The organism is Kitasatospora sp. NPDC101447, from assembly GCF_044767225.1.
Lineage (GTDB): Bacteria > Actinomycetota > Actinomycetes > Streptomycetales > Streptomycetaceae > Kitasatospora.
In genome coordinates this window covers 112,650-170,049 of the sequence record NZ_JBIWNL010000003.1, presented here as the reverse complement: position 1 = coordinate 170,049, position 57,400 = coordinate 112,650, and the positions used below count along the sequence as shown (strand labels likewise).

General features: G+C 74.0%; 45 protein-coding genes (2 of these 45 only partly in view). 30 read left to right on the top strand and 15 right to left on the bottom strand.

Features of this window, described 5'->3' with window-relative positions:
• A protein-coding gene (locus ACIRST_RS05705) for a heavy metal translocating P-type ATPase (protein ID WP_402800336.1) crosses the window boundary here: on the top strand, positions 1-1,213 show its 3' portion. 1,031 nt of this gene lie to the left of the window's left edge; the window shows 1,213 of its 2,244 coding nt (coding positions 1,032-2,244); its start codon lies beyond the left edge, outside the window; the stop codon is at positions 1,211-1,213.
• A gap of 166 nt (positions 1,214-1,379) precedes the next feature.
• Here ACIRST_RS05705 and ACIRST_RS05700 read toward each other — a convergent pair whose 3' ends face one another.
• On the bottom strand, positions 1,380-3,167 hold the full coding sequence (locus ACIRST_RS05700) for a serine/threonine protein kinase (RefSeq protein WP_402800334.1): 1,788 nt from the start codon (positions 3,165-3,167) through the stop codon (positions 1,380-1,382).
• A 262-nt stretch (positions 3,168-3,429) separates the two neighbouring features.
• Between ACIRST_RS05700 and ACIRST_RS05695 the strand changes: the two genes are divergently transcribed.
• The 9 genes from ACIRST_RS05695 (at position 3,430) to ACIRST_RS05655 (ending at position 16,119) form a co-directional block, all read left to right on the top strand.
• The gene (locus ACIRST_RS05695) at positions 3,430-7,692 is read left to right on the top strand and encodes a hypothetical protein (RefSeq protein WP_402800333.1); all 4,263 of its coding nucleotides are present in this window, start codon (positions 3,430-3,432) and stop codon (positions 7,690-7,692) included.
• A gap of 190 nt (positions 7,693-7,882) precedes the next feature.
• Positions 7,883-8,308 carry a hypothetical protein gene (locus ACIRST_RS05690; RefSeq protein ID WP_402800331.1) on the top strand — a complete coding sequence of 142 codons (426 nt, stop codon included), beginning with the start codon at positions 7,883-7,885 and terminating at the stop codon, positions 8,306-8,308.
• Positions 8,305-9,063 (top strand): nucleotide exchange factor GrpE, encoded by a 759-nt coding sequence (locus ACIRST_RS05685; protein ID WP_402800329.1) that lies wholly within the window; start codon positions 8,305-8,307, stop codon positions 9,061-9,063. Before ACIRST_RS05690 ends, ACIRST_RS05685 begins: the two co-directional genes overlap by 4 nt.
• Positions 9,064-9,094: 31 nt before the next feature.
• Positions 9,095-11,662 (top strand): Hsp70 family protein, encoded by a 2,568-nt coding sequence (locus ACIRST_RS05680; protein ID WP_350521140.1) that lies wholly within the window; start codon positions 9,095-9,097, stop codon positions 11,660-11,662.
• Positions 11,659-11,976, top strand: a complete 318-nt coding sequence (locus tag ACIRST_RS05675; protein WP_402800327.1) for a hypothetical protein — start codon at positions 11,659-11,661, stop codon at positions 11,974-11,976. The genes ACIRST_RS05680 and ACIRST_RS05675 overlap by 4 nt, the downstream gene beginning before the upstream one ends.
• Positions 11,977-12,068: 92 nt before the next feature.
• On the top strand, positions 12,069-12,308 hold the full coding sequence (locus ACIRST_RS05670; RefSeq protein ID WP_350521138.1) for a chaplin: 240 nt from the start codon (positions 12,069-12,071) through the stop codon (positions 12,306-12,308).
• A 175-nt stretch (positions 12,309-12,483) separates the two neighbouring features.
• Complete coding sequence (locus tag ACIRST_RS05665) at positions 12,484-14,124, top strand: AMP-binding protein (protein WP_402800325.1); 1,641 nt, start codon at positions 12,484-12,486, stop codon at positions 14,122-14,124.
• Positions 14,125-14,258: 134 nt separating this feature from the next.
• Entirely contained in the window at positions 14,259-14,702 is a 444-nt protein-coding gene (locus tag ACIRST_RS05660) for an SRPBCC family protein (RefSeq protein WP_402800323.1), read from the top strand.
• 151 nt (positions 14,703-14,853) lie between these two features.
• Entirely contained in the window at positions 14,854-16,119 is a 1,266-nt protein-coding gene (locus ACIRST_RS05655) for an APC family permease (protein ID WP_402800320.1), read from the top strand.
• A 149-nt stretch (positions 16,120-16,268) separates the two neighbouring features.
• On the opposite strand, the gene ACIRST_RS05650 is transcribed toward ACIRST_RS05655, so the two are convergent.
• From ACIRST_RS05650 to ACIRST_RS05640, 3 genes are all read right to left on the bottom strand, one after another.
• Entirely contained in the window at positions 16,269-16,670 is a 402-nt protein-coding gene (locus tag ACIRST_RS05650) for a YccF domain-containing protein (RefSeq protein ID WP_350521134.1), read from the bottom strand.
• 144 nt (positions 16,671-16,814) lie between these two features.
• A complete protein-coding gene (locus tag ACIRST_RS05645) occupies positions 16,815-17,477 on the bottom strand; it encodes a hypothetical protein (RefSeq protein WP_402800317.1) in 663 nt (220 codons plus the stop codon).
• Positions 17,478-17,750: 273 nt separating this feature from the next.
• Complete coding sequence (locus ACIRST_RS05640; RefSeq protein WP_402800629.1) at positions 17,751-18,788, bottom strand: YncE family protein; 1,038 nt, start codon at positions 18,786-18,788, stop codon at positions 17,751-17,753.
• Positions 18,789-18,923: 135 nt separating this feature from the next.
• Here ACIRST_RS05640 and ACIRST_RS05635 point away from each other — a divergent pair, with 135 nt between their 5' ends.
• On the top strand, positions 18,924-19,820 hold the full coding sequence (locus ACIRST_RS05635) for a LysR family transcriptional regulator (protein ID WP_402800315.1): 897 nt from the start codon (positions 18,924-18,926) through the stop codon (positions 19,818-19,820).
• Positions 19,821-19,928: 108 nt separating this feature from the next.
• Here the strand turns inward: ACIRST_RS05635 and ACIRST_RS05630 are convergent, their stop codons facing one another.
• On the bottom strand, positions 19,929-22,334 hold the full coding sequence (locus ACIRST_RS05630) for a collagenase (RefSeq protein ID WP_402800313.1): 2,406 nt from the start codon (positions 22,332-22,334) through the stop codon (positions 19,929-19,931).
• A gap of 257 nt (positions 22,335-22,591) precedes the next feature.
• Between ACIRST_RS05630 and ACIRST_RS05625 the strand changes: the two genes are divergently transcribed.
• From ACIRST_RS05625 to ACIRST_RS05615, 3 genes are all read left to right on the top strand, one after another.
• Entirely contained in the window at positions 22,592-23,146 is a 555-nt protein-coding gene (locus ACIRST_RS05625; protein WP_402800310.1) for a hypothetical protein, read from the top strand.
• Between the two features lie 110 nt (positions 23,147-23,256).
• Positions 23,257-24,909, top strand: coding sequence for a multicopper oxidase family protein (locus tag ACIRST_RS05620; protein ID WP_402800308.1), 1,653 nt, complete (start codon positions 23,257-23,259; stop codon positions 24,907-24,909).
• Between the two features lie 421 nt (positions 24,910-25,330).
• A complete protein-coding gene (locus ACIRST_RS05615; protein WP_402800626.1) occupies positions 25,331-27,142 on the top strand; it encodes an amino acid transporter in 1,812 nt (603 codons plus the stop codon).
• A 227-nt stretch (positions 27,143-27,369) separates the two neighbouring features.
• Here ACIRST_RS05615 and ACIRST_RS05610 read toward each other — a convergent pair whose 3' ends face one another.
• Entirely contained in the window at positions 27,370-28,002 is a 633-nt protein-coding gene (locus tag ACIRST_RS05610) for a transglycosylase family protein (RefSeq protein WP_350521128.1), read from the bottom strand.
• A 218-nt stretch (positions 28,003-28,220) separates the two neighbouring features.
• On the opposite strand from ACIRST_RS05610, the gene ACIRST_RS05605 reads away from it, so the two are divergent.
• Complete coding sequence (locus ACIRST_RS05605) at positions 28,221-29,075, top strand: S-methyl-5'-thioadenosine phosphorylase (RefSeq protein ID WP_402800305.1); 855 nt, start codon at positions 28,221-28,223, stop codon at positions 29,073-29,075.
• A gap of 169 nt (positions 29,076-29,244) precedes the next feature.
• On the opposite strand, the gene ACIRST_RS05600 is transcribed toward ACIRST_RS05605, so the two are convergent.
• The 4 genes from ACIRST_RS05600 to ACIRST_RS05585 form a co-directional block, all read right to left on the bottom strand.
• On the bottom strand, positions 29,245-29,649 hold the full coding sequence (locus ACIRST_RS05600; protein WP_402800303.1) for a hypothetical protein: 405 nt from the start codon (positions 29,647-29,649) through the stop codon (positions 29,245-29,247).
• A gap of 165 nt (positions 29,650-29,814) precedes the next feature.
• The gene (locus tag ACIRST_RS05595; protein WP_402800300.1) at positions 29,815-30,285 is read right to left on the bottom strand and encodes a hypothetical protein; all 471 of its coding nucleotides are present in this window, start codon (positions 30,283-30,285) and stop codon (positions 29,815-29,817) included.
• A gap of 43 nt (positions 30,286-30,328) precedes the next feature.
• The gene (locus tag ACIRST_RS05590) at positions 30,329-30,460 is read right to left on the bottom strand and encodes a hypothetical protein (RefSeq protein WP_350521124.1); all 132 of its coding nucleotides are present in this window, start codon (positions 30,458-30,460) and stop codon (positions 30,329-30,331) included.
• A gap of 131 nt (positions 30,461-30,591) precedes the next feature.
• A complete protein-coding gene (locus ACIRST_RS05585) occupies positions 30,592-31,200 on the bottom strand; it encodes a TetR/AcrR family transcriptional regulator (protein ID WP_402800298.1) in 609 nt (202 codons plus the stop codon).
• Between the two features lie 58 nt (positions 31,201-31,258).
• Here ACIRST_RS05585 and ACIRST_RS05580 point away from each other — a divergent pair, with 58 nt between their 5' ends.
• Positions 31,259-32,161, top strand: a complete 903-nt coding sequence (locus tag ACIRST_RS05580) for an alpha/beta fold hydrolase (RefSeq protein WP_402800296.1) — start codon at positions 31,259-31,261, stop codon at positions 32,159-32,161.
• On the opposite strand, the gene ACIRST_RS05575 is transcribed toward ACIRST_RS05580, so the two are convergent.
• Together ACIRST_RS05575 and ACIRST_RS05570 are read right to left on the bottom strand one after the other, a co-directional pair.
• Positions 32,138-32,851 (bottom strand): sirohydrochlorin chelatase, encoded by a 714-nt coding sequence (locus ACIRST_RS05575; protein WP_402800295.1) that lies wholly within the window; start codon positions 32,849-32,851, stop codon positions 32,138-32,140. The genes ACIRST_RS05580 and ACIRST_RS05575 overlap by 24 nt on opposite strands.
• On the bottom strand, positions 32,851-33,975 hold the full coding sequence (locus ACIRST_RS05570; RefSeq protein WP_402800293.1) for a uroporphyrinogen-III synthase: 1,125 nt from the start codon (positions 33,973-33,975) through the stop codon (positions 32,851-32,853). Before ACIRST_RS05570 ends, ACIRST_RS05575 begins: the two co-directional genes overlap by 1 nt.
• A 300-nt stretch (positions 33,976-34,275) precedes the next feature.
• On the opposite strand from ACIRST_RS05570, the gene ACIRST_RS05565 reads away from it, so the two are divergent.
• From ACIRST_RS05565 to ACIRST_RS05530, 8 genes are all read left to right on the top strand, one after another.
• Positions 34,276-36,411, top strand: a complete 2,136-nt coding sequence (locus tag ACIRST_RS05565) for a molybdopterin oxidoreductase family protein (RefSeq protein ID WP_402800623.1) — start codon at positions 34,276-34,278, stop codon at positions 36,409-36,411.
• A gap of 128 nt (positions 36,412-36,539) precedes the next feature.
• Complete coding sequence (locus ACIRST_RS05560) at positions 36,540-37,730, top strand: NAD(P)/FAD-dependent oxidoreductase (protein ID WP_396547180.1); 1,191 nt, start codon at positions 36,540-36,542, stop codon at positions 37,728-37,730.
• The gene (gene nirB, locus ACIRST_RS05555; protein WP_402800291.1) at positions 37,727-40,321 is read left to right on the top strand and encodes a nitrite reductase large subunit NirB; all 2,595 of its coding nucleotides are present in this window, start codon (positions 37,727-37,729) and stop codon (positions 40,319-40,321) included. The genes ACIRST_RS05560 and nirB overlap by 4 nt, the downstream gene beginning before the upstream one ends.
• On the top strand, positions 40,318-40,677 hold the full coding sequence (gene nirD, locus ACIRST_RS05550; protein ID WP_350521116.1) for a nitrite reductase small subunit NirD: 360 nt from the start codon (positions 40,318-40,320) through the stop codon (positions 40,675-40,677). The genes nirB and nirD overlap by 4 nt, the downstream gene beginning before the upstream one ends.
• Positions 40,674-42,032 carry a nitrate/nitrite transporter gene (locus ACIRST_RS05545; protein WP_350521115.1) on the top strand — a complete coding sequence of 453 codons (1,359 nt, stop codon included), beginning with the start codon at positions 40,674-40,676 and terminating at the stop codon, positions 42,030-42,032. Before nirD ends, ACIRST_RS05545 begins: the two co-directional genes overlap by 4 nt.
• Before the next feature lie 163 nt (positions 42,033-42,195).
• Positions 42,196-42,660 (top strand): hypothetical protein, encoded by a 465-nt coding sequence (locus ACIRST_RS05540; protein ID WP_402800289.1) that lies wholly within the window; start codon positions 42,196-42,198, stop codon positions 42,658-42,660.
• A 50-nt stretch (positions 42,661-42,710) separates the two neighbouring features.
• Positions 42,711-46,499, top strand: coding sequence for an ATP-binding protein (locus ACIRST_RS05535; protein WP_402800287.1), 3,789 nt, complete (start codon positions 42,711-42,713; stop codon positions 46,497-46,499).
• 91 nt (positions 46,500-46,590) lie between these two features.
• Positions 46,591-47,214, top strand: coding sequence for a hypothetical protein (locus tag ACIRST_RS05530; RefSeq protein WP_350521112.1), 624 nt, complete (start codon positions 46,591-46,593; stop codon positions 47,212-47,214).
• On the opposite strand, the gene ACIRST_RS05525 is transcribed toward ACIRST_RS05530, so the two are convergent.
• The 3 genes from ACIRST_RS05525 to kdpB form a co-directional block, all read right to left on the bottom strand.
• Positions 47,202-47,666 carry a hypothetical protein gene (locus ACIRST_RS05525; protein WP_350521111.1) on the bottom strand — a complete coding sequence of 155 codons (465 nt, stop codon included), beginning with the start codon at positions 47,664-47,666 and terminating at the stop codon, positions 47,202-47,204. The two genes, ACIRST_RS05530 and ACIRST_RS05525, sit on opposite strands and share 13 nt — an antisense overlap.
• 372 nt (positions 47,667-48,038) lie before the next feature.
• Entirely contained in the window at positions 48,039-48,524 is a 486-nt protein-coding gene (locus ACIRST_RS05520) for a universal stress protein (RefSeq protein ID WP_396547168.1), read from the bottom strand.
• A 372-nt stretch (positions 48,525-48,896) separates the two neighbouring features.
• Positions 48,897-51,083, bottom strand: coding sequence for a potassium-transporting ATPase subunit KdpB (gene kdpB / locus ACIRST_RS05515; RefSeq protein WP_402800285.1), 2,187 nt, complete (start codon positions 51,081-51,083; stop codon positions 48,897-48,899).
• Between the two features lie 400 nt (positions 51,084-51,483).
• Between kdpB and ACIRST_RS05510 the strand changes: the two genes are divergently transcribed.
• The 6 genes from ACIRST_RS05510 to ACIRST_RS05485 form a co-directional block, all read left to right on the top strand.
• Positions 51,484-51,663, top strand: a complete 180-nt coding sequence (locus ACIRST_RS05510; protein ID WP_402800283.1) for a hypothetical protein — start codon at positions 51,484-51,486, stop codon at positions 51,661-51,663.
• 40 nt (positions 51,664-51,703) lie between these two features.
• Positions 51,704-53,110 (top strand): diaminopimelate decarboxylase, encoded by a 1,407-nt coding sequence (gene lysA, locus ACIRST_RS05505; protein WP_402800282.1) that lies wholly within the window; start codon positions 51,704-51,706, stop codon positions 53,108-53,110.
• A 201-nt stretch (positions 53,111-53,311) separates the two neighbouring features.
• A complete protein-coding gene (locus tag ACIRST_RS05500) occupies positions 53,312-54,778 on the top strand; it encodes an amino acid permease (protein WP_350521106.1) in 1,467 nt (488 codons plus the stop codon).
• A 286-nt stretch (positions 54,779-55,064) separates the two neighbouring features.
• On the top strand, positions 55,065-56,408 hold the full coding sequence (locus ACIRST_RS05495; protein WP_350521105.1) for a sugar ABC transporter substrate-binding protein: 1,344 nt from the start codon (positions 55,065-55,067) through the stop codon (positions 56,406-56,408).
• A complete protein-coding gene (locus ACIRST_RS05490) occupies positions 56,405-57,328 on the top strand; it encodes a carbohydrate ABC transporter permease (protein ID WP_402800278.1) in 924 nt (307 codons plus the stop codon). Before ACIRST_RS05495 ends, ACIRST_RS05490 begins: the two co-directional genes overlap by 4 nt.
• Positions 57,325-57,400: the beginning of a carbohydrate ABC transporter permease gene (locus ACIRST_RS05485; protein ID WP_350521103.1), read on the top strand. It continues 752 nt past the right edge of the window; 76 of the gene's 828 nt are visible here — the first part of the coding sequence; it begins with the start codon at positions 57,325-57,327; the stop codon falls past the right edge of the window. Before ACIRST_RS05490 ends, ACIRST_RS05485 begins: the two co-directional genes overlap by 4 nt.

Here is a 57,400-nt window from a genome sequence, read left to right as displayed (position 1 = left end):
GAACGGCAAGGCCGCCGCGCAGCGCCTCGCGGACCGGATCTCCGCCGTCTTCGTGCCGATCGTGATCACCCTCGCGGTGGCCACCCTCGGCTACTGGCTGGGCACCGGCGAGGGCTGGACCGCCGCCTTCACCGCCGCCGTCGCCGTGCTGATCATCGCCTGCCCGTGCGCCCTGGGCCTGGCCACCCCGACCGCGCTGCTGGTCGGCACCGGCCGCGGCGCCCAGCTGGGCGTCCTGATCAAGGGCCCGGAGGTCCTGGAGTCCACCCGCAGGGTCGACACCATCGTCCTGGACAAGACCGGCACCGTCACCACCGGCCGGATGACCCTGATAGCCGTCCACACCACCGGCAGTACCACCGAGGCCGAGGTGCTGCGCCTGGCGGGCGCCCTGGAGCACGCCTCCGAGCACCCGATCGCCCGGGCGATCGCCGACGCCGCCGCCAAGGCCGGCGAACTGCCCGCCGTCGAGGGCTTCGAGAACGTCCCGGGCCTGGGCGTCCAGGGCGTGGTGGACGGCCACGCGGTGGTGGCCGGCCGGGAGGCGCTGCTCAACGAGTGGTCGCAGTACCTGTCGGAAGACCTGGTCGGGGTCAAGCGCGCCGCCGAGGCGGCCGGCCGCACCGCGATCGCGGTCGGCTGGGACGGCGAGGCACGGGCCGTCCTGGAGGTCGCCGACGCGGTCAAGCCGACCAGCGCCGAGGCGATCGGCAAGCTGCGCGCACTGGGCCTGACCCCGGTGCTGCTGACCGGAGACAACCGGCGGGTCGCCGAGGCCGTGGCGGCCGAGGTCGGCATCGCGCCGGAGCACGTGATCGCCGAGGTCATGCCGCAGGACAAGGTCGACGTCGTCAAGCGGCTGCAGGCCGAGGGAAAGGTCGTCGCGATGGTCGGCGACGGCGTCAACGACGCCGCGGCCCTCGCCCAGGCCGACCTCGGCCTCGCGATGGGCACCGGCACCGACGCCGCGATCGAGGCCGCCGACCTCACCCTGGTCCGCGGTGACCTGCTGGCCGCGGCGGACGCCATCCGGCTCTCCCGCCGGACCCTCGGCACCATCAAGAGCAATCTGTTCTGGGCGTTCGGCTACAACGTCGCCGCCCTGCCGCTGGCCGCGGCCGGGATGCTCAACCCGATGATCGCCGGCGCGGCGATGGCCTTCTCCTCGGTCTTCGTGGTCGGCAACAGCCTCCGACTGCGCCGCTTCCGCTGAACGGGCCTTCCGCTGAACGGCCTTCGCTGAGCGTCTTCTGCTGCGCCGCTTCCGCTGAACCGCCTCCGCCGTGTCGTGCGGACTCCGGACCACTCTCCACCGCCGGGCCGGGGCCCCGGAACCCCGCCGGGGCTCCGGGGCCCCGGCGTTTCCGGGGTGCGGCCGGTCAGTCCTCCGGCAGCTCCACCGCCTGCCAGCGGTACGCCGCGTCCTCCTGCCAGACCTGCAGTTCGCCCTCCACCACCGCGGCCAGGCAGAGCCGCCAGTCGTCGCCCATCGCGAGCGCCACCCGGGTGGCCGGGCGCAGGGTGGGCCGCCACCAGCGGGGACGGCGGGAGGCGCCGCCGGCCGGGAGCCGCAGCCGTACGCCGCCGGCGCCGGCCAGGGCGATGGTCGGGCCGCCGCGGTGGCCCGCCATGGCGATGTCGAGGGAGGGTTCGCCGTCGCCGATCTCGGTGCCCGGCCCGGCGGAGCCGAGGGTGTGCAGCTGGACGGAGCCGTCCGGCCGCAGGGTGGCGGCCTGCGGGCCGGCGGAGGTGCGGGCCAGTGCCCCGGCGCGCAGCGCGCCCTCCGGGCCGACCGGGGTGGGCGGTTCGGTGGTGCCGGGCCGCCGGCCCAGCACCCGGCCGTGGTGCTCGACCAGGACCAGCCAGCAGCCGGGCCGTTCCTCCAGGGCGGCGAGCACCCGGTCGGCGGGGCAGCCGGGCAGCTCGTGGCCGGTGAGGGTGAGGCCGGGCGCCCAGCGGTAGGAGCGCAGCGCGCCGCCGGCGGCCGTCCAGACCGTCATCTCCCCGGCCGGACCGACCGCCCCGGCCAGCCCGTTGACCCCGCGCGCCGCCTCCCACCAGCCGGCCGACGTGCCGACCCAGAGGGTGTTGCCGCGGTCCTCGGCGCAGACCACCAGCTCGCCCTGGCGCCCGGCCCAGCCTGCCGCCAACTCCCGTACGGCTCCGGGCCCCTGTCCGGCGGGCAGCAGTCGGCCGGTGTGGCCGGGGCCGGCCAGCGCGGTGCCGTCGGAGCCGCCGGTGACCACCAGCGGGCGGCCGGTGCGGTCGGGCAGCACGGCCAGTCCCGCGGTACGGGCCACCGGCCGGTGCGAGCGCAGCAGTTCGCGGCCGCGGGCGGCCCACGGGCCGAGCGGGGAGGGACGGCGCTCCGGGTCGCGGGCCAGCGGCTCGCACGCCCAGCGCGCCAACTCCTCGCCGTAGCCGGCCGCCAGCAGCTCGGCGCGGGCCTGCTCGGCGGCGAGCCGGTGGTCGAGCCGGCCGTGGTCGGGCAGCAGCAGGGTGCGGGCGAGGGTGCCGACCGCGAACAGGTCCTTGGCGGTGGTCGGGAAGCCGCCGACCTGCTCGGCCTCCGGAGGAACGTGCCCGGGGGTGAACACCGCGACGGTCAGGGTGTGGTCGAGCGGGGCGAGGAAGGTCAGGTCGATCAGCTTGACCTGGCCCTGGCCGTCCACCAGGACGTTGGCGGGGGAGATGTCGCGGTGCACCCAGCGCTTGCGGTGCAGCTCGTCGACGATCCGGCAGAGCCGGGCCAGCACCTCGGCCACCGCCGCCGGACCGCCGCGCTGGCCGCGCGCCCAGGTGTGCAGCGGCGCGCCCTCGACCCAGGGCGAGATCTGGTAGCCCAGCAGCCCGGCGGAGGGCGCCGCGCCGGGCCGGTGCGGGGAGGGGCCGAGCAGGAAGCTGGGCACCACCAGGTCGGTGACGCCCAGCCGGTGCGCGTTGTGCGACACGTCGTCCCAGCGCCCGAGCCAGCGCCGCACCTCGGACGGGTCGCGCTCCAGCATGATCTTCGCGGCGACCAGTTCCTTGCGCCCGTTGTGGCCGGTGCGCACGGCCCGCCACACCTCGGCCTCGCCGCCCCGGTGGTGGAACTCCAGGAGTTCGTACTGCTCGGGGTCGAACTCCGGCCCGAACCGGAGTCCGGGCACCCAACGCGACTCGGACACACGACCCCCGACGTTATGAACCGCTCGACGCTGCTGACTGCCCGGTCGACGGCCGCTCGATGCTTTCGACGAACCGCTGTTGGTGCGCTTGTTCATGTCCTGCTCATGCGTTGCCCAGGATAGTGCTCTTTCCTGTTCGTCTGTCCGATCGAGGGCCTATTCTGATGGCGCAGAAGCAACATCACGACACGACGTCAACTCATGATCGTTCGAACCTCGTTGATCATGGAGGCGACGACAACCTGACACAGGGGGACGGTGCATGGCGCTGCTAGCGGTGCTGCTGATCGTGGTGGCACTGGCCGGTGCGGCCGTCGTCGTACTGGCGCGCCGCCGAGGAGCCCTGGACGCCGACGCGGTGGCGAGAGCCCTGGCCGCGGCCGCCGAACAGCTCACCGCCGGGAAGGCCGCCCAGGCCCGCCGCCGCTACGCCCGACTGGCGAAGCGACTCGCCGCCGGGCCCGCCGAACTGGGCCCGCAGCGCGGCCTCGCGCTGCTCGGCCAGGCCGAGGCGACCATCCCCACCGGCGACCGGGCGGCCACCCTCGCCCTGCACCGCGAGGCGTTCCCGCTGCTCGCCGACCCGGCCCGCCAACTGCCCCGGTGGAGCCTGCGCCACCTCGCCGAGGAGCGGATGCGGGGCGGGGAACGGAACCCGGCCGACGGGACGCCGCAGACCGGGGAACGGCCCCGGACCCCGGACGGCGACCTCGGACCGCTGCTGGCCTTCCTCCAGGCCACCGCCGCCGGCGCCGAACCCGGCGAGGAGGCCCAGGCCGCCGCCCGCGCCCTCGACTGGCTGCAGCGCCGCTGCCGGGAGGGCTCCGCCGAGCAGCGCGAGGAGGCCACCGTCCGCGCCCTCGCCGCCCTGCCCGGCCGCGACTGGCCGGTGCTCGCCCGCGCCGCCCTGCTGCAGGAGACCGGCCGGCTCGCCGAGGCCGAGACGCTGGTCGCCGACTCCGTCCGCGGCGGCAGCGGCGAGCTCCACTTCCGCTGGGGCATCCACCACTACAACCGGCACCGGGACGGAGCCGCCGTCGCCGCCTTCGACGAGGCGCTGCACATCGGCCCCGGCGAGCCCTCCCCGTGGGGGCGCGGCCCGGCGCTGCGCACCGACTGCCTGCTCTTCCGCGGCCTGGCCAAGCAGCGGCACGGCAACACCGACGGCGCCTGGAGCGACTTCGCGGCCGCCACCGCGGAGAGCCCGACCGACCCCCGCCCCCGCTACGCCCTCGGCCGGCTCGCCCTGCTGCTCGGCGCCGACGACCAGGCCCGGGAGCAGTTCACCGCCGCCCTGACCGTCCAACCCTCCTTCGCCCCGGCCCGGTTCGGCCTCGCCCTGGTGCACGAACGGGCCGAGCGCCACGCCGAGGCCGCCGCCGACTACCGGGCCGGCCTCGACCGGGCCCCCGACTGGCGCCCCGCCCGGGTCCGGCTCGGTGCCGCCCTGCTCGCCGCCGGTCGGACCGCCGAGGCCGAGCCGCTGCTGCGCGCCGAGTCCGACACCGAACCGGGCAGCCGCTGGACCGGCATCGCCGCCTTCCACCACGGCCTCGCCCTCGCCCGCACCGACGACCCGGCCGGCGCCCTCGCCCGCTGGGAGCCACTGGACGACGAGGACCTGAGCGAGCGCCGGGCCCTGGCCCGCGACCGGCTCGCCCGCACCCGGCTGACCGGGGATCCGGTCGCCGCCCGCGAACTCTGGCAGCGGGCCGCCGCTGAGCACCCGGCCGCCCCCGGCTACCGCGCCGCCCTCCGCGAGGCCGCCCTGCGCGAGGCCGCCCACCTGCTGGTCACCGGCCGTGACCGCCCCGAGTCGCGGGCCGGCGCCACCGCCGCGCTCGCCCTCGCCGACACCCTGCCCGGCGCCCTGACCCACCGCCAGGCCCGGTTGCGCGCCGCCCTGGCCCTGGCCGAGGGCAAGACCGAGCCGGTCGGCACCCTGCTGGACGCCGGCAGCGGCCTGCGCGACCGCTACCACCTCGCCGCCGTCGCCCTGCTGGCCGGCCGCCCGGCCCGGACGATCGCCCTGCTCGGCCCGCCCGACCCGAACGGCGACCCGGCGACCGCCCGGCTGCGCGCTCTGCTCGCCGAACGGGCCGGCAACTGGGCCGCCGCGCTGGAGTGGTACCGGAACTTCCTGACCGCCGCGGCGCCACCGGGAGCCGCCCGTGCGGCGGAGCCCGCCGGCGACTGCGCCGCCTGCGACCGGCCCGCCACCGGCGCGTGCGCCGGCTGCGGCCGCGAGGCCTGCACCGACCACCTGCACACCCCGGAGGGCGCCGGCTCGCCCCGCTGCGTCCGCTGCGCCGGTCCCGCGCTGCGCGCCGTCCTGGACTGCGCCCGCCGCACCGGCGCGCCCGAGCAGGCCGAACCCGTCCTCGCGGCCTGGGCGGCGGCGCTCGGCGACAGCGCCGCCGCGGCACCGGTCCGGCTCGACCTCGCCCTGCTGCGCGCCGAACTCGGCCGCCACGACGAGGCGCTGGCCGATCTCCCCGCGGACGCCGCGGCCGTCCGCGCCGCCGTCCTGATCCGCCGGGCCGGCGCCGCCCTCGCCGCCGGCCGGCCCGGACGGGCCGCCGGCGACCTGCGCCAGGCCCTCCGCCTGGCCCCCGGCCACGCGCGGGCCACCGAGACCCTCGTCCTGCTCGCCGAGCACGAGGCGCACCAGCACGCCATCGAGGGCCGCCACCGCGAGGCCTGGGAGGCCTACCGCGACCTGCTGCTCAAGGACCCGGCGCACCCCCGGCTGCTGCACGCCCTCGGTCTGGCCGGCTACCGGCTCGCGACCGCGTCCGGGGCGGCTGCCTCCGAGAGTGCCGTGTCCGGGAGTGCCGTGTCCGGGAGCGCCGTGTCCGAGAGCGCCGTGTCCGAGAGTGCCGCGTCCGGGAATGCCGCGTCCGGCGCGGCCCGGGACGAGGTCTGGGCCTGGACGCTCGGCTGCCTGGTTGCCGCCCTGCACCAGCCCGAACTGTGGGCCGAGTCCGCCCGGATCACCGGCCGCACCCCCGAACCGCAGCGGCTCGCCGCCGCCCGCACCGGGCTCATCGACCGCCTGCGGGACGACCTGCGCGCCCTCGACCGGGCCGCCGGCCGCAGCGGGGACGAGGTCTCCGCCTGGACGCTGCGCCTCGGCATGGAGGCCCACACCGCCGACGCCTTCGCCCAGGAGGACCTCCGAATAGCCCTGCCCGGCTGCCCCTCCCGCCGCCTGACGGTCGGCCCCACGCTCGACCGGCTGTTCCGCGCGGAGCCCGAACTCGCCGCCTGGGCCGAGGCGTTCGAGCAGGCCGTACGGGCCTGGCGGCAGCCCGCCGGCTCCGGCGCTCCCGGCCCGGCCCGCGCCCTCGGCCTCTTCGGCGAGCTCGGCCCGCAGCGCTACCTCCAGCTGCAGGGCCGCCAGGCCGCCGCCGTCGCCGCCCTGGATGCCGTGCCCCAGCAGCGGCGCGGCGAGGACTGGCAGTCGCTGCTCGGCGAGTCGCTGGTCAGCCAGGCCCGTGAGCACCACCGCAACCAGGACTGGCGGGAGGCCCTGGACTGCCTCACCCGGGCCGGGGCCGTCCCCGGGGCCGCCCTGCCCGCCGACTCGGCCGCCATCGCCGCCGAGTCCGGCGTCCGGGCCGCCCGCGCGCTGCTCAAGAGCACCGTGGACGACCAGCCGGGAGCGGCCGAGCTGCTGGAGAAGGCGTACGCGCTCGCGCCGGACGACCCCGAGGTGCGCGGCGACCTCGGCGCCACCTACGCCCAGTGGGCCCGCAAGATCAACAACGAGGACAAGGACTACCCCCGCGCCCTGGAGCTGCTGCAGAAGAGCCTGGAGCTCGTCCCCGGCGACCCGACGGCCCGGCACTTCCTGGAGGCCGCCCTGGGCAACCGGGCCGGCCAGCTCAGCCGCCCCGAGGCCTCCGACGCCGAGCTGGAGGAGGCCGCCGACGCCTGGCGGGCGCTGATCGCCCTCAACCCCGACCCGGACCACCGGCTCGGCCTCGCCTTCGTGCTGCGCCACCTCGCCCGCTCGGCCGCCTTCGCCGACGACCGCGGACGCGCGGTGCGCCGCATGGCCGAGGCGCTGGACGCCGACCCGGAGTGGGACGGCGACGCCGAGCACGAGGCGCCGCGCCGGGTCGCGGTGATGCTCGCCAACCACGTGCTCGACGCCATGGGGGACAAGCCGTTCACCGCCCAGGCCGCCGTGCTGCAGAAGGCCAAGTCGTACGACGACTCGACGGACATCCGCCGCCTGATGGTCAGCGTCTGGCGCGGCGAGGCCATCGGCCACTACGAGGCCCGCCGCTACCAGGAGGCGCTCCGGCTGCTGGAGGAGGCGCTCGGTCTGTCCCGCACCCCGGAGGACGATGACAAGCTGCACCGCGAGCTCGGCATCGTCTACGGCTCGTACGCCGTCCAGCGGGCCAACGCCCGGCAGCTGCGGGAGGCCCGCGATCTGGCCCGCAAGGCCGTCGAGCACAACCCGGAGGACCTGGAGCTGCGCGCCATGCAGCGGCGGATCAACTCGCTCTACTGACGGCAACCGCACGGCAGTTGCCGTCGTCCTAGACCGTGCGCCCCGGCGCCGGCCGCCGTCCCGGCCGTCGGGACCGGCCGGTCGGGGCCGGCCCGCCGAGAGCCGTCCGTCGAGACCCCCGCCCGCCGAGAGCCGCCCGTCCTGAGTCGTGAGTCGTGAGTCGTGATCGTGAGGAGAGGGACCGCCCGCCATGCCACTGCCTGAACCGTCGCCGTACGAGGTCCTGGGCATCCCGCTCACGGCCGGTGTGCGCGAGATCAACCTCGCCGTCGGACCGGCGATGCGGGCGGGCCGTCACACCCGCCAGCAGATCCAGGAGGCCGCCGCGCTGCTGCGGAACCCGGACCGGCGGCTGGAGTCCGACCTCCAGCAGCCCCTCCCGCCGGAGCCCGTCGACCGGGCCGCCGACCTGTTGGCCCCGGCGCTCACCGAACCGCTGCTGGTGATCGAGCGGCCGCCGCTGCCGCCCGTCCCCGCCCTGCTGACGCTGCACCGCGCCGAGCTGGCCGCCGACTTCGCCGAGCCCGCCCCGCCGGGCGCCGACCCCGAACCGCCCGTCCCCGCCCGCTACGCGGCCGACCTGTCCGTGCTGCCGCAGATCGAGGTACCCGAATGACCGACGCACCGACCGCATCCCCGCTCGACGGCCACCGGCGGCTGGAGATCCCGCCGGGCGTCGAGGAGGTCGACCTGGAGCGGAAGTTCGTCCAACTGCTCTTCCGGTCCTCCCTCCTGGGGAGCAAACTGACGGAGCAGCGGCAGACCGCCCGGGCCGAGCAGCGCGACCTGCTGGGCATCCTGGTCGAGGTGGACGACGCGCTCGCCGCCCTCGGCCTGGACCGCGAGCTGGTCGCGCTGGGACGCGGTGAGGGCATCGAGGCCACCCGGCGGCGGCTGCTCGGCCGACTCGCCAAGGCCAAGGTCCGTCCGATGCGGCTGGAGGGCATGCCGGCGGATCCGGAGCTGACCGAGATCGTCGGCACCGAGGTCCGGCCCGGGGTGGTGCCGGAGACGGTGGTGCGGACGGTGGTCACCGGGTTCTTCTGGGAGGACGAGGTGCTGCGGCGGGCCCAGGTGGTGGTCGCCGCACCGGAGCCGGAACGGGCGCCCGACACGGAGACGCTGCAGCCCGAGGGCATCGGGGAACCCGGGATGACCGAGGGGGCCGGGGAGCCCGAGGCCGTGCCGGCCGAACCCGCTGCCGAAGCGGCCGAAGCACCCGAAGCCGCCGAGACGACCGTGCCGGCCGAGGCCGCCGGAGCAGGCGATCCCGCCGCCGTGCAGCCCGTCCGCGCCCAGCCCAAGGCGGCCCCGCCCCGGGCCCGCCGCAAGGCGACGGCCGCGGGCAAGCGGGCCAAGCGCAAGAAGTAGCCAGGACCACGAGGGGCAAGAGGGGAACGACATGTACCGCACACTCGGCATCGACCTGGGCACCACCAACTCCGTGGTCGCCCACCTGCGCCGGGGCGAGCCGGAGATCATCTTCAACCGGCAGAACCAGGAGGCCACGCCCTCCGTCGTCGGCAGCGGCCGCAAGGGCGAGCTGCTGGTGGGCTCCACCGCGCGCAGCCGGATCGCCATCGACGGCGCCAACGTGATCCGCTCGGTCAAGCGCTTCATGGGCCGCAAGTTCAAGGACCCGCAGGTGCAGGCCGCCCTCAAGGAGGTCGACTACAAGGTCACCGCGGGCACCGACGGTGACGTCAACGTCTGGTTCAACGGCCGCTCGTACACCCCGATCGAGATCTCCGCGATCGTTCTGCACCGGCTCAAGGAGGACGCCGAGCAGCGCTTCGGCGAGCCCTTCCACCGCGCCGTCATCACCGTCCCCGCCTACTTCGGCGAGCGGCAGGTCGCCGCCACCCAGGAGGCGGGCCGGATGGCCGGGCTGCACGTGCTGCGGATCATCAACGAGCCGACCGCCGCCGCGCTCGCGTACGGGATCACCTCCGAGGCGGGCGACGAGGGCAGGACCGTGCTGGTCTACGACCTCGGCGGCGGCACCTTCGACATCTCCATCCTGCTGCTGGTGCCCGGTTCGGTGTCGGTGCTCGGCATCGAGGGCGACAACCTGCTCGGCGGCGACGACTTCGACCGGGCGATCACCACCGCGCTGCTGGAGGACATCCGCGAGGAGTACGGCTCGGACTACCAGCCCGACCTGCGCGACCGCCCGAAGATCGCCTCCACCGCCGAGACCATCAAGATCGAGCTCTCCAACCAGGAGTCCTCCGAGGTCATCCTGCCCGGTCTCGGCGCCGGACAGCTGGTGCTGGAGACGGAGTTCGAGCGCGCCCGCTTCGAGGAGCTGATCGAGACCCAGATCGAGCGGACCATCGAGCTGACCCACAAGGCCATCATGCAGGCCAACCTGACCGTCGGGGACATCGACGAGGTGGTGCTGGTCGGCGGCTCGACCGCGATCCCGCTGGTCGCCCGGCGGCTCGGCGAGGTGTTCGGCCCCCGCCGGATCCGGCGCGGCGTCAACCCGATGCAGTGCGTGGCACTCGGCGCGGCCGTGCAGTCCGCGTTGGTCGGCGAGGTGGAGTGCCCGGAGTGCCGGGCCCCCGGGGACCTCTCCGCCTCCAACTGCGCCAACTGTGCGACCTCCCTGCTCGGTGGTGACCGGGTCTCCTGCCCGACCTGCCACATCCCGGTCGACTCCGCGGCCGCCGACTGCCCCAAGTGCGGCCAGGAAACGGGTGGTTCGGCCGGCGGCGCGACCGTCCCGAAGCAGGTCCAGGCCACCACCGTGGTCCGCAGCGACAACTGCCCGCGCTGCGGCACCCCGGCGGCCCCCGGCGTCACCGCCTGCGAACTGTGCGGCGAGGCGCTGAACTCGGCCGCCCCCGGCCTGACCAAGGTGATCTCCACCGCCGCCGAGGACGTCGGCCTGCGCTGCGCCTCCTGCGGCGTGGTCAACCCGCCCGGCAGCGAGACCTGCACCGGCTGCGGCGAACTGATGCAGGTGACCAACCCCTTCGACATCACCCCGAAGAACCTCGGCATCGAGCTCAACGACGGCCGGCTCGCCGTCATCATCCCCAAGAACACCAGCTACCCGACGAGTTCGCCGGTCAGCCGGGAGTTCGTGGTCTCCGGCAGTGGCCGGCAGCGGCTGGAGGTGGCGGTCTACGAGGGCGAGCACGAGATCGCCCAGCAGAACGAGCTGATCGGCCACCTCACCCTGCGGCTGCCCGAGGGCCTGGGCGGGCGCACCCCGGTGGAGGTCTCCTTCGGCCTCGACCGCGACCGCACCATCACCCTGTCGGTACGGATCCAGGGCGGCGCGGAGAAGACCGTCAAGCTGGAGCGGGTCACCCTGGACCCGGAGCTGAAGGTGCAGGTCGAGGAGCAGCAGCGGCAGATCGAGACCTTCACCGACCGCTGGGGCGGGGAGCTGACCGAGGCCGAGATGCGCGAGGCGCAGCGGCTGATGGACTCCCTGGACGACCTGGCGGCCGGTCAGACCCGCGGCCAGTCGGTGGACGAGGCGCTGGAGCGGGCCCAGCGCCAGCTCAAGGCCCAGCGCTGGGTGCGCGGCTCGGAGGCGTACCTGAGCCTGTTCATCCACTACTGCGAGAAGCACCTCGACCCGAGCGACCTGGACCGGCTGCGGTCGGTCTCCGCCGAGCTGCGGCTGCGCCGCGAGGCGGCCGACTGGGAGGGCGCGATGCGCGCGGCCCAGCGGGCGGACGAGCTGTGCGACTCGCTCGGTCACACCATGCGGATGCTGACCATGTGCAACGTCTACGTGACCCAGAACATGGTCTCGCCCGCCCTGGGGCAGCTGATCATGGCGGAGCTGCGCGGCCTGGACGCCGCCGTGGAGGCGCCCAACATGGAGGAGGTCAACAAGCACATGTCGAACCTGCTGGCGCTGTACGCGCAGGCGCAGCGGGAGCTCGGCAGCGAGCCGGCCGCGGAGTCGCTCGGCCCGGTGCGCCCGGAGGAGGCGGGGCCGCGATGAGCGCTGTTGCCGACCCGGAGGTGCTCTGTCCGCTGTGCAAGGTCGCGGCGGATCCGCGGAGCCTGTGCTGCCCCTCCTGCCGTGAGGACCTGTCCGCCCTGTTCCGGCTGCGTTACGCCGGTCGGATCGATTACAACCGGGCGTTGGAGGCGCTGGCGGCCGGCGACGAGGCGACGGCGCGGTTCCGGCTGCGGGGCGCCCTGGAGGCGGAGCCGGGCCTGTACCCGGCCCGGGAGCTGCTGGAATCACTGAGCGTGGCGGGGCCGGCGGGCCTGGTGCGGGTGGGGCGTGAGGGCGACACGCCCTCTGAGTGACCAATTCGGACCCTCCCGACCTGCCGTCGCGTTCCATCGGTGCGAGTGTGATCGTCACACGGATGTTCGCCACCCTCACAAGGAGTGACGCAATGCGTATTCGCACCACCCTCGCCGCCACGGCGCTCGCCGCCGTGGCCGTCCTGGCCGGTGCCGGCACCGCCGCCGCGGGCGACGCGACCGCCAACGGTGTCGCCTACGGCTCGCCCGGTGTGCTGTCGGGCAACCAGATCCAGATCCCGATCAACCTCGAAGCCAACGTCTGCGGCAACACGATCGGCATCATCTCGATCCTGAACCCGGCCATCGGCAACACCTGCATCAACGCGTGACCCGTGCGCTGGGGCCGTCCGTCGAACCGACGGGCGGCCCCAGCGCCGCGTCCGGGGCCGGGCCGGTCGTGCCGCGCCCGGGCGCGCTCCGGTACCCCCGTTCGGGGGTGGCGGCAGGGCCCCGGGAACGGGACCATGGTCCCCGACCCGCCCCGTCGCACCCAGGAGCCCGCACGTGCCGACCACGCCGACCCCGCGCAGCTACTCCTCCGGTACCTCGGACGTCCCCCTGCTCGGCGACACCATCGGGGAGAACCTGGACCGCGCGGTGCGCGCCTTCCCCGACCGCGACGCCCTGGTCGACCGCCCCACCGCCCGCCGCTGGACGTACGCCGAACTCGCCGCCGACGTCGACGCCGTCGCCCTCGGCCTGCTGGAGCTCGGCATCGCCAAGGGCGACCGGGTCGGCATCTGGGCGCCCAACTGCGCCGAGTGGACGCTCACCCAGTACGCCACGGCCAAGCTCGGCGCCGTCCTGGTCACGGTCAACCCCGCCTACCGCGCGCACGAGCTGGAGTACGTGCTGAACCAGGCGGGCATCCGGCTGCTGGTCGCCGCCGAGCGGTTCAAGTCCTCCGACTACGCCGCGATGATCGACGACGTCCGGCCCCGTTGCCCCGAGTTGGAGCGGGTGCTGCTGATCGGCGGCCCGACCTGGGACGACCTGCTCGCCGCCGGCCGGCGGGCCGGCCCGCGGCTGGTCGCGGAATTCGCCGCCCGCCAGGGCGAGTTGGCCCCCGACGACCCGATCAACATCCAGTACACCTCGGGGACCACCGGCTTCCCCAAGGGTGCGACCCTCTCGCACCACAACATCCTCAACAACGGGTACTTCGTCGGCGAGCTGCTCGACTACACCGAGCAGGACCGGATCTGCATCCCGGTCCCCTTCTACCACTGCTTCGGCATGGTGATGGGAAACCTGGCGGCCACCTCGCACGGCGCCTGCACGGTGATCCCGGCGCCGTCCTTCGAGCCCGGCGCCACGCTGGCCGCCGTCGCCGCCGAGCGCTGCACCTCGCTGTACGGCGTGCCGACCATGTTCATCGCCGAGCTCGCCGACCCGGACTTCGAGCGCCACGACCTCGGCAGCCTGCGGACCGGCATCATGGCCGGCTCGCCCTGCCCGAGCGAGGTGATGAAGGAGGTCATCGGGCGGATGGGCATGGCCGAGGTCTCCATCTGCTACGGCATGACCGAGACCTCGCCGGTCTCCACCCAGACCCGCGTCGACGACCCGGTCGAGCGCCGGGTCTCCACCGTCGGCCGGGTCGGCCCGCACCTGGAGGTCAAGGTCGTCGACCCGGTCACCGGCCGTACCGTCCAGCGCGGCGAGCCCGGCGAGCTGTGCACCCGCGGCTACTCCGTCATGCTCGGCTACTGGGGCGAGCCCGAGCGCACCGCCGAGGCCGTCGACGCCGCGCGCTGGATGCACACCGGGGACCTCGCGGTGATGGACGAGGACGGGTACCTCGCCATCACCGGGCGGATCAAGGACATGGTGATCCGCGGCGGCGAGAACCTCTACCCGCGCGAGATCGAGGAGTTCCTCCACGCCCACCCGGACGTCCTGGACGTCCAGGTCATCGGTGTCCCCGACCCGAAGTACGGCGAGGAGCTGATGGCCTGGGTCCGGATGCGCGAGGGCGCCGAACCGCTCACCGCGGAGGCCGTCCGGGAGTACTGCGCCGGCCGGCTCGCACACTTCAAGATCCCGCGCTACGTGCACGTGGTCGAGGAGTTCCCGATGACGGTCACCGGGAAGATCCGGAAGGTCGAGATGCGCGAGGAGGCGCAGCGGATCCTGGGGCTGTAGGGCCGACCCGGTCGGGCCGGCGGCCGCCTGCGCGCCGCACCCCGTCGACCGATCCGGTGACACCGCCGGCCCCTGCGGCCGCTGACCGGGCCGGTCCGGGGGCGAACCCGGCCGCCGGGCGGGAGAGTGTGATCATGTCCCTCGACGTCACCGTGGAACGCCTGATCCCCCGTCCGCCCGCCGAGGTCGCCGGCTACGCCATGGACTGGCGCCGCGACCACGAGTGGACCCAGGGAATCCGCAGCGCCGCCCTCACCCGGGAGGCCGACACCGGGGGCTTCGGCGTGGGCGCCGAGGTCACCCGGACCGCCCACTTCCTCGGGCGGCGCTTCGAATACGTGCTGCGGGTGGCCGGCTACGCCCCGCCGCAGGTGCTCGACATGGTCTCGGTGGCCGGGCCGATGCCGATGCACGTCACCTACACCTTCGAGCCCACCCAGGGCGGCACCTTCGCCCGCATCCGCGTCCGCGGCGGATCCACCGGTTTCCACCGCCTCACCGGGCCGTTGATGTCCCGCCAGGTCCGCTCCTCGCTCACCAAGGACCTGCGCGCCCTCGAAGCCCGCCTCACCGGCTGACCGCTCCGCACCGACCCCCGTCCGGAGCCCGTCCTGCGCAGCCCCGTCCTGCGCAGCCCCGTCCCGGGCGGCCGCTGCCGGCCCCTCGGCGTTCGCTTCGCTCCGGTATCGTGCGCCGTCGTTCGGGCCCGACGGGAAGAGGTGCAGGTCAATGAGTGGGTCGGCGTCGGCTGCCGGGCCGGGGGAGTTGCGGCGGCACCTGGGCGTGTTCGACGCCGTGGTGATCGGGCTGGGGTCGATGATCGGCGCGGGCGTCTTCGCCGCGCTGGCGCCCGCCGCGGCCGCCGCCGGCTCCGGGCTGCTGATCGGACTGGCGCTGGCCGGGGTGGTGGCGTACTGCAACGCGACGTCCTCCGCCCGGCTCGCCGCCCGCTACCCGCAGTCCGGCGGCACCTACGTCTACGGCCGGGAGCGGCTCGGCGAGTTCTGGGGGTACCTCGCCGGGTGGGGCTTCGTCATCGGCAAGACCGCCTCCTGCGCGGCGATGGCGCTCACCGTGGGCTCCTACGTCTGGCCCGCCCAGGCCCACGCCGTCGCGGTCGCCGCGGTCGTGGCGCTGACCGCGGTCGACTACGTCGGCGTGCAGAAGGCCGCCTGGCTGACGCGGGCGATCGTCGCCGTCGTGCTGGGCGTGCTCGCCGCCGTGGTGGTGGCCTGCCTGAGCGGCGGCCAGGCGGACGCCGGCCGTTGGGCGGTCGACGCGGACGCCGGGTTCCACGGGGTGCTGCAAGCCGCCGGCCTGCTGTTCTTCGCCTTCGCCGGGTACGCCCGGATCGCCACCCTCGGCGAGGAGGTGCGCGACCCGCAGCGCACGATCCCGCGCGCGATCCCGCTCGCGCTGGGCATCACCCTGGTGGTGTACACGGCCGTCGCGCTCGCTGTCCTGGCCGTACTCGGCCCCGAACGCCTCGCCCACGCCGCGGCGCCGCTGGCGGACGCGGTCCGGGCCGCCGGGGCGCCCGGGCTGGCTCCGGTGGTGCGCGCCGGGGCGGCGGTGGCGGCCCTCGGCTCGCTGCTCGCGCTGATCCTCGGCGTCTCGCGCACCACGCTCGCGATGGCGCGCGACCGCCACCTGCCGCACGCCCTGGCCGCCGTCCACCCGCGCTTCGGCGTGCCGCACCGCGCCGCGCTGGCCGTCGGCGCGGTGGTGGCCGTCGTCGCGGCCGTCGGCGACGTGCGCGGCGCGATCGGCTTCTCCTCCTTCGGCGTGCTCGCCTACTACGCCGTCGCCAACGCCTCCGCCTGGACCCTCACGCCGGGCGAGCGCCGCCCGCCGAGGATCGTCCCGGTCGTCGGTACGGCCGGCTGCCTCGCGCTGGCCTTCGCCCTCCCGGCGGCCTCCGTCCTGTCGGGCGCGGTGGTGCTCGGGCTCGGCGCCGCCGCGTACGGCCTGCGCAAGGCGGTGGCCCGCCGCTGAGGCCCCCCGTCAGCCGGCGAGCCGGTGCGGGCAGCCCGTCGGACCAGCCCCCGGCGAGCCCGGCCCCGCCCCGGGCCGGCACCCGGACCGCAGGAACGCCGACGGCCGGCGAGGCGCAGTGCCTCGCCGGCCGTCGGCGTACGCGGGTGTTACCGGCCGCCCCACGGCTCGTCCGTCGAGACGATCTCGCGGCCGAGCGGCGTCAGCGAGACCGGGATCATCTTCAGGTTGGCCCAGCCGAAGGGGATCCCGATGATCGACAGGAACAGCGGAACGCTGGTGATCAGGTGCGCCAGCGCCAGCCACCACCCGGCGAAGACCAGCCAGATCACATTGCCGACGCAGGACGCCGCCCCGGCGTCCGACCGCTCCACCGCCGTCCGCCCGAACGGCCACAGGATGAAGCCCGCGAGGCGGAAGGACGCGATGCCGAAGGGGATGGTGATGATGAGGACGCAGCAGATGATTCCGGCGACCGCGTAGGCAAGAGCCATCCAAATGCCGCAGAAAACCAACCAGATGACATTGAGGATGAACTTCACTGCACTCATGCTTGGTACCTTCTCACGGCCGATCGCGTTGCACCACGACCGTCCCATGCCCGCCGGAGGGCGTGTCTACGCCCTCGGGGGTTGTGCCTCAGGGGTCGGTCCGGGGTACGGCCTCAACCCGCGGTCGAAGTGAGGCCGGCCGACTCAGCGGTCTCCCACGAGCGCGAAGGCGAACGCCAGGCGCCGGTCGATCCACTCCGCCTTCATGGTGACCTTCTCGCTGCCTTCCGACGTCATCACCACCTCGCCGTCGGCACGCCACTCCAGCGTGCGTGACCTGTGCGGCAGGTCGCCGCCCTCCGCCCCGAAGCTGGTGAGGGCATCCGCGACGCCGAGTGCCAAGCGGCCCGCCGCCAGCCCGAGCGCGTCCTTCGGAGAGCCGCCCGCGATCCACTGGTTACGGCCGACGATCACGGGGTGGCCGGGCTGGTCGATGGCCCAGGTGTGGCGGAAGGGACGCCGGGGCGGAACGCGGCGGACGGTTCCGATGAGCTGCCCCTGCCCGTCGTGGACAGGGTGGTGCCGCTCGCCGTCGACCTCGATCCGCTCGCCGACGTAGCAGAGCAGACGGTTCGCGCCGAGGTCCTCGAAGAGGGTGAGTGAAGGGCCTGCGGGCGGCGGCGCCGACGCCGGTACGGGCGGCGCAGCCGAGGTGGCGAGGTAGGCGCAGGGGGCGAGGACACGGTCGTTCCTGCCGCCCTTGGCGACGCGGACGGCGCGAGGGCCCCAGCCGATGCGGTTTCGCGTGGGGGTGGCCGGTCGTTCGACGTCGCCGATCACGAACTCCCTGACCCGTTCCCAGCTCACGGGCTCGACGGGAGGTTCCGCGGAGCTGTTCCTGTTCCTGCCGAAGCGCATGTTCGCCTCCCGACGGCCCGACTGGTCTTGATCCGTCCCCGACCCTAAGCGGTGCCGGTCCGGGGCTTCCCGCGTGGGCCGCCGGGTGGCCGTGGCCCGGGGTGGTCAGCCGGCGCCCCCGGCCGATCGGGCTCGTTTCCGAACACCACCGACCCCGATCGGTCCCAGGGGTGCATTTCGGGGGAAGGTCCGGGGCCGGGGCCCCGGTGTGGGCGGGGCGGGTCAGGCGGGGCGGGGGAGGTAGGCGAGGCCGTGGGCGCCGGGCTCGGCGCGCTTGGGGAGGGTGAGGCGGGAGACCGGCGTGAGGGTGTCGAGGTCGATGACGTCGACGGTGGAGGAGACGACGGAGGAGACGTAGGCGAGTCGGCCGTCCGGGGAGGAGGCGATGGTCAGGGGGAAGAGGCCGATCTCGACGGCGCCGAGGAGCCGGTGGTCCTCGGTGGAGAAGACGCTGAGGCGGCCGGGGAGCTGGCGGCCCAGCCGGGAATCCGGGTCGGGGGCCGAACGGACCTCGCCGGCCAGGAGCTTGCCGGTGGAGGTGAGGTGGACGGGGAGCGCGGCGGACCCGGTCGGGAGGGTGTCGACGACCGAGGCCGTGCGGGCGTCGATGACGCGGATGCCGGGGGTCGCGTCGGGCCGGCCGGCGAAGCCGAGGTAGGGCGCGGCGACGTACGCCCGGGTGCCGTCGGGGGAGACGGCGAGGCCCTCGCTGCCGGGGACCTCGACCTTGGCGGTCAGGACGCCCTTGTCGAGGTCCACGATCGAGACGAACGGGGCCTCCTTGTTGGTGGCGAAGCCGGTGCGACCGTCCGGGGAGACGGCGAACCAGTGCGGGCCGGGGGCGTCGGTGTCGATCCGGCCGATCGGGCGGCGGGTGTCGGTGTCGACGACCACGACGCCGCCGGGGCGGTCCGGGCCGCCCTCCACGCTGACGTAGAGGCGACCGCGGGCGGTGTCCAACGCCAGGCCGTGCGGGCCGTGTTCGGGGGCGAGGTCGATCACCTCGACGATCCGGCGGGTGTCGGCGTCGATCACGGTCAGCTCGGTGCGGCGGCCGCCGTTGGCGTGGTAGTAGCCGGAGTGGTAGGCGCTGGTGCACCAGAGCAGGCGCTGGGTCGGGTCGAAGCACAACTCGTGCGGCTCGGCGAGGACTTCGACGGTGTCGAGGAGCCGGTCGGTGGCGGCGTCGAAGAAGGAGACGGTCGGGCCGCTCTGGCTGACGGCGGCGAGGACGTCTCCGGCGAGGTGGGAACGGGACATGGTGGACACAGGTGCTCCTTGAAGCGGGTTTCCCGGTGGACGTCTCCACTCTCCGGCTCCCGGGGCGGCGGAACAATGCAAGGATGGGCACGGGATAGTTGACCGGAACGCAAAGATGCAGCTCAGGAGCCATGGATGGACCTCAACTTGCTGCGGGCCCTGGACGCCCTGCTGCAGGAGAACAGTGTGACCAAGGCCGCCGAGCGGCTCGGAACCTCACCGGCGGCGGTGAGCCGGACGCTGGCCCGGCTGCGCCGGGCGGTCGGCGACCCGCTGCTGGTGCGGGCCGGACAGGGGATGGTGCCGACCCCGCGGGCGCTCGAACTCCGGGAGGAGGTGGGCGCGTTGCTGCGCGACTGCGACAACGTGCTGCGCCCCGGGGCAGGGTTCGAGCCGGTTCACCTGGAGCGGACCTTCACCGTGCAGACCAGTGACGTCGTCCTGGTCCGGGTGGCCGGGTCGCTGACCGAGCGGATCCGCGCGGAGGCGCCCAAGGTCGACACGGTGTTCCTGCCGGAGGCGCTGGAGGGCGGGCCGGCGCTGCGGCAGGGGCTCGTCGACGTCGAGGTGGGCGTGCTGGGGCACCTGGACCCGGAGATCCGCAGCCGGCCACTGGTCCGGGCGCCCCTGGTGGGCGTGGCCCGCGGTGGGCATCCGCTGTTCGACGGGCGGATCACCGCACGGCGCTTCGCCGCGGCCGACCACATCGGCGTCTCGCGGCGCGGCAGGCGGCTCGGGCCGATCGACGCCGCGCTGGCCGAGCGCGGGCTGCGGCGCCGGGTGGCGGTGGTGGTGCCGAGTCACACCAGCGCGATGCTGCTGGCCCGGGACAGCGACCTGGTCGCGCTCGGGGTGGCGGACTGGCTGCCGGAGACGGTCGCGGCGCTGGGCCTGCGGACCTTCCCGATCCCGCTCGAACTCGACCCGCTGGAGCTGGGGATGGCCTGGCACCCGCGCAACTCGGCCGACCCGGGCCACCGTTGGTTCCGCGAGCACCTGGCGGCGGCCGTCCGGCAGGCGGGGCAGGAGTGAGCCGGGCGCGGTACGGATCCCACTGTCCGTACCGCGCCCGGTGATCGGTGGCCCCGGTGATCGGTGGCCCCGGCGGCCGGTGTTCCGCGGCCGCCGGGCGTTCGGCGGCTACCGGCGGAGCGGTCCCTCGCAGGTGTAGTCGGCGGTACCGGCCTTGCCGCCGGTCCAGACGTCGACCTTGCCGAAGCTGCAGTTCATGTCGTTGAGGTTGTTCGCCCCCTCGACGTCCTTGGTGCGGGTGAGGATGAAGTAGTCCACGGTGTCGGACATGTCCTTGAAGACCTTGTCCGGATTGGTGGAGTCGGAGAGGTTGGCGGTGATGCGCCCGGTGCAGACGAAGCGCATCGGCTTGTTGGCCCAGTCGCCGTTGTCCTTGCAGTCGGGCGTGGCGCCGGTGGCGGCGGCGAACTCCTCCTGGACGTCGTCGGCCCACGCGAGGTCGAGCGAGCCGTTCGGGACGAAGGAGGTCGACGGGACGTACAGGTTGTCGACGTTCTTGATCTGGGCGTCGAGGAAGGCGGAGTACTCCTTCTGCAGGGCGGCGTCGGCGCCGACCCGGTCGCGCCAGGCGTCGAAGCCGGCCGGGTCGTCGGCGCGCTGGTAGCCGTACATCTCGCGGAGCAGCGAGGGGTGCTGCTGCCAGAGGAACTCGAAGAAGGTGCCGGCGTAGTTGTAGAAGTGGAAGGCCGGGGTGTCGGTGTAACGGGCGTGCAGGAGCTGGGCGACGGTCATCCGGGGGATGCCGGCGGCCTCGTCCGCGGCCAGCTTGCGGACCAGCGACTTGCGCACCAGGATGCCGTGGTCGCGGGTGGAGCCGTCGAAGAACTCGGCGGTGCCCTCGTCCATCGCGGTGGTCTTGTCGTCGGCGTACCAGCGCGGGTCGCCGAAGTAACCCGGCACCGCCCAGCGGCCGTTGAGGTAGTGCACGTACTCGTGGCGGAACAGCTCTTCGAGGGTGAGCTGGGAGTCCTGCGGGACGCGTCGCTGGTAGGTGTAGAAGGTGGCGCCGCGCTCGATGTAGATCCCGCCGTTGCTGGTGGAGTAGCCGGTGAGGATCGGGTGGTAGACCTCGTAGTCGGCGCGCGAGGCGTACAGGTGGATGTGCAGGGTGGGGTTGGCGTCCCCGGCGAGCGGCTGGTCGGTGCCGAGCACCCGGAAGTACTGGGACTTGACCTGCTTGCTCGCGTAGTACATCTGGTCGACGGTGGCCTTGTCGAGGGCGGTGTGGACCTCGATGGCGCCGTTGTCGTAGGTGTACGTGTTCGGGAAGAGCTTCGCCTCCAGGTCGGATATGCAGACGCCGTACTGGTGGCAGACGCCGTAGGTGGCGGCCCAGCCGATGGCCTTGGCCCAGGGGTCGGACCACTCGCCGAAGGCGGTCCGGGTGGTGTCGATCAGCCGGCCGAGGTCGGCGACGGTGGCGTCGTGCAGGGCCGGCACCTGCCCGAACCGGCCGTACTCGGCGACGGCGTCGCGGGCGGCCCAGGCGTTCTTGGTGCCCTTGAGGTGGCCCCAGGAGGCGTAGGCGCGGAACGCGGCGCGGTAGTCGGCGTCGCCGGCGACGGCGGTGAGGAAGGCCGGGTCCTGGTTGTAGATGCCCAGGTAGTTGAGGTTGAGCGCCTGGAGGACGGCCTTGCCCCAGGCGGCGCTGTCGGCCACCGTGGTGCCGGGGGCGAGCACGCCGAGGATGCGTCGGGCGAGGCCGAGGTTGTTCTGGCGCAGGCCGTCGGCGCCGGCGGTGATGGCGGTCTCGCGCAGGATGTTCGCGGCGAGGTCGGTGCGGTCGAAGGCGTGCGCGCTGCCCGCGTACGCCGTGATCGCGCGCTGGATCGAGCCGAGCGTCGCGGGGTCGGAGACGTTCAGCTCGTGGTGGGTGAAGGCGTGGTAGACGGTCGCGTGCAGGTACGTCCACAGCTCGTAGACATGCGAGGAGCCGGTGCCGTCGTCGGTGGCGGACAGCTGGGTGAGCCGGTCGGCGACCGCCCGGACGTGGGCGTTGTCCATGGTGGTGGTGAAGCGGGCGTCCCAGGTCCAGAGGATCGAGTTCAGACAGCCGTCCGCGGTGACCGCCGGGTCGGTGAGGAAGGCGACGAGCTGGTCGGCGCCGAGGCGGGTGAGCCCGTCGACGGTGCAGGGCACGCCGGCGCCGCTGGTGGGCGGGGTGGTGGCAGTGGTGCCGGCGACCTGGTCGGCGGTCGGCGCGGGCGCGCCGACGTGGTCGGGCAGCAGTCCGGGGATGAGCGTGCTGCCGAGCGAGCCGCCGCCGGGGGCCGGGGCCGGGGCGCCGGGCTTGGCGGTGTCGGCGCCGAGGTGGTCGACGTCGTCGTAGGCGGTGCGCTGGTCGGGGGCGGCCGGGGCGGGCGTGGAGCTCGTCGGTGCGGTCGGCGCCGAGGCCGGGGCCGAGGTCGCGGGGGTGGGGGTGAGGGCCTGGGCGGTCTGCAGCGTGGGCAGCGTGAGGGTGACGGCCATCGCGGAGGCGAGCAGGACTCGCCGGGCTACGCGGGAAGTTGACACCGGATCTCCTGGAGGGGGAATTGGCAGGGCGGTGCGAGGCGGCAGTGCCGTGGGTTCCGGCCCGGGACTGCCGGGGGCGAGGGCGGGCGTTGCGGGGTTTGGGGCGCCCTCGGTTGAGCGAGGCGTAACATAGCAATGTGAAATTGCACCTGCCAAGAGGGTGAACGGAGTTGACCCCCACTCCTTCCGCTTCTGCAGTTCGGGATACCCTGCGGGGGTACGTGCAGGCGGACCGGACCCGATGGGGGAGGCGGAGGATGGCGCAGCTGCGGCCGTTCGGCCCCTCGGTGCCACGGGCGCTGCGCCTGCTGCTGCTCGCCGCGCTGCTGATCGGCGTCGTGACGATGCACACGCTCGGGCATCCGGCCGGTGGGCACGGTGAACGCGGCGGGCACGGTGGGTACGGCGGGCACGGTGGACGCGAGGCCGGGGACGGCCGGGTGGCGGCGCGTCAGGCGTTGGGCCACCACGCGATGGCCCCCGAGCCCGTCCGGGCCCCGGCCGCGCGGCTCGTGACCGGCGGCCCCGGCCTCGACGCCGACCCCGGCTCCGGCCCTGCCTCTGCCGCCGCCTCTCGCGCCGCCTCTGCCTTCGCCGACCCCTCGGCTCCCGGCGGCATGGACCCGATGACGGTCTGCCTCGCCGTCCTCGCCGGCTGGACCCTGGTGCTCCTGATCGCCGGTCCGCTGCTGCGTTCCGGTGGGGATGCCGCGGCCGAGGTGCGCGCGCGTCTGCTGCGGGCCGTCCGCGCGCAGCCCCCGCCCGGGGGTGGACGGATACTCCTCGCCCGGCTCTCGGTGCTGCGTCAGTAGGCGCGCGCCCGCCGATCCGTGCCCGCGCGCGCTGCGAAGCGCCCGCGTGCGGAACGGCCGACGCGACGTCCTGCACGCCCACACCACCACCGCACGAGGTGCACTCCGCCATGCGCACACCCACCCGCCGTACCGTCCTCGCCGCCGCGCTCGCCGCCGCCGGGACCGGCCTGCTCACCGCCTGCTCGTCCGATTCGATGAAGGGCATGGACCACGCGTCCGTGAACCACGGCGACGCGGGAGGTGCGAGCGGCCCGGCCGCCTCCGCCGCCCCCGCCGGTTTCGTCGCACCGAACGGCCCCGAGGTCGCCGCCGCCGAGGCGAAGCGCAACCCCGGCCCGGAGCGCAAGGTCGCGCTCACCGCCACCGAGACCACTCTCGACCTCGGCGGCCGCACCGTCCGCAGCTGGGCGTACGGCGACCGCCTTCCCGGCCGGGAGGTCCGGGCCACCGTCGGCGACACGCTCGCCCTCACCCTCGCCAACCACCTGCCGCAGCCCACCTCGCTGCACTGGCACGGCCTCGCGCTGCGCAACGACATGGACGGCGTGCCGGGCCTGACCCAGTCCGCCGTCAGGGTCGGCGCCACCTTCGACTACCGCTTCACCCTCACCCACCCGGGCACGTACTGGTTCCACCCGCACTCCGGTGTCCAGCAGGACCGCGGCCTGTACGCGCCGCTGATCGTCGAGGACCCGAAGGAGCCGCTGCGCTACGACCGGGAGTGGGTCGTCGTCCTGGACGACTGGGTGGACGGCGTCGACGGCAGCACCCCGGACGCCGTCCTCGCCGAACTCGCCCAGGGCATGGGCGGGACGGACCACTCCGGCGGCTCCGGCCACGACATGCCGGGAATGCCCGGGATGTCAGGGATGTCAGGGGCGTCGGGGGTGACCGGCACGGCGGGGCCGGGGGCGGGCGGTGCGACGAGCGGACCCGCCCGGATGCTGATGGGTGCCCGCAGCCCCCTGCTCGGCGGCGACGCCGGCGACGTCGCCCACCCGTTCCACCTCGTCAACGGCCGTCTCGCGACCGCTCCCGAGACCTTCACCGCCAAGCCCGGCGACCGGATCCGGATCCGGCTGATCAACGCGGCCGGCGACACCGCCTACCGGGTCGCCCTCGGCGGACACGAGCTGACCGTCACCCACACTGACGGCTTCCCGGTCGAGCCGGCCGCCACCCGGGCGCTGCTGCTCGGCATGGGCGAGCGCTACGACGTCCTGGTCACCGCCGGGGACGGCGTCTTCCCGCTGACCGCGCTCGCCGAGGGCAAGGGCGCGACCGCGCTCGCCCTGCTGCGCACCGGCGGCGGCGCCGCGCCCGACGCCTCGGTGCGCCCGGCCGAGCTCGACGGCACGCCGGTGACCGCCGGTGGGCTGAAGGCCGACCCGAGTGTCCGACTGCCCGCCAAGTCCCCTGACCGCACGGTGCAGTTGGAGCTCACCGGTGGCATGGCGAAGGCCGACTGGGCGTTCAACGGCCGCAGGTACGACCCGGCGCAGCGCCACCCGGTGGCCGCCGGCGAGCGGGTGCGGCTGGAGTTCCGCAACAGCACCGCCATGTGGCACCCGGTCCACCTGCACGGACACAGCTTCGCGCTGCCCGGCGACGGCCCGCGCAAGGACACCGCGATCGTGCTGCCCGGCACGACGCTGGCCGTCGACTTCGACGCCGACAACCCGGGGCTGTGGATGGTGCACTGCCACAACGTCTACCACGCGGAGACGGGCATGATGACCGTCCTCGGTTACCAGGCGTAACCCCGGTCCACCTTGTGAGACGCCGGGGCGGGGAGCGCGTTCCCCGCCCCCGGCACCCGCCTCGCTGCGCCGTGCCACCCTCGCCGACCTGCGCCTTCATGACGATTTCTTAACGCGGGCCGATGACACCTCCTTAACGCCCGTCGCATAGCCTGGCGCACTGCCGTCGCCCGACGGCGCTTTTGCGGGGTCTTTAAACAAGAGGTGTCACGTGGTTTCGTCGGGTTTGACGGGGACGGCGACGGAGGGTTCGTCGTCGGCGCGAATACGGCTGCGGAGCTGGCTGCTGGAGGACATGAGCGCGGCGAAGCCCGCGGAGCCGTCCGACGCGGCAGGCGGCCCGCAGGCGTCGCACGACGGCGCGGCGGCGGGGGAATCCGCCGCGCACGGTGCGCACGCCGGCCAGCGCTGGTGGCGGGTGATGTGCCTGACCGGCCTGGACTACTTCTCCACGCTCGGTTACCAGCCGGGCATCGCCGCCCTGGCGGCCGGCGTGCTGTCGCCGATCGCCACCATCGTGCTGGTGATCGTCACGCTGCTGGGCGCGCTGCCGGTCTACCGGCGGGTGGCCAAGGAGAGCCCGCGCGGCGAGGGCTCGATCGCGATGCTGGAGCGGCTGCTGTCGTTCTGGAAGGGCAAGCTGTTCGTCCTCGCGCTGCTCGGCTTCGCGGCGACGGACTTCCTGATCACCATCACGCTGTCCGCCGCCGACGCGAGCGCGCACCTGGTGGAGAATCCGCACCTGACCGGCATGCTCGGCGACAAGCAGGTGCTGATCACGCTGATCCTGGTGGCGCTGCTCGGCGCGGTCTTCCTCAAGGGCTTCAGCGAGGCGATCGGCCTGGCCGTGGCCCTGGTCGGGGTCTACCTGGCGCTGAACGTGGTCGTGGTGGCCGTCGGTCTGTGGAAGATCATCGACGCGCCGCACGTGGTCACCGACTGGACGGACGCGCTGACCGCCCAGCACGGCAACCCGATCATCATGGTCGGCGTCGCCCTGGTGACCTTCCCGAAGCTGGCGCTCGGCCTGTCCGGCTTCGAGACCGGCGTCGCCGTGATGCCGCACATCGAGGGCAGCGCCGGTGACACCGAGGCGAACCCGGCCGGCCGGATCCGGGGCGCCCGCAAGCTGCTCACCACCTCCGCCGTGATCATGAGCTGCTTCCTGATCGCCACCAGCTTCATCACCACGCTGCTCATCCCGGCCGACCAGTTCAAGCCCGGCGGCGACGCCAACGGCCGCGCCCTGGCGTACCTGGCCCACCAGTACCTGGGCGGCGCCTTCGGCAGCGTCTACGACCTCTCCACCATCGCGATCCTCTGGTTCGCCGGTGCCTCGGCGATGGCGGGCATGCTCAACCTGCTGCCCCGCTACCTCCCGCGTTACGGCATGGCCCCGCACTGGGCCCGCGCGGTGCGGCCGATGGTGATCGTGCTGACCCTGATCGGCTTCCTGGTGACCTGGATCTTCGACGCCAACGTCGACGCCCAGGGCGGCGCGTACGCGACCGGTGTGCTGGTGCTGATCAGCTCGGCGGCCATCGCGGTGACCATCGCGGCGTTCCGCAAGCGCGAGAAGGGCTGGACCGTCGCCTTCGCGGCGATCTCCGCGGTCTTCCTCTACACCACCGTGCTGAACTGCATGGAGCGGCCCGACGGTCTGAAGATCGGCGCCTGCTTCATCGCCGGCATCATCCTGGTCTCGCTGGCCTCCCGGCTGCGCCGCGCCTTCGAGCTGCGGGTCACGAACGTGGCGATGGACGAGGTGGCGGAACGTTTCATCAGGGACTACGCGCACCGCCCGCTGCGGCTGATCGCCAACGAGCCGAGCCGCCGCGACAACGCCGAGTACCGCGACAAGATCCGCCAGATCCGCGCCGACAACGACATCCCCGGCGAGGACGACCTGGTCTTCGTCGAGGTCACCGTCCGCGACGCCTCCGACTTCGAGGCCGAGCTGACCGTCCGCGGCGAGGTCCTGCACGGGCGCTACCGGGTGCTCACCCTGGAGAGCTCCAGCATCCCCAACGCGATCGCCGCGCTGGCGCTCACCGTCCGGGACCGCACCGGGCAGCGGCCGCACCTCTACTTCGAGTGGACCGAGGGCAACCCCTTCGCCCAGTTCCTGCGGTTCTTCCTGTTCGGCCAGGGCGAGGTCGCGCCGGTCACCCGCGAGGTGCTGCGCGAGGCCGAGCCGGACCGCTCGCGCCGCCCGCGCGTCCACGTCGGCTGACCCCGTCGGCCGACCCCCACGGGCGCCCCGGCGCCGGCCCCTGACCGCCGCCCCTGCTGCACGGCCCGTCCGCTCCCGGTGAGCGGGCGGGCCGTCGGCGTTCCCGGAGGCGCTCTCGCCGGCGGGTCCGTGGCGGCGCGGCGGGTGACGCGGTGAGGCCGTGAACACGTGGTGCCGCCCACGCCCGGGAGGGGAGGGCGTGGGCGGCGGATCGGGAGGGGACGCGGTCAGGAGGGGAGATCCAGGACCATGCCGGGCTGGATGAGGTCCGGGTCGTCGCCGACGGTGCCGCGGTTGAGGGCGTAGAGGGCGGGCCAGCCACCGGGGACGCGGAGGCGCTCGGCGAGGTCGGCGAGGGTGTCGTTCTCCCGGACGGTCCAGGTGCCGTCCCGCGAAGGCGCGGGCTCGGCGGCCGGGGTGTGGGTGTGGGCGGGGGCGTGGGCGGCCGGGGGCGGCGCGGCGTCGCCGCGGTCGTGGCGGTGGGCGGCGCGGGCGCCGCAGACGGGCCACGGCGAGAGGCCGCGGCGGCCGGCGAGGCGCTGGGCGACGGCGATCTGCTGCTCGCGGGTGGCGAGGTCGGGGCGCGGGGCGTAGGCGAGGCCGCCGTTCTCGCGCCAGGTGGGCTGGTCGAACTGGAGACCGCCGTAGTAGCCGTTGCCGGTGTTGACGCGCCAGTTGCCGCTGCTCTCGCAGGCCGCCACGCTGTCCCAGTCGTACCGGCCGCCGTCCGCCCGGCCGGGGTCGGACCCGCCCTCGCGGCCCGGGGGTGCGGCGTGGGCCGCTGGGGCGCCGGCGAGAGCCACGGTCAGGGCGCAGAGCGCGGTCGGGACGAGGCGGCGGAGACGAGCGGTGGGAGGCATGGGCGGCTCTCAGATCCGGGGACAGGACACGCACCGCCCGGAGACGGCGCACTCCCACCGACGCAGACAGCCGGGCCGTTCCGCCGCCGACACGTCCGGCAAGTCACCCGCACGGCCGCCCGGTGCCACCCCGGCGGCCCGCGGCCATCCGGCCGTACCCCCGGTTCACCCCCCGCCCTAGAGTGACCGCGGACGTTCCTCGACGAAGGGTACGAACGATGACGATCGATCAGGGCGGCGCACGCGCCGAGTTGGGCGTGATCGGCGGCTCGGGGCTCTACGCGCTGCTGGACGACGTGACCGAGGTGCGCGTCGACACGCCGTACGGGGCGCCCAGCGACGCGCTGTTCCTGGGGGAGGTGGCCGGGCGTCGGGTCGCCTTCCTGCCCCGGCACGGGCGCGGCCACGGTCTGCCGCCGCACCGGATCAACTACCGGGCCAACCTGTGGGCGCTGCACGCGCTGGGGGTGCGGCAGGTGCTCGGGCCGTGCGCGGTGGGCGGGTTGCGGCCGGAGTACGGGCCGGGCACGCTGCTGGTGCCGGACCAGTTCGTGGACCGGACCTCCGGGCGCGTGCAGACCTTCTACGACGGGCTGCCGCTGCCGGACGGCTCGGTGCCCGAGGTGGTGCACGTGTCGATGGCCGACCCGTACTGCCCGGCGGGGCGACGGGCGGCCCTGGACGCGGCGCGCGACGCGGCGTGGGAGCCGGTGGACGGCGGCACGCTGGTGGTGATCGAGGGCCCGCGCTTCTCCACCCGCGCCGAGTCCCGCTGGTTCACCGCCAACGGCTGGTCGGCGGTCGGCATGACAGGCCATCCGGAAGCGGTGCTGGCGCGTGAACTCGGTCTCTGCTACACGTCGTTCGCGTTGGTCACCGACCTCGACGCGGGGGTGGAGAGCGGCGAGGGCGTCACCCACGCGGAGGTGCTGAAGGTCTTCGCGGGCAACGTCGACCGGCTGCGCACCGTCCTGTTCAAGGCGCTGGAGGGCCTGCCCGCGGAACGGGACTGCGTCTGCTCGCACGCCCTGGACGGGGTCGCCACCGGCCTGCCGGGCGTGGCCGCCGACTGAGCGGACTGAGCCGACTGAGCCGTCCGAGCCCCGTGGCACCTGTAGTGCCTGTGGCATCCGTGGCATCTGTGGAACCTGGAGCCCGCAGAGCCCCGCAGAGCCCCGGAGACCGCGGAGGCGGGCCGCCGACACCGTCGACGGACCGCCTCCGCGGTCACGACCGGACGGGTCACACGTGGATCTCGGTGGTGCAGTCGGTCCACCACGGGCTGAGCGGGGGAGTCCAGCCGAGGTACTTGGTGCCGCAGATCTTGATGCTCCCGACCTGTACGTAGTACTTGGTCGCGTTGGCCTTGCCCCGGTCCGCCTTCACGTCCCCCAGGTCCTTGTCGAAGTTGGACTTGAGGTGGACGGTGCCCGTGTAGTACGTGCCGCCGCCGGTGTAGATCCAGACCCAGCCGTCGGAGCAGTTGTCCACCTGGACCTGGATGTTGTCGAGCTTGTAGTACTTCGTGCAGCCGGCCGTGGCGGAGGTGCTCGCGGCGGCCGGGGAGGCCGACACGGTGGTCAGTGCGGCGACTGCGAGGCCCAGGGCGCCGGCGGTCTTCGCCAGCGTGCCCGACGTCTTCTTCATGGTGACAACCCCTGTGGTGTGGTTCCGACATGTCTGCTCTCGGAGCACCCCCACTGTCCCGGTGAGGTCATACGTGTGCCATCAGTCATCTGACTGTCAGGGTGTGCACAGGTGTGGCGGCGGACGTCCCCCGGGACCCGCCGACGCGGGGCGATGACGGGCCCCTCATGTACCGGCGGCCCGGACGTAGACGTCGGCCGCGCCAGGGAGGTCGGCGGCCGGTCGCTCCACCACGAAGATCTCCCGTCCGCCCTGCCCGTCGGGCAGCAATGGGCCCGCGGCGGGCTCGTCTCCCGGCAGTGACGCTCGCAGGTCCTCCGGCAGCGATGCGGGGGCACTGGGCCGGGGCAGGTCGTACGTCCTGAGGAAGTCGTCGAGGTTGGCGTCGTCGCCGCCGCCGATCCGGTAGCGCAGGTAGGCGACCCGCGCCCCGTCGGCGGTCCGGGACAGCACGGCGTCCGCCGGGACGTAGTAGCGCCCCTTGCCGGGGTGCTGCTCGTGGGACAGGCCCGCCAGCCGCTCCGCGCGGTCGGTGTCGGTCGGCGGCGGATCGACGGCCCGGAGGTACGCGGCCACGCCCCACCAGGCGCACCCCATGGTGATCAGCCCGCAGAGCACGAGGAAGGCAGCCGGCAACCGTCGCGTCCACCGCCTGTCACCATTGATGTGGGACACCATGTCAGCCCTTCCTGGTCCTGGCCTTGCCGGCGCCTCCCATGTCGAACTCCTGGGCCAGACCTGTCCGGTGGAGACGCTGGAGGTCGTCGTCCGATACGTGCCAGTCCTTGCTGCTCTCCGGTGTTGCGGACATGGGTCACGCTAACGAGCGAGCGGGGACGGGCGCAGCCGAACGGACCGACTGGTGGGGCAGAAGGATCCTGTGGCCCGCCGGGCGATTCGTTCGCGGTGCGTCGCCGTCGGCCGGAGTCGGCGGTGGGTGGGTCAGTCGGTGGTGGGGAAGACGCGGTCAAGGTGGTAGCGGAGGGTGGCGGTGGCCTCCTCCGGGGTGCGCTGGCCGAGGAGGACGCTCAGGCCGAGGCCGGCCGAGGTGGCGAGGAGGACGGCGGCTTCCCGGTGGGGGTCGAGGGTGGGGTCGGTGTCGCCGGATCGTCGGGCGGTGGCGAGGTGGGCGGCGAGGAAGGCCTCCATCTCGTTGGGGGCGGCGAGGAAGGCCTGGTCGGCGAGGGCGCGGTCGGTGACGGAGAGGACGGCGTACTCGGTGTGGATGAGGTGGAAGGCGCGGCTCTCGTCGTCGGTGGGGACGGCTTCGAGCAGGACGGCCTCGATGATGCCGCGCGGGTCGGTGCCGGCGCCGGTCGCCCGTACCCGGTGCCGGACGCGTTCGCCCATGCGGCCGGTGAGGCGGGTCATGGCGTCGAGGAGCAGCTTCTCCTTGGTGTCGAAGTAGTACTGCACGAGCCGCACGGAGACGCCGGCCTCGGTGGCGACGGAGCGCATGGTGACGGAGTGGAGGCCGTCGCGCGCCGCCGACCGGAGCAGGGCGTCGACGATGTGGGCCCGTCGCTCCTCGTGGTCCACCAGCTTGGGCATCGGGTTCCCTTCGAATACTTTTGTGGTACAACCATACCATCAAAACAGGGGAGGGCTCATGACCAGGACCAGCGTCGGACACTTCGTCAGTGAGGCGGCTCGGGCGAAGTTCCTTGAGGCGTACGACCGCGCGATGGACTTGTGGCCGAGCCCGCGGCAGGAGTTCGACGTCGAGACCGCGTACGGGAGCGTGCACGTCCACCGCCACGGCGCGGCGACCGGCGAGCCGATCGTGCTGCTGCACGGGCACGCCGGGCACCCGTCCAACTGGTACCCGCAGGTCGCGGCCCTCGGGGAGCACCACCCGGTCTACGCGATCGACACCCTGGACGACCCCGGCCGCAGCGTGCAGCGCGCCGTCGCGGCGGGATCGCAGGAGAACGCCGCCTGGCTGGGGGAGGTGCTCGCCGGCCTGGGGCTGGAGCGGGTGCACCTGGTCGGGGTCTCGTACGGCGGCTGGCTGGCGCTCAATCAGGCCGTCCACGCGCCCGAGCGGCTCGCCTCGGTCGCGCCGCTGGACCCGGGCGGGATCGAGAAGGTCCCCGCGCGGTTCTACGTCAGCATGATCGCCGGGCTGTTCGGCATGCTGGCGCCGAGGCCGCTGCGTCCGGCGGTGGGGCGGCTGCTCGCCAACCCGGCGCTCGGTGCGCCGCGCGAGATGATCGCTCCGCTGATGCTCGGGATGCGCAGCTACAAGCCGGGCGGCCGCCCGGCGGCCCGACCGTTCACGGACGAGGAGCTGGCGTCGATCGACCTGCCCGTCCTGGTGCTGGTGGGCAGGCGCAGTGCCCTGCTGCGCCCGCGCCGGGTGGTGGAGCGGGTCACGCGCCTGATCCCGGGCGTGCGGGCGGAGATCCTGGACCGGGCCGGTCACGGCCTGAACCTGGAGCAGCCGGAACTCGTCAACGAGCGGCTGCTGTCGTTCATCGGGGGAGCGTCAGGCGGCGGCCGGCAGGGCTGAGGCGGTGCGGGCCTCGTCGTAGCGGTGGAGCACCAGGCGGGCTACGGCCGGGTGGGCCGCCAGCGGGGCGCCGGTCCAGGTGGCCGCGGTGCCGGCCGCGCGGCGGGCGAAGAAGCCGGGGGAGAGGAGGTAGGTGGCGAGGGCGACCCCGGGGTGGCCGGCGGACCGGAGGTCGGCGACCGCCCGGTGGGGGGTGGGGGCGGCGGCCGACAGGTGGGCGGGGGTGACCGGGCGGCCGAGGCGGGCGGCCAGCAGCCGGGCCATCCGCGCGGTGTCGGCGAGCGCGGTGGGATCGGAGGAGCCGGCGCCGGCCAGCACCACCGGGGCGTCCGTCGGGGCGCCGGCCTCGGTGAGGCGGTCGGCGAGGGCTTCGGCGAGCAGTGGGTGCGGGCCGAGGGCGGTGGCGAGGCGGGCGTGCGGGAGGCCGGCGTCCGCCAGGGCGGCGGGGATGTCGACGCGCACGTGGTAGCCGGTGCCGAGGAGGAGCGGGACCAGGATCGGCTGCCGGTCGGCGAGCCGGCCGAGGGCCTGCGGGAGGGACGGCTCGGCGAGGTCCAGGAAGCAGCAGTGGACGGCCAGTTCGGGGCGGAGCGAGCGAACGAGCCGCAGCAGGGCGCGCGTCGAGGTGACGGCCGCCGGATCGCGGCTCCCGTGGGCGACGGCGAGCAGGGCCGGGGCCGGCGGGGTCATCAGCCCGCCGCCAGCCGGTAGCCGCGCTTGGGGACGGTGCGGATCAGTGCGGCGTGCGGCCCCAGCGCGGCCCGAAGCCGTCCTACCGCCGCCTCCACCGCGTGCTCGTCGGCCGCCGCGTCGGGCCAGGCGGCGCGCAGCAGGTCGGCGCGGCTGAGCACCCGGCCGGGCCGCTCGGCGAGCGCCCGCAGCACGGCCGCGCCGCGCGGGCTGAGCCAGTGGCTCTCGCCGTCGACCAGGGCGGCGTTCCCCTGCAGCGTCAACACCTGCCCGGCGAGGGCGACTTCACGTCGGGCCCGGCTGGGCAGGGTGTCGGCGAGCAGCCGGACCAGCGAGCCGAGGCGGCCGCGCTCCGGGTGGACGGCGGGCAGCCCGAGCTCGGTGAGCGGCCGGGCGCACAGGGCGCCGACGCACACCGGCAGGACGTCCTCGCGCAGGGCGTCGACCAGCGCCTCGTACAGGCCCTCGGCCTCCGCCGTGGCGAGCAGGGCGGTGATCGCGGGCGCGCTGGTGAAGGTGAGGGCGTGCACCTGGCGGCGGACGGTCTGGTCGAGGAGCTTGCGCACCGCGCCCGGGTCCTCCGGAGGCGCCCAGCGGTAGACCGGGACGGAGATCACCTCGGCACCGCGCTCGCGCAGCGCCGCGGCGAAGGCGTCCAGCCGGATCCCGTGCTCCTGGACGGCGATCCGGCACCCGGCCAGCGGGCGGGCGAGCAGCCAGGTGAGCAGCTCGTCGGTGGCCTCGGTGCCGGGGGAGTACTCCTCGCCCAGCCCGCTGGCCCGGACCGCGCCGGTGGCCTTGGGCCCGCGGCTGAGCACCACCGCGCCGCGGCAGGCCTCGGCGAGCGCGGCGCCCCGGCCCCAGCCCTCGGCCGCGCTCATCCAGCCGCGCCAGCCGACCCCGGTGGTGGCCACCACGTAGTCGAGCGGGGCGGCCAGGCAGCGCTCGGTGGCCTCGCGCAGGGCGAGGTCGTCGGCGAGCGGCAGGATGCGCAGCACCGGGGCCTCGACCACCTGTGCGCCGCGGCGGGTGAGCAGGGCGGTGAGCTCCTCGCGGCGGCGCGCGGCGGTGACGCCGACGGTGAAGCCGGTGAGCGGCCCTGACGGGGTGGGGGTTGCTGCCATGCCCGCCAGCGTGCGGTGCGCGTGTTACGGGGGCATTGCCCGTCCGTCACCTGCCGGTAAGCGAAAGTGCCGCTCCGGTTACGGCAGATGTCCGGCCGTGCACCCCGGTGGCCGGGTGCCGTGAGCGAGGCGTACCGCGCCCGCAACGCGGCCGACCCGATCGGGAAACAGCGGGCGGCCACCGTTCTCGGCATGACGTTGACCAGCCCGAAGGCCGCCGGAGCCGCGGACGCAGCCGGAGCCGCCGCCGCAGACGCCGCCACCGACACGCACTGCCCGTACTGCTCGCTGCAGTGCGGCATGCGGCTGGTGCCGGTCGAGCGGCTGCCGGCCGGGCGGTCGTCGGCTGATCCGTCGTCCGCTGAGCGGCCGTCGGCCGGCCGGTCGCCGGTCGAGCTGCTGGAGCGCCCGGACTTCCCGGTCAACCGGGGCGCGCTGTGCGGCAAGGGCCGCTCGGCGCCCGCCCTGCTGGACCGGGACGTCCGGCTGACCGGCCCGCTGCTGCGCGACCGGCCCGGCGCCCCGCTGCGCTCGGCGAGCTGGCCGGAGGCGCTGGACCGGGTGGCCGCCGGGCTGGCCCGGACCAGGGCCGAGCACGGACCGGACGCGGTGGGCGTGTTCGGCGGCGGCGGCCTCACCAACGAGAAGGCCTACCTGCTGGGCAAGTTCGCCCGGGTGGTGCTGGGCACCGCCAACATCGACTACAACGGCCGGTTCTGCATGTCCTCGGCCGCCGCCGCGCACCGCCGGGCCTTCGGCCTGGACCGCGGGCTGCCGTTCCCGCTCGCCGACATCCCGCACACCGGCTGCCTGATCCTGGTCGGCGGCAACCCGGCCGAGACGATGCCGCCCGCCGTCCGCTACTTCCGCGAACTGCGGGAGAACGGCGGCACGTTGATCGTGGTCGACCCGCGCCGCACCCGCACCGCCGAGCTCGCCGACCTGCACCTGCAGCCCCGCCCCGGCGGGGACCTGGCCCTCGCCCTCGGCCTGCTCCACCTGGTGATCGCGGAGGGCCTGGTGGACGGCGCCTTCGTGGCGCAGCGCACCCGCGGCTTCGAGCAGGCCCGCGAGTCGGCGATGGCCCACTGGCCCGACCGGGTGGAGCGGATCACCGGCGTGCCGGCCCACCAACTCCGCGAGGCGGCACGGCTGTTCGGCCGTTCCGAGACCGGCATGGTGCTCACCGCACGGGGGTCGGAGCAGCAGAGCAAGGGCACCGACACCGTCGGCGCCTGGATCAACCTGTGCCTGGCCACCGGCAAGGCCGGCCGCCCGTACAGCGGCTACGGCTGCCTGACCGGCCAGGGCAACGGCCAGGGCGGGCGCGAGCACGGCCAGAAGGCCGACCAACTGCCCGGCTACCGCTCGATCGAGGACCCGGCAGCGCGGGAGCACGTCGCGTCCGTGTGGGGCGTCCCGGCCGCGAGCCTGCCCGGCCCCGGTGTGTCGGCGTACGAGCTGCTGGACGGCCTCGGGCAGCCCGGCGGCGTCCGGACGCTGCTGCTGGCCGGCTCCAACCCGGCGGTCTCGGCACCGAACGCCGGGCACGTCACCGAACGGCTGCGGGCACTGGACCTGCTGGTCGTCGCGGACGTGGTGCTCTCGGAGACGGCCCGGCTCGCCGACGTCGTGCTGCCCGTCACCCAGTGGGCCGAGGAGGACGGCACCACCACCAACCTGGAGGGCCGGGTGATCCTGCGCCGACGCGCCGTCGATCCGCCCGAGGGGGTGCGCAGCGAGCTGTGGCTGCTGCGCGAACTCGCCGCCCGGCTGGGCGTCGCGGAGGGCTTCCCGGCCGAGGCCGAGCAGGTCTTCGCCGAACTGCGCCGCGCCTCGGCCGGCGGCGACGCCGACTACGCGGGCATCAGCTACCGGCGGATCGCCGCCGAGGACGGGGTGTTCTGGCCCTGCCCGACGCCGGACCACCCGGGCACCCCGCGGCTGTTCCTCGACCGCTTCGCCACCCCGGACGGTCGGGCCCGCTTCGCCGAGGTGACCCACCGCCCGGCCGGTGAGGAGCCGGACGAGGAGTACCCGCTGTTCCTGACCACCGGCCGGGTGCTCTCCCAGTACCAGAGCGGCGCCCAGACCCGCCGGGTCGCCGAGCTCAACGCGGCCGCCCCCGGCCCGTTCGTCGAGCTGCACCCGCGGCTGGCCGAGCGGCTCGGGATCGCGGACGGCGAGCCGGTCGCGGTCAGCAGCCGGCGCGGCCGGGCCGTCGCCGCGGCGCGGATCACCGACGCCATCCGGCCGGACACCGTCTTCATGCCGTTCCACTGGGCCGGCGCCGGCCGGGCCAACAGCCTCACCAACCCGGCGCTGGACCCGGTCTCCCGGATGCCGGAGTTCAAGCTCTGCGCGGTGCGCGTCGAGCGGGCGGGGGCCGCCGGGGGCGGCCCGACGAGGGTCGAACGAACGGAGGTCGCCCGATGAGCCGCACACCCCCCGCACCCCCCACAGCCCCCACACCCCCCACACCCCCCACACCCCCCGAGCCCGCCACGGGCCGCACGAGCGGCACGCGCCCTGCGGCCCCCAGGATCGCCGTCGTCGGCGGCGGCATGGCGGCCGCCCGTTTCGCCGAGCGCTACGGCGCCCTCGGTGGGCCCGGCACGGTCACCGTGTACGGCGCCGAGGCCCGCGCCCCGTACAACCGGGTGCTGCTCGCCGAGGTGCTGACCGGGCGCTACGACGCCGAGTCGATCGCCCTGCCGCTCGGCGGGGCGACGGCCCGACCCGGCTGCGAGGTCGTCGCCCTCGACCCGGGCGCGCGCACCCTCGCGCTGGCCGACGGCACGGTGGAGCCCTGGGACGAACTGGTGCTGGCCACCGGCGCCAACCCGGTGCTCCCGCCCGTCCGCGGGCTGCGCCGCCCCGACGGGTACGGCCTGGTCGAGGGCGTGCACACGCTGCGCACCCTGGAGGACTGCTCCCGGCTGGCCGAGGAGGCCGTCGGCGCCAAGCGCGCGGTGGTGATCGGCGGCGGGGTGCTCGGGGTGAGCGCCGCCCGGGCGCTGGCCGCGCTCGGAGTGCGCACCGAAATCGTCCACCAGGCACCACATCTGATTGAACGTCAGTTGGACCCCGAGGCGGCCGACGTGCTGCGGGAGCGGCTGCGGCTGCTCGGCGTCGACTGCTACACCGGCAACCGCGCCCGGGCCGTCCACGGCGGCGAGAAGGTCGGCTCCGTGGAGCTGGCCAGCGGCTACCGGCTGGACTGCGACCTGGTGGTCCTCGCCTGCGGCACCCGTCCGCGCACCGCGCTGGCCCACGCCGCCGGACTGCCGGTCGGCACCGGGATCCTGGTGGACGACCGGCTGGCCGCCGCCCCGCACGTGTCCGCGATCGGCGACTGCGTCGAGCACCGCGGCACCGTCCACGGGCTGGCCGGCCCGGCCTGGGAGCAGGCCGACGTCCTCGCCCGCCGCCTCTCCGGCGCCGAACCGGACGCCCGCTACCCCGGCACCAGCCCGCGCGCCCGGCTCAGCACCGGCGACCTGGAGTACGCGGCCTTCGGCACCGTCGACGAGACCCTCGACCCCGGCCTGGACGTGCTGCGGCTCACCGACGCCACCCGCGGCAGCTACAAGAAGCTCGTCCTGCGCGGCGACCGGCTGGTCGGCGCCATCCTGCTCGGCGACCTGGCCACCGTGGACGCCCTGGCGGGCGCCTTCGCCGACGGCGGCACGCTCGCCGGCCACCCCCTGCACCTGCTCACCCGAGGAACTGCCATGACTGGAGTAGCGCGATGACCCCTGACGACCGCGACCGCACTGTCCGGGACCTCGTCCTGGTCGGCCACGGCATGGTCGGCCAGCGCTTCCTGGAGGCCTGGACCGAGCAGCCGGCCGCGGCTGCCTGGCGGGTCACCGTGCTCGCCGAGGAGCCCCGGCCCGCCTACGACCGGGTCCACCTCAGTGCGCTGTTCTCCGGCAGCACCCCCGACGACCTCGGGCTCTGCGCCGCCGGCTTCCCGGCCGAGCACGGCATCGACCTGCGGCTGGGCGACCCGGCCACCGCGATCGACCGCGAACGGCGGCTGGTGCACACCCGCTCCGGCTCCCGGGTCCACTACGACGTCCTGGTGCTGGCCACCGGCTCGGTGCCGTTCGTGCCGCCGGTGCCCGGCACCGACGCCCCCGGCTGCCACGTCTACCGGACCATCGAGGACGTCGACGCCATCCGCGCCGGGGCCTCGGCCGCCCGGACGGGCGTCGTCGTCGGCGGCGGGCTGCTCGGCCTGGAGGCGGCCGGCGCGCTGCGGGCCGGCGGACTGGACACCCACGTGGTGGAGTTCGCGCCCCGGCTGATGGCCGTCCAGGTCGACGACGGCGGCGGCGCGGCCCTGCGCCGCAAGATCGAGGAGCTCGGCGTCACCGTCCACACCAGTGCCGGCGCCAGCGGCGTCCTCACCGGCCCGGACGGTGCGGTCCGCGGCCTCGCCCTCGCCGACGGGCGCGAACTGCCCGCCGACCTGGTGGTGTTCTCGGCCGGCGTGCGCGCCCGCGACCAGCTCGCCCGGGAGTGCGGGCTGCCGGTCGGCGCGCGCGGCGGTGTGGTGGTCGACGCGCACTGCCGCACCGAGGACCCGGCGATCCTCGCCATCGGCGAGTGCGCCCAGGCCGTCGACGGCCGGGTCTACGGCCTGGTCGCCCCCGGCTACCAGATGGCCGAGACGGCGGCGCGCACCCTCGCGGAGCTGGAGGGCGAGGGCTTCACCGGCGCCGACACCTCCACCAAGCTCAAGCTGCTCGGCGTGGACGTCGCCAGCTTCGGTGACCCGCACGGCACCGCCGAAGGCGCCCTCGACGTGCTCTACAGCGACAGCCGCAGCGGCGTCTACCGCAAGCTCGTCATCGGCGCCGACGGCGCACTGCTCGGCGGCGTCCTGGTCGGCGACACCGAGGGCTACGGCACCCTGCGCCCGCTCGCCGCCGGCGGCAAGCCGCTCACCGTCGCCCCCGAACAGCTCGTCCTGCCCGCCGGGTTCGCCCCCGCCGGAGCGGTCGCGCTGCCCGACGAGGCGGTGCTCTGCTCCTGCCACAACGTCACCCAGGGCGCGGTGCGCGCCGCCGTCCGCGACCAGGGCTGCGACAGCGTCGCCGCCGTCAAGAAGTGCACCCGGGCCGGGACCGGCTGCGGCAGCTGCCTCAAGCAGCTCGGCACCGTCGTCACCGAGGAGCTGGAAGCCGCCGGGGTCAGCACCGTCAAGGGCCTGTGCGAGCACTTCGCCCACACCCGCGCCGAGCTGTACGAGATCGTCCGGGTCACCGGCGTGGCGGGCTTCTCCGAACTGCTGGCCGAACACGGCAGCGGCGGCGAGGGCTGCGAGATCTGCAAGCCGACCGTCGCCTCCATCCTCGCCAGCCTCGGCAACGGCCACATCCTGGACGGCGAGCAGGGCGCCCTGCAGGACTCCAACGACCACTTCCTCGCCAACCTGCAGCGCAACGGCTCGTACTCGGTCGTCCCCCGGGTGCCCGGCGGCGAGATCACCCCCGAAGGCCTGATCACGATCGGCGAGATCGCCCGCGACCACGGCCTCTACACCAAGATCACCGGCGGTCAGCGAATCGACATGTTCGGCGCGACCGTCGACCAACTGCCGGTCATCTGGCAGAAGTTGGTCGACGCCGGCTTCGAGTCCGGGCACGCCTACGGCAAGTCGCTGCGCACCGTGAAGTCCTGCGTCGGCGAGACCTGGTGCCGCTACGGCGTCCAGGACTCCACCACCCTCGCCATCGAACTCGAACTGCGCTACCGGGGGCTGCGCTCCCCGCACAAGCTCAAGGCCGCCGTCTCCGGCTGCGCCCGCGAGTGCGCCGAGGCCCAGAGCAAGGACTTCGGCATCATCGCCACCTCGGCCGGCTGGAACCTCTACGTCGGCGGCAACGGCGGCATGACCCCGCGGCACGCCGACCTGCTCGCCGCCGACCTCGACCGCGAGACCCTCATCCGCACCATCGACCGCTACCTGATGTTCTACATCCGCACCGCCGACCGCCTGGAGCGCACCTCGGTCTGGCTGGAGCGGCTGGAAGGCGGCCTCGACCACCTGCGGGCCGTCGTCATCGACGACTCGCTCGGCATCGCCGCCGAACTGGACGATCTGATGGCGCGTCACATCGGCGGCTACCGCGACGAATGGGCCGAGACGCTCGCCGACCCCGAGCGGCTGAGTCGCTTCGCCTCCTTCGTCAACGCCCCCGGCACCCCCGACCCCGCCGTGACCTTCGTCCCCGAACGCGGCCAGATCCGCCCCGCCCGCCCCGGCGAGGCCGGCCGCACCCTCGACTCCCCGGTGCTCGTCGCCGGAACCCGACTGGAGGTGCTCACCCCGTGACCGTACAGATCCACGACGGCACCCGCTGGCAGACCGTCTGCGCCCTCACCGACCTGCAACCCGGCCGCGGCGTCGCGGTGTTGCTCCCGGAGGCCGGCCAGATCGCGCTCTTCCGGGACCGCTCAGGAACGCTCCACGCCGTCGACAACCTCGACCCGTTCAGCGGCGCGCCGGTCCTCTCCCGGGGCCTGCTCGGCAGCCGCGGCGACCGTCCGACACTCATCTCGCCCATGTACAAGCAGGTCTACGACCTGACCGACGGCCGCTGCCTGGACGAGGACACCGCCCCCGACGGCGCCCCCGCGGTGCTGCGGCGCTGGCCGGTGCGGGTGGCCGCGCCCGGAGGTGCGGAATGACGACCGTCCTCGACGCGAGAAAGCCCGCCCCGCTGGCGGGTTGGGACCCGGAGGACGAGGAGTTCTGGTCGCACACCGGCGCCCGGATCGCCCGCCGCAACCTGGTGTTCTCCGTGCTCTCCGAACACATCGGCTTCTCCGTGTGGAGCCTCTGGTCGGTCCTCGTCCTCTTCCTCGGCCCCGAGTACCACATCGACACCGCCGGGAAGTTCACCCTCACGGCCCTGCCGACCGCACTCGGCGCCCTGCTGCGCCTGCCGTACACCTTCGCCGTCGCCCGCTTCGGCGGGCGCAACTGGACGGTGGTCAGCGCCCTGCTGCTGCTCGTCCCCACCACGCTCGCCGCCCTCGTGCTGGAACCAGGCGTCTCGTACGGGACCCTGCTGGCCGTCGCCTGCGTGGCCGGCGTCGGCGGCGGGAACTTCGCCTCCTCGATGGCCAACATCAACGCCTTCTACCCGCACCGGCTCAAGGGCTGGGCCCTCGGCATCAACGCGGGCGGCGGCAACCTCGGCGTACCGGCGGTCCAGCTGCTCGGGCTGCTGGTGCTGGCCACCGCCGGTGCCGCCCACCCCCGGCTGCTGCCGCTGCTCTACCTGCCGCTGATCGTGCTCGCGGCGGCGGGGGCGTGGTGGCGGATGGACAACCTGGCGACGAACTCCGCCGGGCCGACTGGGTCCTCCGGTTCGTCCCGGGAGGGGCGGGCGCTGCGGGAAGTCGCCCGCGACCCGTACGGCTGGGCCGTCTCGACGCTGTACATCGGGACGTTCGGCTCGTTCATCGGCTTCGGGTTCGCCTTCGGGCAGGTGCTGCAGGTGCAGTTCCACGAACGCTTCGACACCCCGGTCAAGGCGGCCGCGCTCACCTTCCTCGGGCCGCTGCTGGGCTCGCTGCTGCGGCCGGTCGGCGGGCGGCTCGCCGACCGGTACGGCGGGGCGGTGGTCACGCTGTGCACCTTCCTCGCCATGGGGGCCGGGACCGGCGTGGTGCTGCTCGCCTCGCGGGCCGACTCGCTGCCGCTGTTCCTCGCCGGGTTCATCGCGCTGTTCGTGCTCAGCGGCCTCGGCAACGGCTCGACGTACAAGATGATCCCGGCGCACTACCAGGCCGTCGCCCGGACGGCGGTCGCGGCCGGCGCCGACCCGGAGGCCGCCGAGGCCGACTCCCGGCGCCGCTCTGCCGCGCTGATCGGGCTCGCGGGAGCGATCGGCGCGTTCGGCGGAGTGCTGGTGAACCTGGCCTTCCGGCAGTCCTTCCTGGCCAGCCACAACGGCGACGCGGCGTACCTCGGGTTCCTCGGGGCGTACGTGCTCTGCTCGGTGCTGACCTGGGCCGTCTGGCTCCGGCGGCGGTGACCCGGGGGCGGGCACCGGCGGAGGGACCGGCCCGCGGGCCGGCCCGCCGGGCCCGGCCGCGGGGGTGGGCCGTTGGTATGACGACCGCCCGGCCTCGACGCGCGGCGCCCCGGCCGGGCGGTTAGCGTCAGCCGCAACACGTCCTCACCACAGGGAGGTTGCAGTGCAACGGTGGATCATCCTGGCGGTCGTCACCACGGCCCTCGCCGGCCTCGCCGCACCCGCCCAGGCCGACGACCCGGTCCCCGCCACCACCGTCGTCAGCCTCGGCGACGCCAAGATCGACCCGAAGCTGCCCGGCCGCGTCCGGGTCGACGTCGACTACCTCTGCTCGGTCGGCACCGAGGCCCGCTCGCTCACCGTCTCCGTCGAGCAGAAGGACCCGCAGGACTCCTCCTCGATCGCCTTCGGCTCCAGCCGGACGGCCGAGGCGGACGTGGTCTGCGACGGGACGCAGCAGCAACGGCAGATCGTCGTCCAGTCCAAGACCTTCAACTGGATCCCCGACGTCGACGCCGTGCTCACCGCCACCGTCTCCAACATCGGCGCCACCCCGCCGGCCGCGGCGGACGCCAAGCGGGTCACGCTCACCACCGCGCCGGCCGCCCCCGCCGCCACCACGAGCTGAGCCGGGCTTGCCCTACGCTCGTGCCCTGCACACGGGGAGGGGCACGAGCGGTGGTCGACAGCTCGAACACGATGAACGGCACCGTGCACGGGGACGCCGTCCAAGCCGGGTACATCGGAAACGTCTACCTGGACGGACGGCGTCCCCCGGCCGTCGCCGACGGGGACGACCCCTGGGTGCACACCGCCGCCGACTCCCGGGCCTGGCACCACGTCCGGGCCGACCGCGACGCCGAACCGTACCGGCGGGCGGCGCTCGCAGCCGTCCGCCGACTCGCCCGCCTCCGCGACGAGGCCCACCTCACGGACGACCCCTGGCAGGAGCCGGGGATCGCGCTCCGCTTCGCCGCACGCGTCGGCTGGCTGCTCGGCGACGAGCCGCTCGACCTCTACCCGGCCGAGGCGGCGCTGCTGGCCGTACTCCCGTTCCTCTACCGGGTCCGCTCCCTGCGTCTCGCCGCCGCCCGGGCAACCGTGCGGCCGACCGACCTGCAGGCGTCGGGCGGGCCCGACGGCGACCGGGCGGCGTACGAGCAGTTCATCGAGTCCCACGACCTGCTCACCCACCGCGCCCGCACCCGGCCCGACTCGGCCGCGCCGCTCGGCTGGTGGCTCTACCACCGCTGGCTCGACCAGCACGAGGACCTCGCCGACCCCGACGGCGTCCGCGAACTCCTCGACGCGCTGCCGGAGCTCGCCGAACTCGGCGAGACCTTCTCGCCCAAGCGGGTCTGCGCCCTCCTGCACGGCCTCCGCCGAGGCCCCGACGTCACCAACCGCGACTACCTCGCCGGCCTCAGCGCCGACGACCACCTGCGGGCCCCCGGCGAACAGCACGTCCGTGAGCCGCGGCTGGCCCTGCTGCTGGCCCTCGCCTACGGCACCGCCATCGAGACCACCGCTCTGCCCGACATCGTCGCCGAACACCTCGGCATCCCTCACGAGGTCGACCTCCCCGCCCTGCGCAGGACCCTGGACGAGGCGGTGTGGGGCGGGTCCTACGACCTGCCCGTGCTCCGCGCCGCATGCCACCACGAAGCGGTTGTCGAAGGCCTGCGCGAGTACACGGCCAGGGCCGACGAACTCCTCCACGCCGTCCGCCGCGTGCTGGTGGACCACCCGCTGCCCACCCGCCTCACCTCCGACGAAGCCGCCCCCGCCGGCGGCGCCTTCACCGGCTGGGCGAGGTTCCGGCTGGACGAACGGCGGGTGCGCAGCCTGCTGATGGGCGTCGAGCTCTACCGCGACCGTGACCTCGCCGTCCGCGAGCTCTACCAGAACGCCCTCGACGCCTGCCGCTACCGCCGCGCGCGCACCGAATACCTCGACCGCACCAACACCCTGGGCGCCAGCTTCAGCTACGACGGCCGCATCGAGTTCCGCCAGGGCGTCGACGAGGAGGGCCGCGCGTACCTGGAATGCCAGGACAACGGCGTCGGCATGGGCGAGGCGGAGTTGAGGGGAGTCTTCTCCAACGCCGGCGCCCGCTTCGCGGAGCAACTGGACTTCACACTCGAACGCGCCGAGTGGCGAAAGGCCGACCCACCGGTGGAGCTGTACCCCAACAGCCGCTTCGGCATCGGCGTACTGAGCTACTTCATGCTCGCCGACGAGATCCGGGTGACCACCTGCCGCATGGACGCCACCGGCCGACGGGGCCCCCTCCTGGAGGTCTCCATCCACGGCCCCGGCCACCTCTTCCGGATCGTCGAGCGAGAGGACACCTGCCGGAAGCCCGGCACCACCGTCCGGCTGTTCCTCCGGGACGACATCGACCTGGCGGCGTCCTGGTCGGCTCTCGAAGCGCTCGAACGCCTGCTGGGCATCGCGGAGTTCACCACGACGGCCGTTCACGAGGAGCGGAGAGTCGAGTGGGAGCCGGGAACGTTCAGGAGCAGGTCGTCACCGACGGCCGAGGAGTTCGGCATCGGCGCGTGGGGTGCATTGGTTCCGTGGACGGAGGCACCCAGCGGAGTGCACGTGACGTGGTGCGAGTACGGCGGGGCACTCCTGGTGGACGGCCTGTTCGTCCAGCCGTCGGCATCGCGGAGGCTCATGGCACCCGGCAGGGGACCCGTGGGAGTCGTCGTGAACCTCTCGGGCCCGTGGGCGCCGAGCAGGTTGTCGGTTGACCGTCGCCAGGTGATCGATGACGTGTCCGACCGCATCGGTGGACTCCTCAAGCAGGCAGTCGTCGAACTGGTCGGCACCGGCGCACCTCTGCTGAGCATGGAATGGCTCACGGACGTGATGGATGGGGACGCGGAGCTCGCCGACGTCGTGGCCGCGGAGTGTGTCCGGCAGGGCCGAGTCTTCGACTACTGCGGCATCGAGTTCGAGACCCGACGGACGGGGTGCTTCCCCGTGGACATCGATGTGCTGGACGTCGTGGGGATCGCGGCGCCCGGCGCGAGCGGCAGGAAGCCGCAAGTTGCCGGCAGGCCGGGGGACTCGGTCGTCCTGTGGCGACTCCTGGCACACCGTCGGCAGCAGCAGTTGGAGGCGCTGGCGGACGTGTGTCCGGAACTCCTGGCCGTCGGGGACGTGCGTGTGGCGATGCCGTCCGATCAAGTCTCCATGACGACCCGCCATGGTGTGAGGTTCACGGGGACGAGGTACTGGAGGAGTCCTGGCAGAGAGGTGATCGCCATGATCGCCGCCAGGCTCGGTGCCGATCTGGATTCCGCCGAGGAGTGGGCCATCAGCGTCGGCATGGTGCCCGGTGGTGCTCCGGGTGGTGGTCGGCGGGTCACCGTGACCGGATTGGTGGTGGAAGCCGGCTATCGGGACGTCTCGGTCACCGAGGTGGCCGAGGAGTGGTTGCGGGACGGTGCGGATGTCTCTCGGGCTGTGCGTGATCTGGCGCTCGCGGTGGAGTCCGACCCGGTGTTCCTGCGGGCGCGGGAAGAGCACGGGCGGTTCCGTGACTGGCCGGAGCCGGGTGACGTCGTCGCCCCGGGCCATCTGGTCAAGGCGAGCGTCACGCTTGGCGTTCCCGTGCCCGAGGTGGCGCGCGCCATGGCGGGGTACGGACTGAAGGCCGACCCGACGGGACTCCCCGCTCATCCGTCGGATGACCTGCTCGTGCCGCTCAGCTCGTGTCTTGACGGTTCATGGCCGTGGCTCCTCCGCGCGGAAGTCGTCCCCGCTGCGCACGTGTTGCGTGTTGCGGAAGCGAGGGAGGTCGGCATCGGCCAGGTGCTCGATTTCTTCACGGATCTCGGGTTCCGAACGCCGACGATGCCGCAGGACGCATCGGTGGAGGACCTGGACCTGTTCGAGCGCCGAGGGGCCCGGTGGGGGGATCCCGCAGAGGTTCCCTTCAGACACGCCTTCGGATTTCTGGACCTCGGAGACACCACCTTGGAGGAGGTGGTCGACTGGTACCGGGCGTACGGATCTCCGATGTGCCTTCCGGGCCCGGCCACTCGACTCGATCGGGAGCTCTTTCAGGTCGACGGCGCCGTGGACTGGGAAGACCTGGCCATCGGTGACACCGTGCCGTTCGCCCGGCTGATCACGGCGGCGCATCAGCTCCACAGACGCCCGGAGGAGTTGGCCGGGCACTTGAGGTCTCGGGGGATCGACGTGTCGTGCGATGGCCTACCCTCCGGTCTGACGCATCGTGAGGCGCTCCAGATTCTCGGTGACATCGGCCGGGAGCCGATCTATGTCGGCAGGGGGCTCTCGTTGGCGACACTCCTGGAGGTCTCGCAGCGCACCGGTAGGTCGATCGCGCAGATCGCCGTGTGGCTCCGTGAGTGGGGCGTTCCCGTCCCCGATGTCGCCGAGACGATCCGCGCGGCCCTGGCGCGGGTGCCGATGGCGGACCCCTCGTAGGTGTGAATCCGCCGGCGAGCGGGACTGCTACGATGCGCCCCCTTGTTCTACAGTTCTGTAGAACCTCACGACCGGTGAACGGGGACGCGACATGCACAAGCCGCTTCGGCTGCCGCAGCAGGATCGGGCGGACTTCGAGACGGCGCTCGGGCGGGCGCTCGCCGCGCCGCAGGTGCGGGAGGCATTGCGGGGTGTCGAGGGTGACGCGCGCGGGGTGGAGTCGTTGCGGCGGGCGGCGCGGGAGGACGCGGAGTTCGTGCTGGCCGCGGCGGCGCCGGAGTACGAGCGGTACGCGGCCCTGCGGGCGAGTGCGGACGCGGTGGTGCGGCTGCCTGCGGACGAGCCGGAGCGGGAGCGGGCGTCGGGGTGGTGGGGGGTGCTGGGGGTGGTGGTGCCGGTCATCGCCGGGGCGGCGGCGGTGATCTTCCTGCTGCTGGGCTTCGCGCTGGGCCTGGTCGAGGACCTGGACGTCCTGGCGCACGCGCTGGTGGAGGCAGGGTGGGTCGCGGCCGGGGTGGCGGCGGTGAGTCTGCTGGTCGGCGGGCTGGGGCTGCTGGGTGCGGCGGCCCGGTCGGCGGAGGCGGCGGGCGAGGAGCCGGACGGCGCGGGGGAGTTGCTGCGGGCGCGGGAGGCCTGGCGGGCGGCGCTGGTGGAGCGCGGGCTGGTGCCGTACCTGGTGGTGCAGGCGAACGGGGCGCCGGATCAGGGGCGTTGATCGAGTTCCGCTGAGCGGGCGGCGTCGACCAGGAGGTGGGCGGCGTCGAGCGGGATGTCGAGCCGGCGGGCGATCCAGGGGGCCGGGCGGCCGGAGCGGGCGAGCATCCAGGCGGAGTAGAGGCGGTCGAGCCGGGGGGCGTTCTCGGCGAGCAGCAGGGGGCGGACGGCTTCCATGGGGAAGCCTTCGAGGGCGCGGGCGCTGTACTCGGGACCGTCGGGGCCGGCCGGCGGCAGGGGGAGCGGGCGGCGGGCGTCGAGCCACCGGGTGAGGAGTACGGCGCCGACCACGAGGAGGCCGGTGCCGGAGGCGCCGATCAGGATGCCGCCGATGACGGGGCGCTCGTCCTCCTCGGCCATGCCCAGGGCGATCTCCTCCAGGACGAGCAGGCCGAGCACGGTGAGCAGCGCTGCGGCTTCGCCGGGGCGCGGACGGAGCCGGGACGTCGACATGCGGAACCTCTTCCTCGGCGGGGTGGCCGGGGCCTTCGGGCGGGCGCGGCGATTCACCTCCCGTACAACGGCGGTGGGCGGTCCGGGGCACGCCGTGAGGAGCCTGGTGGTGAAGCGTGGGCGCGTGGAGTTGACGTGACGTCAAGAAGGGTTCAGGCACTGTCGGTTGATGGCGCTCCGGCCCAGAAGCGGCTTCGCCCAAGCATAGCCTGAGCATGTCAAGTTTGACGCTGTTGTCGAGCCTGTGGCATCCGGCCGTGCGACAGAACGTCGAGCCGTGGCGGCCCCGCACACGATGGCTGCGCCCCGCACACGAGCACTGCGCCCCCACGCGGGGCGTGGGGGCGCGGCGTGGGGCCGGGGGCCGGGGCCTCAGCGGGCCAGGAGTGGCAGCGGTGCGCCGGTGCGGGCGGGGAGTTCCAGGCGGGTGAGCAGCGCGGACGGCGAGACCTCGACGACCCGGCAGCCGGCCCGGTGGCGGCAGTGGCGGGCGACCGAGCCGTGGCGCAGGCGGTCGAAGCGGCGGCGGGTGGCGGCGCCGAGGACGAGCAGGTCGTCGGGGCCGGTGACGGCGCCGACCAGGGCGCGCCCGGGGTCGGCGTCGACCACCAGCGGGCGGATGACCAGGCCGGACGGGTAGCCGCCGTAGGCCTGTTCGAAGGCGACGTCGAGCCGGCGGCGGGCGGCGTGCTCCAGTTCGGACCGCGGGCGCAGCGCGTCCCGCTCGCCGGCCGTCCACGCGGCGACGGGCACCAGCACCGCCCCGTGCCGGGCCGCCTCTCCGACGGCGTGGTAGAGGGCGGCCAGACTGCTCAGGGATCCGCTCAGGCCGACGATCACTCGGGTGGTCCCGGTCATGGCCGTTCGCCTCCGTCTCTCCGGATTCGCTCCGGTGGTCTGTCCGGTGGTTTGTCCGGTGGTCGGTCCCGTCCCGTCCGTCCGGTGGGTGGGTCCGGTGTGCGGGCCCCGTGGTCCGTCCCGTGGTCCGTTCCGTGGTCCGTCCCGTGGTCCGTTCCGTGGGCTGGTCCGGAGGGGGAGTCCGGAGGGTGGGTCCCGTGGGGTTCGCCGGTTCGGTTCTCCTCGCTGCGGATGCCTCCAGTGAACCCCGGAACCGGCCCGTCCGCACCGGCGCTGACACCACCATGACGCCGGTCGCACGCATCTTGACGGCCCGCTGACGGGCGCCTGCTGACGGCTGCGCCCGCCGGCGGCTGCGCCCGCCGGTGGTGCTCAGCCGAGACCGGGCACGAACTGGATCACCAGGTCGATCGCCTTGATGCCGAGGAACGGCAGCACCAGCCCGCCCAGCCCGTACACGCGAAGGTTGCGCCGGAGCAGGTCGGTCGCGGAGGCGGGCTGGTAGCGGACGCCGCGCAGGGCGAGCGGGATCAGCGCGACGATGATCAGCGCGTTGAAGATGATCGCGGAGGCGATCGCCGAGGTGGGGCTGTGCAGGCCCATGATGTTGAGGTGGTGCAGCCCGGGGTAGGCGTTCGCGAACATCGCGGGGATGATCGCGAAGAACTTGGCCACGTCGTTGGTGATCGAGAAGGTCGTCAACGCGCCTCGGGTGATGAGGAGTTGTTTGCCGACCCGGATGATGTCGATCAGCTTGGCCGGGTTGGAGTCGAGGTCGACCATGTTGCCGGCCTCCTTGGCGGCCGGGGTGCCGGAGTTCATGGCGACGCCGACGTCGGCCTGGGCGAGGGCCGGGGCGTCGTTGGTGCCGTCGCCGGTCATCGCGACCATGTTCCCGGCGGCCTGTTCGCGTCGCAGGTGGGCGAGCTTGTCCTCGGGGGTGGCCTCGGCGAGGAAGTCGTCCACGCCGGCCTCCTCCGCGATCGCCCTGGCGGTCAGCGGGTTGTCGCCAGTGACCATGACCGTGCGGATGCCCATCCGGCGCAGTTCGGCGAAGCGTTCGGCGATGCCCTCCTTCACCACGTCCTTGAGCTCGACCACGCCGAGTGCGCGGGCGCCGTGCCGGTCGTGGACGGCGACCAGCAGCGGGGTGCCGCCTGCCTCGGCGATCCGGTCGACCAGCGGCTTGGCCTCGATCGGCAGTCGTCCGCCGGAGTCGACGACCCAGCGGGCGACGGCGCTCGCGGCGCCCTTGCGGATCAGGCAGGTGGTGCCGTCGGGCCAGCGCAGGTCGACGCCGCTCATCCGGCTGTGCGCGGTGAACGGGACGGGCTGCTGCTCGCCGAGTTCGCCGGGGGAGCGGCGCGGCACCCAGTACTGACGGTTCGTCAGTTCGACCAATGAGCGCCCCTCCGGCGTCCCGTCCGCGACCGAGGCCAACTGGGCCGCCTCGGCGAGCTGTTCGGTGGTGGCGCCGGGCAGGGGGTGCAGGGCGACGGCCCGGCGGTTGCCGTGGGTGATGGTGCCGGTCTTGTCGAGCAGCAGGACGTCGACGTCCCCGGCGGCCTCCACCGCGCGGCCGGAGAGGGCGACCACGTTGCGCTGGACGAGCCGGTCCATGCCGGCGATGCCGATCGCGGAGAGCAGCGCGCCGATCGTGGTCGGGATGAGCGCGACCATCAGTGCGACCAGCACGATGGTGGTCTGCGGCGCATTCGCGTAGATGGCCATCGGCTGGAGGGAGACGACGGAGAGCAGGAAGACGATGGTGAGGGAGGCGAGCAGGATGTTGAGCGCGATCTCGTTCGGGGTCTTCTGCCGGTCGGCGCCCTCGACCAGGGCGATCATGCGGTCGACGAAGCTCTGCCCGGGCCGGGAGGTGACCCGGACGACCAGGTGGTCGGAGAGCACCGTGGTGCCGCCGGTGACGCCGGTGCGGTCGCCGCCTGACTCGCGGACGACGGGTGCCGACTCCCCGGTGATGGCGGATTCGTCGACGGTGGCGACGCCCTCGACCACCTCGCCGTCCTGCGGGATCACCTCACCGGCCGGCACGAGGACGATGTCGTGCAGCATCAACTGCTCGGCGGGGATGACCTCGTGGCGCAGGTCGCGGGTGCCGACCCGCCAGTGCAGCAGCCGTCGGGCGGTGGTGCCGGCCTGGGCGCGGCGCAGCGAGTCCGCCTGCGCCTTGCCGCGGCTCTCGGCGACGGCCTCGGCGAGGTTGGCGAACAGCACGGTCAGCCAGAGCCAGAACGAGATCACCCAGGCGAAGACGCCGGGATGGACGACGGCGCTGATGGTGGTGAGTGCCGAGCCGGTCTCGACCACCAGCATCACCGGGTTGCGCGCCATGACGCGCGGGTGCAGCTTGCGGACGGCTGCGGGCAGCGCCTCGGCGAGCTGCTGCCGGGTGATGAGCCGGCGGCGCCCGCTCCGGGCGTCGGGCGGCCGGTGGCTCGGGTGCTGCGGAGCTTGCCCGGGTGCACGCTCCCGGCGGCGGGACCGGTTCTGCTGGTCGGTGGTGGTGTCCGGGGTGGTGAGGGCCGAACGGCGCATCGTCTCGGGGGACCTTCCGGGCCGCCCGGTCGGGTGGGCGGCGGTTCGGGGATCGGCGGGGACGGCGGACAGCCCACCACCGCCGGTCCGCGCGCCATGCCGCTCTTGACGCAGGCTTGGCGGCGGGGACGCCGTCCTTGACGGCTCCCTGACACCGGGGCTGCGGCCCTGTCAGGGGAACGTCAAGGTCGGCGGCGGCGGCGTAGGCCATCCGTCAAGGACGGCTGCGGTCGGTGTGCGGAGGGTCTCCACTGGAGGTGAACGGAGGTGCGGCCCGCCACCGGGGTGGACTTCACACCCACCACCGCGGGACTGGCCGCACGACCCGCCACCGCGGGACTGGCCGCACGACCCGCCACCGCGGGGCGCACCGCACGACCCACCACCGAGAGGACCCGCCATGACCACCGCCACCCTCCTCGTCGACGTCGACCGGCCGCTGGAGCGCACCGCCCGCCCGGTGCCCGCCGCAGGGCGCCGGGACCGGCCCGAGCCGCCGGATCCGGCCCCGGCGGACGAGCGCGACCGCATCCGCACCCGCCCGGCGCACTGCCGCTTCGCGATGCACTACGAGGACTGACCGGCCGCCACCCCGACCCACCCCCCCCAGGAGCACCCTCATGACCCAGCTCATCGCTCGCCCTGCCGCCGGTTCTCCCGTAGCCGGTTCTCCCGTCACCGACGCGCCTGTCACCGACGGCCCCGTCACCGACGGTCCCGCCGCCGACCGGCTCGGCGGCCCGTGGCCGGCCTCGGCACGGCCCGGCCGGGGAGCCGACGTGCTGGTCGGCGGGGTCGGGCTGGCCGAGGCCGCCGAGCGGTTCGGCACCCCGCTGTACGTGCTGGACGAGGGCGAGGTGCGGGCCAGGGCGCGGGCGTACCGGCGGGCGCTGCCGCACGCCGAGGTGCTGTACGCGGCCAAGGCCTTCCTGTGCAGCGCGATGGCCGACTGGGTGGCCGACGAGGGCCTGGGCCTGGACGTCTGCTCGTCCGGCGAGCTGTGGCTGGCGGTCTCGGCGGGCTTCCCGCCGCAGCGGATCCTGCTGCACGGCAACGCGAAGTCGCCGGAGGAGCTCCGGTCGGCCCGGCGGCTGCGGGTGGGGCGGATCGTCATCGACGGGCCGGCCGAGATCGCCCGGCTCGCCGCGCTGGTGGCGGCCGACACCCCGCAGAAGGTGCTGGTCCGGGTCGTCCCGGGGATCGCGGCCGGGCACCATGCGGCGGTGCGGACGGGTGTCGGCGGGCAGAAGTTCGGCTTCCCGATCGAGGGCGGCGACGCGGCCGACGCGGTGGCCCGGGTGCTCGACCAGCCGGGGCTCGAACTCGCCGGTCTGCACTGCCACCTGGGGTCGCAGATCACCGAGGTGGAGCCGTACCTGCGGGCGGTCGACGCGCTGGTGGGCCTGCTGGCGGAGGTCCGCGACCGGCACGGCGTGGAGCTCCCCGAGCTGGACCTCGGCGGCGGCCACGGCATCAGGTACCTGCCGGGGGACGCGGAGCTGGACCTCGCCGAGTTCGCGGTGCGGGTGACCGACCGGGTGGCGGTGCGCTGCGCGGAGGCCGGGCTGGACGTGCCCCGGCTGGTGGTGGAGCCGGGTCGTGCGCTGGCCGGCCCGGCCGCGGTGGCGGTGTACCGGGTGCTGTCGGTGAAGCGCGTCGCGGACGGCCGGTGCTTCGTCGCGGTGGACGGCGGGATGAGCGACAACCCGCGCCCGGCGCTGTACGGATCGCCATACAGCGTGCGCCTGGTGGGCCGCCGCTCGGAGGCGGGCGAGGCCCGGGTGGACGTGGTGGGGCGCCACTGCGAGGCGGGGGACGTGCTGGTGCGCGATGCGGTGCTGCCCGCCGACGTGCGGCCGGGGGACCTGCTGGCCGTCCCGGCGGCCGGGGCGTACCAGCTGTCGATGGCCTCCGGCTACAACCTGGTCGGCCGCCCGGCGGTCGCCGCGGTGCGGGACGGCCGGGCGCGGCTGTTGATCCGGCGGGAGACGGTGGAGGACTTCCGGGCGCGCGAGGTCGGCCGCTGACGGCTCTCGTCGGCAGCCCCCGCTGACGGCCTCCGCGCTCGTTCCCCGCGAATGCCCTCCCCCGGCGGCCCCGAACGGCTGCGTCCGTCCGTATGACCGGCCACATCGATCACCGCGGAACTGGCATAGATCTTCCAGGAGAACACGGTTCGCTCCCCCCGCCACCCGGCGGCCGGGGGCCTGGAAGGCGAGGTGGCCGAGGTGGCGCAGGAGTCGAGCGGCAGTCAGGGCGGCGCGGACGCCGTCGAGCTCGGGGGGTATCACCAGGAGCTGAAGCGGACCCTCGGCTCCTTCCAGGTGTTCGCGATCTCGTTCGCGTTCATCTCGGTGGCGGTCGGTATCTTCGCCACGTACGACGACGTCCTGCAGAGCGCCGGGCCGGTCGGGATCTGGCTCTGGGTGATCGCCGCGGTGGGGCAGACGCTGGTGGCGCTGGTGGTGGCGCAGTTCGCCGCCCGCATCCCGCTCAGCGGTTCGTCCTACCAGTGGGCCTCCCGGCTGGCCACGCCGCGGGTCGGCTGGTGGTTCGGCTGGCTGACCTTCTGGTACCTGGCGATCGCGGTGGTGGCGATCGACAACGCCCTGGCGAGCCAGGCGTTCATGCCGCTCGTCGGGATCGATCAGGACGAGACGACGGCGCGCGTGATCACGCTGGTGGTGATGCTGATCCAGGCCGTGATCGCGGTCGCCTCCACGCGCCTGGTCAGCCTGATCAACTCCGTCGCGGTCGGGCTGGAGGTGGCGCTCGTCGTGGTGGTGGCGATCGCGCTGGTGGTCGTGGTGCTGGTCACGGGCGACGGCTCGGCCGGCAACCTGATCTCACGCGGCGTCACCGCGAACGCGCCCGACTACTTCGCCGTCGGCGGCGGACTGATGCTGGCCATGATCATGGGGCTCGCCACGCTCGTCGGCTTCGACTCGGCGGCGAACCTGGCCGAGGAGGCCAAGGACCCCTACCGGAGCGTCCCGCGCGCCATCGTGGGCTCGGTCGTGGCGGCCGGGCTCCTCGGCATGCTCTTCCTGATCGCGCTCACCGTCGCGATCAAGGACATCACCCGGATCAGCGGCGTCGGCTCACCGGTGGCGGCGATCCTGCGGGACCGCATGGGCCCGGCCGCGGAACGGATCCTGCTGATCGCGATCACGATCGCGTTCTTCGGTGCCGGGGTCGTGGTCATGGTCGCCTGCTCCCGGCTGGTCTTCGCGATGGCGCGTGACGGCCGGTTCCCCGCGCACCGGGTGATGCGGCGGGTCGACTCCCGTACCGGGACGCCGATCCCGGCCACGGTCCTGATCCTCGCGCTCGGGGTGCTGCTGATGGTCGCGTTGCCCGGCGACGCCCTGATCAAGCTCATCACGGCATCGACGATCATCCCGGCGATCATCTACGGCTCCACGGTCGTCCTCTACCTGGCCGTGCGCGGGCGGCTGAGCCGGCGGACCGGCGCCTTCGACCTCGGGCGCTTCGAAGTCCCGGTCGCGGTCAGCGCCCTGGTGTGGACGGCCCTCGCGCTGTTCGTGCTGGTGACCCCGCCGGACGCCGCGGTCCCGGTCGGGATCGTGGCCGGTCTGCTGGTGGTGGGCGGGCTGTACTTCCTGGGGATGCTGAGGTTCGACCGCGCGGCGCTGGAGAGCGAGCCGGGTGACGAGCACGCCTTCCGGGAGTGACCCGGCGTCGCCGCCCTTGCGGCCGAGGACCGCCGCCGGCGGTCGGGAGGGGCGGCGCTCCGGATAACGGAACGGTTGCGGAGCCCGTCCTTCCCGTGCGCACCTCTTGACGGCGCGGGGAGGGCGGGCGTTTGCTGTGTCCCGCTCGTTGGAACCCGTTTGGTTCTGGTTTGTTTTGTGTGTTTGAACGTTCAAAACGCTCCGGATGCCCCACGGAACCCGGCGAGCGCGCCATCACCCCCTCCCTCCCCCTGCCTTCCAGTGCCGCCCCACCGAGAGGAATGCAATGTCACACCTTTCTCGCCGCGACCTGCTCCGCACGTCCGGAGCGGGCTTGCTGGCCCTCGCCGCCGGCGGCACCCTCGCGGCCTGTGGCGGCTCCGGCTCGGGCGGCGCCTCCGGCGGGGACGCCGACAGCGGCACGATCACCGTCTGGTCCTGGGCCACCGCCGCCGAGGCCCTGCGCGGGATCGTCCCGGCCTTCGAGAAGGACAACCCCGGGATCAAGGTCGACGTCCAGGACATCGGCGAACCAGCCATCTGGGACAAGATCACCGTCGGCATGGCGGCCGGCGGCCAGGGCCTCGGCGACGTCCTGCACATCGGCTGCGACTACCTCCCGGGCTACCTGGAGAAGTTCCCCGGGGGCCTGGCCAACCTCTCCGAGTTCGGCGCCGACGCGCACAAGGACAAGTTCGCCAAGGGCCTGTGGCCGGTCGTCACCGGCAAGGAGGGCCACGTCTACGCGCTGCCGTGGGAGGTCAATCCGCTCGGCTTCTTCTACCGCAAGGACTACTTCGACAAGGCGGGCATCGATCCCGAGTCCCTCGCCACCTGGGACGACCTGATCGCCGTCGCCGACCGGTTCAAGGCCGCCAACCCCGGCATCGCCGTGATCGGCCTCAACAAGGCCGCCAACCCGACCCCCGACCTGGACTTCCTCCAGGGTCTGATGCAGCTCCAGGGAGCGTTCTACTTCGACCTCCAGGGGAAGATCACCGTCGGCTCCGAGCCGGCCGTCCGCGCCCTGACCATCGTCAAGCGACTGGAGGAGGCCGGGCTGATCGCCGACACCCCCGGAGTCCAGAGCTGGGTGCCCGTGATGAAGACGGGCAAGCTCGCGGTGGCCGCGATGCCCGCATGGGTCGCGCACTACCTGGAGAAGAAGTTCCCCGACCAGAGCGGAAACTGGCGCCTCACCAAGCCCCCGGCAGTGACCCCCGGCGGGAAGCGCACCGCCCTGGTCAACTCCACCCACCTGGCCGTCTCCGCCTCCAGCCCGCGCCGCCGCGCCGCCTGGAAGTTCGTCGAGTACGCGCTCACCCGCACCGCCTCGGTGAACGCCATGTTCAACGCCGGCGGTGTCTTCCCGGCCCTCACGGAGGCCTACACCGACCCGCTGTACGCCGCGCCGAGCGCCTACTACGGAGGCCAGCCGGTGCTCAGGACCTTCGCCGACCTCGCCACCGACGGCGGCGACCCCACCAACTACTCCGGCGACTACGCCCGCGCCCTCAAGCTCGTCAGCGACGCCCAGACCAAGGTCCTCCTCAAGGGCGCCGACCCGGCCGCCGTCCTCCAGGACGCCGCGAAGCAGCTCGCCCAGCAGACCGGACGCACGATCGCATGACCGCCGCCGCCCCGTCCGTCACCCTCGCCAAGGACGCCGCGCGGGCCCACCGCGCTGCCCGGTGGCGTCGCACCGCAGTGCCGTACCTGCTGCTCGCCCCCGCCCTCCTGACCTTCGGCGTGTTCAAGGCCTACCCGGTCGTCGACTCGCTGTTGCTGTCCTTCACCACCGGCTCGGGCGCCGCCACCCGCAGCGCCGGTCTCGCCAACTACCGGCGCCTGCTGGCCGATCCGTTGTTCTGGACGGCGCTGCGCAACACCGCCGAGATCCTCGTCGTGCAGGTCCCGCTGATGCTCGCGCTGGCCGTGCTGATGGCCGTCGCCATCAACTCCGCGTTCGTGCGCTGGCGCGCGGTGTGGCGGCTCGGCATCTTCATGCCCTCGGTCACCGGCCTGGTGGCCACCGGCGTGATCTTCGCCTATCTGCTCAAGGCCGACGACGGTGCGGTCAACTGGTTGCTGGACGCCGTCGGACTGCCCACCGCCGACTGGCTGGGCCAGCCGTTCTGGGCCCGGATGGCCGTCGTCCTGGTGCTCACCTGGCACTACACCGGCTACAACGCCGTCATCTACCTCGCCGGCCTGCAGTCCATCCCCAGGGAACTGTACGAGGCCGCGATGGTCGACGGCGCCGGACCGATCCGCCGCTTCACCGCGATCACCCTGCCCGGCCTGCGCCCGGTGCTGCTCTTCACGCTCGTGCTGTCCACCATCGGCACGCTCCAGCTCTTCGACGAACCGTACGTGCTGACGGGCGGCGGCCCGGACAACGCGACACTCACCGTTTCCATGTACCTGTACCAGAACGGCTTCAGGTACTTCGACTTCGGCTACGCGTCCGCCATCGCCTACGCGCTCACCCTGCTCGTGTCGGTGCTCGGCGCGGTCCAGATGCGCCTGATGGGAGAGCGCGACCGATGAACCTCCGCAAACTCCGCGGCTGGCCGCTGACCTTCGTGCTCGCCGGCATCACCGGGCTGTCCGTCGGCCCCT

Excerpts from the sequence above, each read along its gene's own strand:
- ACIRST_RS05525 (WP_350521111.1), bottom strand. The coding sequence starts at position 47,666 with ATGTCGACGTCCCGGCTCCGTCCGCGCCCCGGCGAAGCCGCAGCGCTG.
- ACIRST_RS05610 (WP_350521128.1), bottom strand. The coding sequence starts at position 28,002 with ATGCCTCCCACCGCTCGTCTCCGCCGCCTCGTCCCGACCGCGCTCTGC.
- ACIRST_RS05565 (WP_402800623.1), top strand. The coding sequence starts at position 34,276 with ATGCGGCTGGTGCCGGTCGAGCGGCTGCCGGCCGGGCGGTCGTCGGCT.
- ACIRST_RS05675 (WP_402800327.1), top strand. The coding sequence starts at position 11,659 with ATGAGCGCTGTTGCCGACCCGGAGGTGCTCTGTCCGCTGTGCAAGGTC.
- ACIRST_RS05625 (WP_402800310.1), top strand. The coding sequence starts at position 22,592 with ATGGCGCAGCTGCGGCCGTTCGGCCCCTCGGTGCCACGGGCGCTGCGC.
- ACIRST_RS05490 (WP_402800278.1), top strand. The coding sequence starts at position 56,405 with ATGACCGCCGCCGCCCCGTCCGTCACCCTCGCCAAGGACGCCGCGCGG.
- ACIRST_RS05640 (WP_402800629.1), bottom strand. The coding sequence starts at position 18,788 with ATGTCCCGTTCCCACCTCGCCGGAGACGTCCTCGCCGCCGTCAGCCAG.
- ACIRST_RS05575 (WP_402800295.1), bottom strand. The coding sequence starts at position 32,851 with ATGACCCCGCCGGCCCCGGCCCTGCTCGCCGTCGCCCACGGGAGCCGC.
- ACIRST_RS05570 (WP_402800293.1), bottom strand. The coding sequence starts at position 33,975 with ATGGCAGCAACCCCCACCCCGTCAGGGCCGCTCACCGGCTTCACCGTC.
- ACIRST_RS05615 (WP_402800626.1), top strand. The coding sequence starts at position 25,331 with ATGTGCCTGACCGGCCTGGACTACTTCTCCACGCTCGGTTACCAGCCG.
- kdpB (WP_402800285.1), bottom strand. The coding sequence starts at position 51,083 with ATGCGCCGTTCGGCCCTCACCACCCCGGACACCACCACCGACCAGCAG.
- ACIRST_RS05530 (WP_350521112.1), top strand. The coding sequence starts at position 46,591 with ATGCACAAGCCGCTTCGGCTGCCGCAGCAGGATCGGGCGGACTTCGAG.
- ACIRST_RS05495 (WP_350521105.1), top strand. The coding sequence starts at position 55,065 with ATGTCACACCTTTCTCGCCGCGACCTGCTCCGCACGTCCGGAGCGGGC.
- ACIRST_RS05660 (WP_402800323.1), top strand. The coding sequence starts at position 14,259 with ATGTCCCTCGACGTCACCGTGGAACGCCTGATCCCCCGTCCGCCCGCC.
- ACIRST_RS05580 (WP_402800296.1), top strand. The coding sequence starts at position 31,259 with ATGACCAGGACCAGCGTCGGACACTTCGTCAGTGAGGCGGCTCGGGCG.
- ACIRST_RS05590 (WP_350521124.1), bottom strand. The coding sequence starts at position 30,460 with ATGTCCGCAACACCGGAGAGCAGCAAGGACTGGCACGTATCGGACGAC.
- ACIRST_RS05655 (WP_402800320.1), top strand. The coding sequence starts at position 14,854 with ATGAGTGGGTCGGCGTCGGCTGCCGGGCCGGGGGAGTTGCGGCGGCAC.
- ACIRST_RS05670 (WP_350521138.1), top strand. The coding sequence starts at position 12,069 with ATGCGTATTCGCACCACCCTCGCCGCCACGGCGCTCGCCGCCGTGGCC.
- ACIRST_RS05545 (WP_350521115.1), top strand. The coding sequence starts at position 40,674 with ATGACGACCGTCCTCGACGCGAGAAAGCCCGCCCCGCTGGCGGGTTGG.
- ACIRST_RS05520 (WP_396547168.1), bottom strand. The coding sequence starts at position 48,524 with ATGACCGGGACCACCCGAGTGATCGTCGGCCTGAGCGGATCCCTGAGC.
- ACIRST_RS05600 (WP_402800303.1), bottom strand. The coding sequence starts at position 29,649 with ATGAAGAAGACGTCGGGCACGCTGGCGAAGACCGCCGGCGCCCTGGGC.
- ACIRST_RS05650 (WP_350521134.1), bottom strand. The coding sequence starts at position 16,670 with ATGAGTGCAGTGAAGTTCATCCTCAATGTCATCTGGTTGGTTTTCTGC.
- ACIRST_RS05695 (WP_402800333.1), top strand. The coding sequence starts at position 3,430 with ATGGCGCTGCTAGCGGTGCTGCTGATCGTGGTGGCACTGGCCGGTGCG.
- ACIRST_RS05620 (WP_402800308.1), top strand. The coding sequence starts at position 23,257 with ATGCGCACACCCACCCGCCGTACCGTCCTCGCCGCCGCGCTCGCCGCC.
- lysA (WP_402800282.1), top strand. The coding sequence starts at position 51,704 with ATGACCCAGCTCATCGCTCGCCCTGCCGCCGGTTCTCCCGTAGCCGGT.
- nirB (WP_402800291.1), top strand. The coding sequence starts at position 37,727 with ATGACCCCTGACGACCGCGACCGCACTGTCCGGGACCTCGTCCTGGTC.
- ACIRST_RS05585 (WP_402800298.1), bottom strand. The coding sequence starts at position 31,200 with ATGCCCAAGCTGGTGGACCACGAGGAGCGACGGGCCCACATCGTCGAC.
- ACIRST_RS05680 (WP_350521140.1), top strand. The coding sequence starts at position 9,095 with ATGTACCGCACACTCGGCATCGACCTGGGCACCACCAACTCCGTGGTC.
- ACIRST_RS05560 (WP_396547180.1), top strand. The coding sequence starts at position 36,540 with ATGGCGGCCGCCCGTTTCGCCGAGCGCTACGGCGCCCTCGGTGGGCCC.
- ACIRST_RS05605 (WP_402800305.1), top strand. The coding sequence starts at position 28,221 with ATGACGATCGATCAGGGCGGCGCACGCGCCGAGTTGGGCGTGATCGGC.
- ACIRST_RS05690 (WP_402800331.1), top strand. The coding sequence starts at position 7,883 with ATGCCACTGCCTGAACCGTCGCCGTACGAGGTCCTGGGCATCCCGCTC.
- ACIRST_RS05510 (WP_402800283.1), top strand. The coding sequence starts at position 51,484 with ATGACCACCGCCACCCTCCTCGTCGACGTCGACCGGCCGCTGGAGCGC.
- ACIRST_RS05635 (WP_402800315.1), top strand. The coding sequence starts at position 18,924 with ATGGACCTCAACTTGCTGCGGGCCCTGGACGCCCTGCTGCAGGAGAAC.
- ACIRST_RS05685 (WP_402800329.1), top strand. The coding sequence starts at position 8,305 with ATGACCGACGCACCGACCGCATCCCCGCTCGACGGCCACCGGCGGCTG.